General features: G+C 38.9%; 35 protein-coding genes, 1 tRNA gene and 1 pseudogene. 20 read left to right on the top strand and 17 right to left on the bottom strand.

Going from position 1 to position 41,383, the window contains the following annotated elements:
- Positions 1-1,039, top strand: a 1,039-nt coding sequence (locus tag DK207_RS14785; protein WP_162540245.1) for a glycosyltransferase, incomplete at its 5' end; no start/stop codon positions are given.
- 72 nt (positions 1,040-1,111) lie between these two features.
- On the opposite strand, the gene DK207_RS14780 is transcribed toward DK207_RS14785, so the two are convergent.
- Entirely contained in the window at positions 1,112-1,849 is a 738-nt protein-coding gene (locus DK207_RS14780) for a metalloprotease (protein ID WP_109441848.1), read from the bottom strand.
- A gap of 89 nt (positions 1,850-1,938) precedes the next feature.
- Between DK207_RS14780 and DK207_RS14775 the strand changes: the two genes are divergently transcribed.
- Both DK207_RS14775 and DK207_RS14770 read left to right on the top strand, forming a co-directional pair.
- Entirely contained in the window at positions 1,939-2,253 is a 315-nt protein-coding gene (locus tag DK207_RS14775; RefSeq protein WP_109441847.1) for an MGMT family protein, read from the top strand.
- Positions 2,254-2,349: 96 nt separating this feature from the next.
- Positions 2,350-2,853, top strand: coding sequence for a hypothetical protein (locus DK207_RS14770; RefSeq protein WP_109441846.1), 504 nt, complete (start codon positions 2,350-2,352; stop codon positions 2,851-2,853).
- Positions 2,854-2,939: 86 nt separating this feature from the next.
- Here DK207_RS14770 and DK207_RS14765 read toward each other — a convergent pair whose 3' ends face one another.
- The 5 genes from DK207_RS14765 to carA all read right to left on the bottom strand — a co-directional run bounded on the left by DK207_RS14765 (position 2,940) and on the right by carA (position 9,257).
- Positions 2,940-3,377: a universal stress protein gene (locus DK207_RS14765; protein ID WP_109441845.1), complete on the bottom strand. Its 438-nt coding sequence runs from the start codon at positions 3,375-3,377 to the stop codon at positions 2,940-2,942.
- Between the two features lie 225 nt (positions 3,378-3,602).
- Positions 3,603-4,232, bottom strand: coding sequence for a CatB-related O-acetyltransferase (locus tag DK207_RS14760; RefSeq protein WP_109441844.1), 630 nt, complete (start codon positions 4,230-4,232; stop codon positions 3,603-3,605).
- Between the two features lie 68 nt (positions 4,233-4,300).
- Entirely contained in the window at positions 4,301-4,777 is a 477-nt protein-coding gene (gene greA, locus DK207_RS14755; RefSeq protein WP_004878279.1) for a transcription elongation factor GreA, read from the bottom strand.
- 92 nt (positions 4,778-4,869) lie between these two features.
- Positions 4,870-8,103 carry a carbamoyl-phosphate synthase large subunit gene (gene carB / locus DK207_RS14750; RefSeq protein WP_109441843.1) on the bottom strand — a complete coding sequence of 1,078 codons (3,234 nt, stop codon included), beginning with the start codon at positions 8,101-8,103 and terminating at the stop codon, positions 4,870-4,872.
- A gap of 14 nt (positions 8,104-8,117) precedes the next feature.
- A complete protein-coding gene (gene carA, locus DK207_RS14745; protein ID WP_109441842.1) occupies positions 8,118-9,257 on the bottom strand; it encodes a glutamine-hydrolyzing carbamoyl-phosphate synthase small subunit in 1,140 nt (379 codons plus the stop codon).
- A 361-nt stretch (positions 9,258-9,618) separates the two neighbouring features.
- Here carA and DK207_RS14740 point away from each other — a divergent pair, with 361 nt between their 5' ends.
- A complete protein-coding gene (locus DK207_RS14740; RefSeq protein ID WP_109441841.1) occupies positions 9,619-10,161 on the top strand; it encodes a hypothetical protein in 543 nt (180 codons plus the stop codon).
- Between the two features lie 55 nt (positions 10,162-10,216).
- Here the strand turns inward: DK207_RS14740 and DK207_RS14735 are convergent, their stop codons facing one another.
- Together DK207_RS14735 and yhbY are read right to left on the bottom strand one after the other, a co-directional pair.
- A complete protein-coding gene (locus DK207_RS14735) occupies positions 10,217-10,753 on the bottom strand; it encodes a DOMON-like domain-containing protein (RefSeq protein ID WP_109441840.1) in 537 nt (178 codons plus the stop codon).
- A 5-nt stretch (positions 10,754-10,758) separates the two neighbouring features.
- The gene (gene yhbY, locus DK207_RS14730) at positions 10,759-11,085 is read right to left on the bottom strand and encodes a ribosome assembly RNA-binding protein YhbY (protein WP_109441839.1); all 327 of its coding nucleotides are present in this window, start codon (positions 11,083-11,085) and stop codon (positions 10,759-10,761) included.
- A 264-nt stretch (positions 11,086-11,349) separates the two neighbouring features.
- Here yhbY and rlmE point away from each other — a divergent pair, with 264 nt between their 5' ends.
- The 5 genes from rlmE to DK207_RS14705 all read left to right on the top strand — a co-directional run bounded on the left by rlmE (position 11,350) and on the right by DK207_RS14705 (position 17,362).
- Entirely contained in the window at positions 11,350-12,000 is a 651-nt protein-coding gene (gene rlmE, locus DK207_RS14725) for a 23S rRNA (uridine(2552)-2'-O)-methyltransferase RlmE (protein ID WP_004640284.1), read from the top strand.
- 137 nt (positions 12,001-12,137) lie between these two features.
- Complete coding sequence (ftsH, locus tag DK207_RS14720; RefSeq protein WP_109441838.1) at positions 12,138-14,033, top strand: ATP-dependent zinc metalloprotease FtsH; 1,896 nt, start codon at positions 12,138-12,140, stop codon at positions 14,031-14,033.
- A gap of 133 nt (positions 14,034-14,166) precedes the next feature.
- Complete coding sequence (gene folP / locus DK207_RS14715) at positions 14,167-15,018, top strand: dihydropteroate synthase (protein WP_109441837.1); 852 nt, start codon at positions 14,167-14,169, stop codon at positions 15,016-15,018.
- Between the two features lie 293 nt (positions 15,019-15,311).
- A complete protein-coding gene (locus tag DK207_RS14710) occupies positions 15,312-16,943 on the top strand; it encodes a vWA domain-containing protein (RefSeq protein ID WP_109441836.1) in 1,632 nt (543 codons plus the stop codon).
- A 104-nt stretch (positions 16,944-17,047) separates the two neighbouring features.
- The gene (locus DK207_RS14705; RefSeq protein ID WP_109441835.1) at positions 17,048-17,362 is read left to right on the top strand and encodes a DUF5713 family protein; all 315 of its coding nucleotides are present in this window, start codon (positions 17,048-17,050) and stop codon (positions 17,360-17,362) included.
- 27 nt (positions 17,363-17,389) lie between these two features.
- Here the strand turns inward: DK207_RS14705 and DK207_RS14700 are convergent, their stop codons facing one another.
- A complete protein-coding gene (locus DK207_RS14700; protein WP_109441834.1) occupies positions 17,390-18,991 on the bottom strand; it encodes an alpha/beta hydrolase family protein in 1,602 nt (533 codons plus the stop codon).
- Positions 18,992-19,145: 154 nt separating this feature from the next.
- Positions 19,146-20,093 (bottom strand): DMT family transporter, encoded by a 948-nt coding sequence (locus DK207_RS14695; protein ID WP_109441833.1) that lies wholly within the window; start codon positions 20,091-20,093, stop codon positions 19,146-19,148.
- Positions 20,094-20,546: 453 nt separating this feature from the next.
- Here DK207_RS14695 and pnuC point away from each other — a divergent pair, with 453 nt between their 5' ends.
- A complete protein-coding gene (gene pnuC / locus DK207_RS14690) occupies positions 20,547-21,149 on the top strand; it encodes a nicotinamide riboside transporter PnuC (protein ID WP_109441832.1) in 603 nt (200 codons plus the stop codon).
- Positions 21,150-21,197: 48 nt separating this feature from the next.
- Here pnuC and DK207_RS14685 read toward each other — a convergent pair whose 3' ends face one another.
- Together DK207_RS14685 and DK207_RS14680 are read right to left on the bottom strand one after the other, a co-directional pair.
- Entirely contained in the window at positions 21,198-22,337 is a 1,140-nt protein-coding gene (locus DK207_RS14685) for a glycerophosphodiester phosphodiesterase (protein WP_109441831.1), read from the bottom strand.
- A 153-nt stretch (positions 22,338-22,490) separates the two neighbouring features.
- Positions 22,491-24,104: a phosphoethanolamine transferase gene (locus tag DK207_RS14680; RefSeq protein WP_109441830.1), complete on the bottom strand. Its 1,614-nt coding sequence runs from the start codon at positions 24,102-24,104 to the stop codon at positions 22,491-22,493.
- Positions 24,105-24,444: 340 nt separating this feature from the next.
- On the opposite strand from DK207_RS14680, the gene DK207_RS14675 reads away from it, so the two are divergent.
- The 3 genes from DK207_RS14675 (at position 24,445) to DK207_RS14665 (ending at position 29,816) form a co-directional block, all read left to right on the top strand.
- Positions 24,445-27,546: an efflux RND transporter permease subunit gene (locus tag DK207_RS14675; RefSeq protein ID WP_109441829.1), complete on the top strand. Its 3,102-nt coding sequence runs from the start codon at positions 24,445-24,447 to the stop codon at positions 27,544-27,546.
- Between the two features lie 280 nt (positions 27,547-27,826).
- Positions 27,827-29,164, top strand: coding sequence for a magnesium transporter (gene mgtE, locus DK207_RS14670; RefSeq protein WP_109441828.1), 1,338 nt, complete (start codon positions 27,827-27,829; stop codon positions 29,162-29,164).
- 76 nt (positions 29,165-29,240) lie between these two features.
- On the top strand, positions 29,241-29,816 hold the full coding sequence (locus DK207_RS14665; RefSeq protein WP_109441827.1) for a DUF4112 domain-containing protein: 576 nt from the start codon (positions 29,241-29,243) through the stop codon (positions 29,814-29,816).
- 45 nt (positions 29,817-29,861) lie between these two features.
- Here DK207_RS14665 and htpX read toward each other — a convergent pair whose 3' ends face one another.
- The gene (gene htpX / locus DK207_RS14660; RefSeq protein WP_109441826.1) at positions 29,862-30,767 is read right to left on the bottom strand and encodes a protease HtpX; all 906 of its coding nucleotides are present in this window, start codon (positions 30,765-30,767) and stop codon (positions 29,862-29,864) included.
- Between the two features lie 217 nt (positions 30,768-30,984).
- A complete protein-coding gene (locus DK207_RS14655; protein ID WP_109441825.1) occupies positions 30,985-31,848 on the bottom strand; it encodes a lytic transglycosylase domain-containing protein in 864 nt (287 codons plus the stop codon).
- A gap of 496 nt (positions 31,849-32,344) precedes the next feature.
- Here DK207_RS14655 and ttcA point away from each other — a divergent pair, with 496 nt between their 5' ends.
- Positions 32,345-33,250: a tRNA 2-thiocytidine(32) synthetase TtcA gene (gene ttcA, locus DK207_RS14650; protein WP_109441824.1), complete on the top strand. Its 906-nt coding sequence runs from the start codon at positions 32,345-32,347 to the stop codon at positions 33,248-33,250.
- 197 nt (positions 33,251-33,447) lie between these two features.
- The gene (locus tag DK207_RS14645) at positions 33,448-33,831 is read left to right on the top strand and encodes an SCP2 sterol-binding domain-containing protein (protein WP_004640249.1); all 384 of its coding nucleotides are present in this window, start codon (positions 33,448-33,450) and stop codon (positions 33,829-33,831) included.
- Between the two features lie 44 nt (positions 33,832-33,875).
- Here DK207_RS14645 and DK207_RS14640 read toward each other — a convergent pair whose 3' ends face one another.
- Positions 33,876-34,985, bottom strand: coding sequence for a transglycosylase SLT domain-containing protein (locus DK207_RS14640; RefSeq protein WP_109441823.1), 1,110 nt, complete (start codon positions 34,983-34,985; stop codon positions 33,876-33,878).
- Between the two features lie 374 nt (positions 34,986-35,359).
- Here DK207_RS14640 and greB point away from each other — a divergent pair, with 374 nt between their 5' ends.
- Both greB and DK207_RS14630 read left to right on the top strand, forming a co-directional pair.
- Complete coding sequence (gene greB, locus DK207_RS14635; protein ID WP_109441822.1) at positions 35,360-35,848, top strand: transcription elongation factor GreB; 489 nt, start codon at positions 35,360-35,362, stop codon at positions 35,846-35,848.
- Positions 35,849-35,944: 96 nt separating this feature from the next.
- Positions 35,945-36,034 (top strand) — tRNA-Ser (locus DK207_RS14630).
- A 16-nt stretch (positions 36,035-36,050) separates the two neighbouring features.
- Here the strand turns inward: DK207_RS14630 and DK207_RS16050 are convergent.
- Positions 36,051-36,413 (bottom strand): annotated as a pseudogene (locus tag DK207_RS16050) (site-specific integrase); the annotation flags it as partial.
- Positions 36,414-36,454: 41 nt separating this feature from the next.
- Positions 36,455-37,387 carry an IS5 family transposase gene (locus tag DK207_RS14620; RefSeq protein WP_109441821.1) on the bottom strand — a complete coding sequence of 311 codons (933 nt, stop codon included), beginning with the start codon at positions 37,385-37,387 and terminating at the stop codon, positions 36,455-36,457.
- A 504-nt stretch (positions 37,388-37,891) separates the two neighbouring features.
- Between DK207_RS14620 and DK207_RS14615 the strand changes: the two genes are divergently transcribed.
- The 3 genes from DK207_RS14615 (at position 37,892) to DK207_RS14605 (ending at position 40,937) form a co-directional block, all read left to right on the top strand.
- Complete coding sequence (locus DK207_RS14615) at positions 37,892-38,761, top strand: PaaX family transcriptional regulator (protein ID WP_109441820.1); 870 nt, start codon at positions 37,892-37,894, stop codon at positions 38,759-38,761.
- Between the two features lie 31 nt (positions 38,762-38,792).
- On the top strand, positions 38,793-39,677 hold the full coding sequence (locus DK207_RS14610; RefSeq protein WP_109441819.1) for an SDR family oxidoreductase: 885 nt from the start codon (positions 38,793-38,795) through the stop codon (positions 39,675-39,677).
- Between the two features lie 222 nt (positions 39,678-39,899).
- A complete protein-coding gene (locus DK207_RS14605; protein ID WP_109441818.1) occupies positions 39,900-40,937 on the top strand; it encodes a fatty acid desaturase family protein in 1,038 nt (345 codons plus the stop codon).
- Positions 40,938-41,383: the final 446 nt, after the last annotated feature.

The following is a 41,383-nucleotide window of genomic DNA, read 5'->3' as shown; positions in this document are numbered from 1 at the left end:
CTATTATGACAGTGAAGGATCATCCATTATTGAGGTTAACTACAAAAAAGTAAAAGATAAAAACGTTATTTCTTCTATAGAACTTGTTTTTAATAATAGAAAATTATTTTTTAAAAATGAGATTGAACTGATTGATTTCTGGTTAAGAACCTTAGTTGAATCTACAGATCAAAATATATTATTTTATGTTGATAGAAATTTATTTTTTAATCCAATTTTGAAAAATATGAACTATAAGAACCTTAAAAAAATAAGTATAATTCATAGTTTGCATGTCAGTCGATTAGGTGATGTGAATAAATCCCCACTATTGAAAGGGTATTCAATACCACTTGAAAATTATAATGAATATGATGCAATTGTAGTTTCTACGCAGAAACAGAAGGAAGATATTGTTAATCGTTTTCCAAAAAATGAAAAAATATCAGTTATTCAACCAACTTATACAAAATCTTATGATTTTGAAAATAAAATAAACTATGATAATGAAAAATTTATGATTGTATCATTGGGGCGATATTTTTCTGAAAAACGTTTAGATCATATGATTAAAGCAATCGATTTAATTCGACAAGAATATTCTAATATCCAATTGGATTTATATGGTTTTCCTGATAGTCGTGATGGATTCAAGACATTTAATGCATTAAAAAAATTAGTTAATGACAGCAAGTTGGATGAAATTGTATATTTTAAGGGGTATGAAGAAAATATTAAAAATGTATTAGGAAAATACCATATATCTTTGCTTACTAGTCGTTTAGAGGGTTTTGGTATTGCTTTACTAGATGCAATGTCCGAGGGGGTCGTTAACATTGCATATGATATAAAATATGGCCCTAGTGAAATTATTGTGGATGGAGAAAATGGTTTTCTTGTTGAAAATGAGAATATCGAGATGTTGGCTGAAAAGATCAAATATCTAATAAAAAATAGAGAGATACTAAGCGATTTCTCTAGGAGCTCAAAGAACTACTGTGCCAAATTTTCAGTTGAGAATATGTCTAATAAATGGAAGACTTTAATTGATAATATTTAAATCACCAATCTCATTTCATAATAGGTAACAATATACTGTTAGTCTATAATCAAAATATTGCTAACAGTTTATTTATTTCGCCCGATGATAAAAATCCATTATTGTGGAAAGTTGTTCACGATTAAAACCGATATTACGTCGCCCACCACTGCCTAGCTTACAATCTGCACTGGTCATTATATTCGTCGAATCTTTTAACTTTGCTCCTGGTGCACAAACATGCTTTAACCCAAAGGCATGACCCATTTCATGTGGAGTAGCTGCTTGAATATTATAATTTAGCCTTTGCCAATCAATTAAAATAAATGGTTGGCCTGTGTTGCGGAAACCCCAGCTTGTGACATCTCTGAATTTCAATCTGTCACTATATGAATCATAAATAATGAAAAAAACCTCTTTGGATCTACGTTCTGGAAAGCAATTTTTTACAGCAGTAGGAATATTCTCAGTGATTATTTTCCGAGGCTGATTAAGCTGAAAAGCCAAATCACAATTACGTTTACTGAAATTCTCATAAGAATAATAGCGAGAGGGCTTAAATCTGAAAATCTTTTGATTATTTGCATCAACAAAGTATTTGTTTAAAATGTTAATTTCTTTCAGCATTTGATTTAAATTGTCATATTCACGAGCTTTAGGCGTGTTGGTTGTGAAGACAAAACTCACATAAACAATCGGCAAGTTACTTTCTTCTTCTTTTGGTACCTTGATTGGATGTTTCTCTAACTCCACATAAGTTTTTTGTTTAGTACTACATGCTACACAGACTAAGCTGATCATCAATAGTGTCGTAATTTTTTTATATGTCATAAGTTAGATCTCTAATATTCATATTTTAATACTGAATTGTTTTGTGTGATTTTTGGCTCATAATAGCAATTTTTAGAGGTTTTATCACGTTGAATGAGCACGAGTTACATCGCCAAATCCTTGAAGTCGTTCAGCTGATTCCTTATGGAAAAGTGGCAAGTTACGGTCAGATTGCGAAATTAGCGGGTTTACCAAAGCATGCACGCTTAGTAGGGTTTGTTCTAAAACATTTGGATCGCGAAAGTAGAGTGCCTTGGTATCGCGTGATCAATGCGCAAGGGCGAATCAGTATTAATAGAATGAATGAAAAAGGTGAGAATATTCAACAATGTTTATTAGAAGCAGAAGGCGTCTATTTTAATAATGGAAAAGTAGATTTTAAGATTTTTGGTTGGACCATTTAATAAAAAAACAACAGTTGCAGAGTGAATAGATTGAATGTATTTAACCATTTGTTTACAATGTGTATACATAATGTTACGTATATTTTAGGTCTTTAAATGAAAAAAATTTCTGTGATTTTTGGGGTAGCTGTTCTTAGTTTGTCAGGATGCGCTAGCATCATGTCTGGTCGTACTCAAACAATGACTTTCGCAAGTACTCCAGAATTAAGTGATATTACAATTTTTAATAAAGCTGGGAAAAAGGTGCACGCAGGGCAGGCGCCAGTAACTGTAAATTTAAAACGTAGTGCAGGATTTTTTGTTCCTGAGCGTTATACAGTCGTATTTGAAAAAGAAGGCTATGCGAAAAAAACGATTGATGTTTCTTCGCACGTAAATGGCTGGTATGTGGGTAATATTTTACTTGGCGGTTTAATTGGATTGTTAATAATTGATCCTGCAACAGGGGCAATGTATAGCTTAAGTACTAAAGATACGAATATTGTATTGGATGCTCTGAATAAAGGTGAGAGCGCAGATACTCAGTCTTTAACTATTGTCTCAACTACCGAAGTGCCAAATGATATTCTGGATAAAGCTAAGCCGATTCAAATGAATTAAATCATTTTCTTTGTATAAAAAAGCATGGTAATTACAATTACCATGCTTTTATTTTTGATCAGCTTATAGATAAGCTTAAGATTTTATTAACGAACAATCAGTACAGGAAGCTGGCTTTCTGCTAAAACTTTTTGAGCGACACTTCCTAAAACGAATTGTCTAAATCCTGTGCGACCATGAGAACCCATGATAATCAAATCACTCCCAATATTTTGGGCAGCTTTAATGATTTCTTGATGAACAGAGAGACCTTCCAGTATTTGAGATGCAACACTTAAACCTAAATTCTCAAACTTTTGCTCTGCTTTTTCTAAATTATCTTGTACATAGCCTTTAACACGCTCAATCAGCTCATTACTTTGTCCGAAACGAATGTAAGTATCTGCTAAATAAGGATCAAGAGTGACGACTCCAACAACCGTTATTTGACTATCTAGAGCTTTTGCTAGTTGAGCTGCTTCACGAATGACTTTATCAGCAGTTTCTGAGTCATCGATAGCGACTAGAATTTTATGATAGCTCATATTTATTACTCCTTGTTTTTACGATGTTCTATTGAATTAGCTTATAAAAATTTTGTTTAAAATATTATCTTAGTTCCATATTAAACTTATTTTTTATGAAATAAAACCTAGTAAATTTATAGGGATAGTGATTATTCTGTGTAATATGCAGAATAATATCCATGAGTAAAAATATATGAAATTTCTTCAAAAATAGAATGTTTGTTTATCAGTGACTTACATAATTCAAAGTGAATTTTGTTCAAGGAAAGTTAAGAGTAAGTCAATATTGTCCGTCTGTAACTGTTCTCGCATTTTTAAAATTTGTTTTTCATCCAGATCATAAAGTTGAAGTGAAAGCAGTTTCTCAATCTCTTGCTTAGAGAAACGATATTTGATGATTTTGGCAGGTACACCGCCAACAATAGCATATGGAGGTACATCTTGCGTAACCACAGCACCTGTTGCCACCACAGCCCCTTCACCGAGTTTCACCCCTTGCATGATCATGGCACGACTACCAATCCAGCAACCATCCGCAATCACCGTATCACCAGCAGGTAGAAAACTATGCGTATCAAAAGGGAAGGTTGAGACCCAATCAGGACGATGCAGTTGATTACCCCCCATCATAATCACGCACTCGGCGCCGAAGCATACAAAGTTGCCAATATAAAGCTGATCAATGGGTTTGTCAGAAGTTGAAGTCTTGTCATGTAGATAGCGCACCACACAACGTTCAAAGCCTTGATCCCAATAAGCAGAATAATAAGAATAATTACCCTTGATATGGATATTGGGGTTCTTGACCGTTTTAGAAATAAACTCGAATTCACACCAATGTTTAACAGGGGAGTTGATCAAAGATGAGTCCATTTATTTTTCACAGAATAATTTGAGAAGAAAAACCCCTCAATGGTGAGGGGTTAATTGAACTTGGAATATTATAGGTATTCCACACTCACGATTTCATATTCAACTTCACCTTGTGGAGTTTGAATTTTGGCTTCATCGCCTTCGCTTTTACCTAATAAACCACGAGCAATTGGTGAGTTCACTGAGATTTTATTGATTTTAAAATCTGCTTCGTCATCACCGACGATTTTATAAGTTTTACGTTCTTCGGTATCAAGATTTTCAATTGTTACCGTCACACCAAATACAACACGACCGTTTTGCTCAAGATCTTTTACATCAATGACTTGGCAAGCACCTAACTTACCTTCGATATCTTGAATACGACCTTCGCAGAAACCTTGTTGCTCACGTGCCGCATGATATTCAGCGTTTTCTTTGAGGTCACCATGCTCACGTGCCTCAGCAATTGCCTGCGTAATACGTGGGCGATCGACTGTTTTTAGCTGTTGTAATTCTTTCTCTAAGGCAACCTTGCCTTCGGGAGTCATAGGATAACGTTGCATTCTGGTCCCCTCTAAATTGGTTGGGAAAATACAGGATTAAAAAAAGAAAAAGCCCGCCACCGATAAGGTGACGGGACTTTATCGGTAGAGAATTAACCTACAGTTTGTAAATCTTGCAAGCGGTATACATCCATTGGCAATTTCACAGCAAATGCTTGGCAAACTGCTTCTGCACCGTTGATGGTCGTGGTGTAATACACTTTGCCTTGTAGGGCGGCACGACGAATCATGGCAGAATCATATTGAGCTTGTTTGCCTTCAGTTGTGTTGACAATAAGATGAATTTCACCATTTTTCAAGCGGTCAACAATATGTGGGCGGCCTTCTGTGACTTTGTTCACAGCTTCGCATTCCAAACCAGCTTCTTGAAGAACTTGGTAAGTACCGTTAGTCGCTACAAGTTTGAAACCATACGCAATTAGCTGTTTCGCAATGTTCGCAATGTATTTCTTATCTGATTCACGAACAGATAAGAATGCATATTTCACTTCGCCTTCAGTTGGTAAACCTGGTAAACGTTCATTTGAACCAAGCACAGCTTTGTAGAATGCTTCACCAAAAGTTTCGCCTACACCCATAACTTCACCTGTAGATTTCATCTCAGGTCCAAGCATTGGGTCAACGCCTTGGAATTTAGCAAACGGGAATACAGCTTCTTTTACTGCAAAGTGAGTCGGGATGATCTCTTTAGTGAATCCTTGAGATTCTAAAGATTGACCCGCCATACAACGAGCAGCAACTTTTGCTAACGATTCACCGATACATTTCGATACGAAAGGAACCGTACGTGATGCACGTGGGTTCACTTCAAGTACATAAATGTCGCTGCCTTTCACTGCAAACTGAACGTTCATTAAACCAACAACGCCAAGTTCTTTCGCCATCGCAACAGTTTGACGACGCATCTCATCCTGAACTTCTTGTGAAAGAGAGTAAGGAGGAATCGAACATGCTGAGTCACCTGAGTGAATACCTGCTTGTTCAATGTGCTGCATGATACCGCCGATCACAACATCTTTACCGTCAGATACGCAGTCTACGTCAACTTCAGTTGCATCATCGAGGAAACGGTCAAGAAGAACAGGCGCTTCATTAGACGCTTGTACTGCTTCACGAAGATAACGTTTAAGCTCTTCTTCGTTATATACAATTTCCATCGCACGACCACCTAATACATAAGATGGACGAACAACGAGCGGATAACCAACTTTAGCAGCTTCTGAAATACCTTCTTCAGCAGATTTTACAATGCTGTTGTTCGGTTGACGAAGCTGTAGACGTTGAATCATTTGCTGGAAACGTTCACGGTCTTCTGCACGGTCAATTGCATCTGGAGATGTACCAATGATTGGCGTACCTGCTTCTTCTAAAGCACGTGCCAATTTCAAAGGAGTTTGACCACCGTACTGTACGATGACGCCTTTAGGCTTCTCGGTACGTACGATTTCAAGTACATCTTCCAATGTAACAGGTTCGAAGTATAAACGGTCAGATGTATCATAATCTGTAGAAACTGTTTCAGGGTTACAGTTTACCATGATGGTTTCGTAACCGTCTTCGCGCATAGCAAGTGCAGCGTGTACACAGCAATAGTCGAACTCGATCCCTTGACCGATACGGTTTGGACCACCACCGATGACCATGATTTTGTCACGGCTTGATGGATTTGCTTCACATTCTTCGTCGTAAGTTGAATACATATATGCTGTGCCAGATTCGAACTCGGCAGCACAAGTATCAACACGTTTGTAAACTGGATACACACCCAAGTTCCAACGTTGTTTACGGAATTGTTTTTGTGAAATACCCATCAAGTTGGCAATACGAAGGTCTGATAAACCTTTGCGTTTAAATGAACGGATATTGTCGGCGTTTAAGTCACCAAAACCTAAAGTTTTCACTTGAGCTTCAGTCTTGATGATGTCTTCGATCTGGATCAAGAACCAACGATCAATCTTGGTTGCTTCAAATACTTCATCTAATGAGAAACCATGACGGAATGCATCCGCTACGTACCAAATACGCTCAGGGCCTGGAACTTTAAGCTCTTTTAAGATGACGTCTTTAGCATTGGCTGTACCCACTTCGATTTTTTCATCAAAGCCGCTCACACCTACTTCAAGACCACGAAGTGCTTTTTGAACAGACTCTTGGAAGTTACGACCAATCGCCATGACTTCACCCACAGATTTCATCTGAGTTGTTAATACAGGCTCAGCTTGTGGGAATTTTTCAAAGTTAAAGCGTGGAATTTTGGTGACAACATAGTCAATTGCTGGTTCAAAGCTTGCTGGAGTCACACCACCAGTGATGTCGTTTTTCAACTCATCAAGGGTATAACCAACCGCAAGTTTTGCAGCGATTTTTGCAATTGGGAAACCTGTCGCTTTAGAGGCAAGTGCAGATGAACGAGAAACACGCGGGTTCATCTCGATCACAACCATACGACCGTCTTTCGGGTTAATACCGAACTGAACGTTCGAACCACCTGTTTCTACACCAATCTCACGAAGAACCGCAACAGAGGCATTACGCATCAATTGATATTCTTTGTCAGTCAAAGTCTGAGCAGGGGCAACTGTGATTGAGTCACCTGTATGCACGCCCATCGGGTCAAAGTTTTCGATCGCACATACGATGATGCAGTTGTCGTTTTTGTCACGAACAACTTCCATTTCGTATTCTTTCCAACCAATTAAAGATTCATCAATCAATAATTGTTTAGTTGGAGAAAGATCGAAACCGCGTTCACAGATTTCAATGAATTCTTCTTTGTTATAAGCAATACCACCGCCAGAACCGCCCATGGTAAACGATGGACGAATAATCACAGGGAAGCCGAAACGTGACTGAATTTCCAGAGCGTGTTCCATGCTTTCAGCAACATCTGCACGAGGACATTCCAGACCGATTTTACGCATTGCAATGTCAAACAGTTTACGGTCTTCAGCTTTTTCAATTGCTTCTTTTGACGCACCGATCAATTCAACATTGTATTTAGCAAGAACGCCGTGCTCATCTAAGGCGAGGGCACAGTTCAATGCAGTTTGTCCGCCCATAGTCGGAAGTACAGCATCTGGACGTTCTTTTTCAATGATTTGTGCAACAGTTTGCCAAGTGATTGGCTCAATATAAGTTGCATCTGCCATTGAAGGGTCAGTCATAATGGTCGCTGGGTTAGAGTTCACCAAAATGACGCGATAACCTTCTTCGCGTAATGCTTTACAAGCTTGCGCACCTGAATAGTCAAACTCACAGGCTTGACCAATGACAATAGGACCAGCACCAATAATTAAGATGCTTTTAATATCCGTACGTTTAGGCATTATTCGCTCCTTAATTACTTCTTAGCTGCTTCGATAAGTTCGATAAAATGATCGAACAACGGCGCGCAATCATGTGGACCAGGACTCGCTTCAGGGTGACCTTGGAAGCTGAATGCTGGTTTGTCAGTGCGATGAATACCTTGGTTTGTACCATCAAACAATGAACGATGCGTTACTTTTAAGTTTGAAGGTAAGGTGCTTTCATCAACTGCAAAGCCATGGTTTTGAGAAGTAATCATCACTGTACCATTCTCAAGATTTTGTACAGGATGGTTGGCACCATGATGACCATGATTCATTTTCATGGTTTTTGCACCAGAAGCCAGCGCTAAAATTTGGTGACCTAAACAAATACCGAATACAGGTAATGTCGTGGTTTCAACAATGGTTTTAACCGCTTCAATGGCGTAGTCACATGCTGCTGGATCACCAGGACCATTAGACAAGAACACACCGTCTGGATTTAACGCAAGTACTTTTTCAGCAGGTGTCTGAGCAGGAACGACGGTGAGTTTGCAACCACGGTCTGCGAGCATACGTAAGATGTTGGTTTTGACACCATAATCGTATGCAACCACATGAAATTTAAGTTCTGGTTGAGTGAAGCCTTGACCTAAAGTCCAAGAACCCTCAGTCCATTCAAAACCTTTAGGGTCACAGCACTCTTTTGCAAGATCTAAACCATTTAAACCGCCGAATGCACGTGCCTTTTCAATTGCTTCTTCTTCTGTAATATTTTCGCCAGCAAGAATACAGCCATTTTGCGCGCCTTTGTCACGCAAAATACGAGTGAGTTTACGTGTATCAATATCTGCGATCGCAACGACATTGTGCTGTTCTAGATATTCACTTAATGATTGTTCAGAACGGAAGTTACTATGCAATAAAGGAAGATCACGGATAATCAGACCATTCGCCCATACTTTATGGATGCGACCTGATTCAACGTCTTCACTATTACAGCCAGTATTTCCAATATGAGGATAAGTCAACGTCACAAGTTGTTGTGCGTAACTTGGGTCAGTCAAAATTTCTTGATAACCAGTCATGGCAGTATTAAAAACGACTTCACCAGTCGTACTACCCGATGCACCGATAGACGTTCCTTTAAAGATCGTTCCATCTGCGAGGGCTAAAATGGCGGGGGTGCTCAAACCAAAGCTCCTGAACTAAGACCACAAAAATAGGGCTGTAAAAAAGCGAGTAGACATAAAAAAAGGCAGGCTGTCTTTCAAAAACATGCCCCTCCTTCCAGTCTGCTCGCTTGTAACTTAACAGCGCATTATACGCATGAGTAAGCCAGAAGTCTATGTGTTTTAATTATTAAATGGAGAAATGTTCACTCTTTGAAAACGCTATAAATTGATAAAGGTCTATTGCGAAATCTGTCATTTTGATGACGATTTGGTGAGATATTATGCAAATTGTCTAACAATTTTTTGGTGTTTCCTGCTTAAAGCGATTTATCTTATATCTAGCCAAAAAAATCAACAATCAATATAGAGGGGCATTCAAATGGCTGAAAAACAAACTGCGGCTACTGTTGAAGAAGTCAAGGAAACTGTTGCAGCAAAAACTGCTAAAGCAAAAGAAACTGTGACTGAGAAAACAGCTGAAGTCAAAGAAGCTGTTGCTGCGAAAACTTCGAAAGCGAAAGAAGTGATTGCAGAAACTCAAGAACAAGCGAAAGAAGTGATCGCGGAAACTCAAGAGCAAGTGAAAGAAGTGATTGCTGAGACTCAAGAAAAGATTGAATCTGAAGCAAAAGAGTTGAATCAAAATATTCAAAATCAACTTGCTCAAATCCAACAAGAGCTTCTTGAGCGTATTGAAGTGATTAAAACTCAGCTTAATTCATCTCAAGGTAACTTGGTTGAATTAAAGAATGCGTTGAAAATTGAGTTAAATGCTTTAATTGAAGATTTAACGAAAGTAAGCAAAGAATTAAAAGACGATATTAGCCAAATCTCTGTTAAGCACAAAGATACGCTAGTAGGTAGTTTTAAACGTACTAAAGATCAAGCGGTTGAAGCTTGGAACAAAGTTCGTGCTAACTAATTACTAGCCAATAAAAAAAGCGAGAATTTTTCTCGCTTTTTTTATATTTAAAATATTAAAACTGGTGTAACCAATCGCGTTTATTATGAAAGTCGGCCTGAGGACTACTGTGCTGCATTGCAAAATAATGCATACCTTGTGTGGTGTTGAGTACAGCAGTTAGACCGATATAAAGGTCAGACCATTTAAGTCGATGATCCCGCATAAACTGGGACAGATCTAGACTGACATTCAAACCATAATGTGTACGCTGTAAATGGTTAAGTTCAATATCATAGGCAGCGATAGGCGGCATATCTTCTGGAAAGCGATATTCTTCAAATTGATAAGCTTGCCAAGCTTGAGAAGGGGAAAGATTAATTTCTCTATAAAAATCTTCATCCTTCACACCCACAAAAACTTCAAAACATGTTTGTTCCCATAAAAAGTCATGGCGGGGGTGTGCGGCAACTTGATCTGGGTAAATTAAAAATTGATTCGGATCACGTACCCAAAAGCCAACATTCAAGGTTGCTGGTGTTTGTTGCTCAATCGCTCCAACTACCGTAATGGCACTAAAGCGATCAAAAGCTGACAGTTCATAACTTGCCATGGTAATTACTTATTACTTAAATGAGCAAAACGAACTAAGTTTGAAAGATGTTGATTTTGTTTCGCTGCTTTTTTATAAAGCAACACAATTTTACCGATTTTTTGTACAGCTTCAGCACCCGTTGCTTCAACAATTGCATCAATGACTGCAGCACGTGCATCACGATCTTCGCCAGCAATTTTAACTTTAATCAATTCATGGTCATTTAGCGCACGTTGAGTTTCCTCAATAACACTTTCAGTAAGACCTTGACCGCCAATCATAACCACTGGGTTAAGTGCATGACCAATTTGACGTAAACGTTTACGTTCATGGATAGATAAAGCCGCCATTAAAAATACCTGATTCGAAAAACGACCTAGTATAACAAAACTTAGTTGGGCTTGCGGAATTTTAATTGATGCTTTATCACGATAAAAATGCCAATTAGATTTTATTTAAAAAGCATTTAAACAAGCGAATGGACGTGGATTTATTCGATTACGGTAATCAAAAAAATCTGCAAAAGATCGTATTATCCATGAGCGCTTTTACTGTATTCAGCCCAAATTTAACGTACAATGACCAATCAGAAGTTTTTTGAAATTTAGTGAGTTATGGCAATACGCATTACCAACCAAAAATTGTCGAAAAGCAGTCGTGCATGGATGAGAGAGCACCTAGATGATCCTTTTGTAAAAAAAGCACAGAAGGAAGGCTATCGTGCACGTGCGGCATACAAGCTGCTTGAAATCCAAGAAAAATATAAAATGATTAAGCCTGGAATGACGGTAGTCGACTTAGGTGCAGCACCTGGAAGTTGGTCTCAAATCGCAGGTAAACTGGTCGGATCAAATGGTCTTGTAATTGCATCTGATATTCTAGAAATGGATGCACTTCCTGATGTCACTTTTCTACAAGGTGATTTCCGAGAAGAAGAAGTTTTCGAAAAATTGTTAAATATTTTAAATGGACGTCAAGTAGACGTTGTAATTTCAGATATGGCCCCCAATACATCAGGTAATAGGGCTGTTGATCAACCACGTCAAATTTATTTGTGTGAATTGGCTTTGGACTTTGCTCAAAAAGTACTTGGACCGAATGGACAGTTTGTGGTTAAGGTGTTCCAAGGTTCTGGTTTTGATGAGTTTAGAAAGCAAGTGGTCGATAGTTTTGATGTATTAAAGACAGCAAAACCTGCGGCATCCCGCGCTCGATCAAAAGAGGTTTTTTTGATTGGTCAAGGTCGCAAGAAGGCGTTGCGATAAAAAGTATACTTGCCAAGTTGCTAAAAATTGTGCATTTTGTACCTTTTAAGTTTTTTGTAACGCAAATCCATTGCTGTTTTTGTGAAGGTCAGCCAAGATTAGGTATGATCAAATTAGATTGATATGGGAATAAAGCCTTGAGCGATTACTTCAAGAATGCCGTATTGTGGCTCGTCATACTCGGTGTTCTGATTTTGATTTTTAGCAACGTCAGTGACCGAAATAAACCTGCGGCGATGAAATATTCTGATTTCGTTGCGGCGGTGAATGCTGGACAAATTAAACAAGTTACAATTGATGGTTTAAATATCAGTGGTGAGAAAGCAGATAACTCTTCATTCGAGACTGTTCGTCCACAAGTCGAAGACACTCAGTTGCTACCAAGCTTGAATAAGCACAATGTCGTAGTTGAAGGTATTGCACCACAACGCCAAGGCATTTTGATGCAACTTCTCATTGCAAGTTTCCCTATTTTATTAATTATTCTGTTGTTCATGTTCTTTATGCGCAATATGGGTGGGGGAGCCGGTGGTAAAAATGGTCCAATGAGTTTTGGTAAGTCAAAAGCGAAGATGCTCTCTGAAGACCAAATCAAAGTGACCTTTACTGATGTTGCAGGTTGCGATGAAGCCAAACAAGAAGTGGTTGAAATTGTTGACTTCTTAAAAGACCCTTCTAAGTTCAAACGTCTCGGTGCAACGATTCCACGCGGTGTGTTAATGGTTGGCCCACCTGGTACGGGTAAAACCTTATTAGCCAAAGCGATTGCAGGTGAAGCTAAAGTTCCTTTCTTTAGTATCTCTGGTTCAGACTTTGTTGAAATGTTTGTCGGTGTAGGTGCTTCGCGTGTGCGCGATATGTTTGAACAAGCTAAGCGTAATGCACCTTGTATCATCTTTATTGATGAGATTGATGCTGTTGGTCGTCACCGTGGTTCAGGTACAGGTGGTGGGCACGATGAACGTGAGCAAACCTTAAACCAAATGCTTGTTGAGATGGATGGTTTTGAGGGCAATGAAGGCGTAATCGTAATTGCAGCGACTAACCGTGTTGATGTATTAGATAAAGCATTACTTCGCCCAGGGCGTTTTGACCGTCAAGTGATGGTTGGTTTACCTGATATCCGCGGTCGTGAGCAAATTCTCAATGTACATTTGAAGAAATTGCCTTCAGTCACTGGTGTGGATGTTAAGATCCTTGCACGTGGTACACCAGGTTTCTCTGGTGCGCAATTGGCAAACCTTGTCAATGAAGCTGCATTGTTTGCTGCTCGCCGTAATAAAAACACGGTGGACATGCATGATTTTGAGGATGCAAAAGACAAGATCTACATGGGTCCTGAGCGTAAATCAATGGTGATTCGTGAAGAGGAACGTCGTGCAACGGCTTACCACGAAGCGGGTCATGCGATTGTTGCGGAGATTTTACCAGGTACTGATCCTGTGCATAAAGTAACGATTATGCCACGTGGTTGGGCATTGGGTGTAACTTGGCAGCTTCCTGAACAGGATCAGACAAGCCACTATAAAGACAAGATGTTAAACGAGCTTTCTATCTTGTTTGGTGGACGTATTGCTGAAGAAATCTTTATCAATCAAATGTCAACTGGTGCATCGAACGACTTTGAGCGTGCAACTAAAATGGCGCGTGCAATGGTAACCAAGTACGGTATGTCTGATGCGCTTGGTGTCATGGTTTATGAAGATGAAAATCACAATGGCTTCTTTGGTAATGTAGGTAGTCGTACCATTTCTGAAGCGACCCAACAGAAAGTGGATGAGGAAGTTCGTCGTATTCTTGATCAGCAATATAAGGTTGCGCGTGATATCTTAGAAAACAATCAAGAGATTGCACATGCGATGGTAAAAGCTTTGATGGAATGGGAAACCATTGATCGTGACCAAATCCGTGACATCATGGAAGGTCGTGAACCGCAACCACCAAAAGTCTATGTTGCTGAAAATCCTGTGGCGGATTTTGAACCACCGAAAGATGGTCCATCTACACCGCCACCATTGCCAGCGATGAGCTAATATAGCAATCCAATATAAGAGCGACTTCGGTCGCTCTTTTTTTGTCTGAATTTTCGATGAAGTTGAAAATAAATCATCTCTGGGGGCATGACTGTCTTGATAAGATAGTCAGATTAAAGTGTGGAGAGTTTTGATGCAGTTAATGCCGTTACCACAATCTCAATTATGCTGTGGTCGTTTTACTTTAGATCTGTCCCAGCCACAGATTATGGGTATTTTAAATGTTACGCCTGATTCATTTAGTGATGGTGGATTGCATTATCAAAAAGACCAAGCTATTCAACGTGCTATACAAATGATGGAAGATGGTGCAAGTATTATTGATATTGGAGGAGAGTCAACACGTCCAAATGCATCACCGGTGGAAGTCGAGGAGGAAATTCGTCGTGTAATTCCTGTTGTTGAGGCACTATCTCAATATAAAGTGGTCATGTCGATTGATACCAGTCAGCCTGAAGTCATAAAGGCCGCTGTCCAAGCAGGTGCCCACATCTGGAATGATGTTCGTGCCTTAACACGCCCTCATGCATTGGAAACAGCCGCCGAACTTAATATTCCTGTCATATTGATGCATATGCGCGGTGAACCCACCAATATGAACCAACTTGATCAATATCTCGATGTTACTGAAGATGTGATTCATGAGTTACAACAACGGCTAGATCAGGCTTTAGCGATCGGAATAAAAAAAGAAAATATTATTATCGATCCTGGTTTTGGTTTTGCTAAAAATGCCCAACAAAATTTTCAATTGTTGAATGAATTTTGGAAGCTTAATCAAATGGGCTATCCAATTTTATCTGGTTTATCTCGTAAACGTTTTATTGGCGAGGCATTAAATGGTGTGCCAGCCCCAGAGCGTGCAGTAGGGAGTGTGATGGGACATTTGCTGAGCATCCAGCAAGGTGCAAGCATTGTGCGAGTACATGATGTGAAAGCGACCCATGATGCGATTAATGTGTGGAAAATGATGCAAAATCAATAATCATATAGATGAGTTGGGTGAATGTTGGCTCGCTGCGTTCACCTAGTCAGGACGTTTTTATATTTTGCCAGAAAGTGGTTCAGATAATGATAGAGATTAAGGTGGAGCTTATGATAAGACCACTATTAACAAAATCGTTCGTGTAGTGGTGACAATTAAGTATGCAATTGAATGATTCAGTTAAGCAAAATATTGAAGATAAATACGAATAGGCTGTCTTTTTATTTTCTGCATAAATAATTTGAATGGTATCGTATGGTTACAAAGACAAATAAAATTAGGAATATAACAAAATGCAGCATTCAGCAAAAATATTGACCGTGAGTGTGCTTGGTTTCGTGGTGATGGGATGTAGTTCTCCTGTAAAACAATATAGCGTTGAAACGAGCGATGCTATTAGGCCAGCACCTGTCGCTGCGCAAAGTCATATTGCCCATCAAGCACGTAAAATGATAGCGCCAGCAGCTTATATTGCTGTGATGCCGCCAATGGAAAGACCGCGTTTAGAACAGAATACTGAAAAATATCAGAAAAATGAGGTCAACCCTGTTCATCGTGTTATAGATCAGGCAATTTCAACATTTAGTATTGATGTGGATACGGGGAGTTATACCAATACACGTCGGTTCTTGAATGATGGTCGATTACCACCTATGGATGCCGTACGAATCGAAGAGATGATTAATTATTTTGATTATCAATATCCTCAACCACAAGGTATCCATCCATTTTCGGTGACCACAGAGACAGTTGATTCTCCTTGGAAAACGAATGCAAAGCTAATTCGGATTGGTATTCAAGCAAAAGATTTTGCATTTCAACAATTACCGCCTGCAAATTTGGTTTTTTTAGTTGATGTGTCTGGCAGTATGAATGCTGCTGATAAATTGCCCTTAGTGAAACAAACTTTGAGAATATTGACTGAGCAATTAAGAGCACAAGATAAAGTCACGATCATTACTTATGCGAGTGGTGAGAAATTAGAGCTTGAACCAACATCTGGTAATCAAAAAGAAAAGATTTTGGCAGTGATTAATGGCTTACGTGCTGGGGGAGCTACAGCAGGTGAACAAGCGATTCAATTGGCCTATAAACAGGCTGAAAAAGCTTATGTAAAAAATGGAATTAATCGAATTTTACTAGCGACAGATGGCGATTTTAATGTTGGTATTACTGATTTTAGTACATTAAAAGGGATGGTATCTGAAAAGCGTAAAAGCGGTATATCTTTAACCACATTGGGTTTCGGGACGGGCAATTATAATGAACAGCTCATGGAGCAACTAGCTGATGCAGGAGATGGCAACTACAGCTATATTGACAATAAAAATGAAGCGAAGAAAGTGGTGCAACGTCAGCTTTCCTCCACGCTTGCCACTGTCGCGCAAGATGTCAAAATTCAAGTTGAGTTTAACCCTGCTACCGTAAAAGAATATCGTTTGGTCGGTTATGAAAATCGGATGTTGAAGCAAGAAGATTTTAACAATGATCTGGTCGATGCGGGAGATATTGGGGCTGGACATAACGTCACTGCGCTATATGAAATTATTCCTGTCGGGCAACAAGGTTGGCTCAATGATTCACGTTATCAAACCTCAACAAAAATAGATAACACAAAAAAATCAGAATATGCCTTTGTGAATCTACGTTATAAGTTACCGAATCAACAGACGAGCATATTGTTGAATCAGCCAATAAAAGTGGGGAGTAAAACACTTGCTCAAGCACATGGCGATACTCGTTTTGCTGTAGCTGTCGCAGCTTATGCTCAGCAATTAAAAGGTGGGCAATATAATGGTTCAATGGGTTGGGACCAAATTATTCAGTTAGCACAGCAATCGGCAAAACCTGATCCTTATCAGATGAGGGAAGAATTTATCGAACTTGCTAAAATTGCAAAAAGCTTAAGTGCGAATAAAGATTAATTTTATAGAGGGCGGTCGGAAAGACCGCTTTTTTTATGTCTAAATATCGTGATTTATGTCGGAGTATGTTATAAGCAAGGCGTTTTATTGGCATATGATTTTTTATGTTTGAAAATTTACTTCTCCCGATGTTTGACGACGAATATTATCCCGATATTTTGGTCGCTGAAGTCAAACAACATATTCAACAGTTTGCAAAAAAAGTAGGGCGTACTGATTTATCTGAGACGGAAATCTATCGTTTTGCTCATCAAACCATGATTGAAATTAATGAAATGAAGCCACAATTTGAAGATCTAGAGTCAAGTCTGGATGATACGGCGGCGGATTATATTGCTGAAGCCATGATGATGGTGGTGCAAGATGTTGGGCATTTAGAGATTGAAATGGAAGAATTGATTGCCAATCGAGAGTGGTAGTAAACCACTCTCGACCTTTTGGCTAAGTTAATATTGTGCTGAATTTTCTATCGACCAAAGTTTCGGTAAAATGATTTCTCCTGAAATCCCCACTTCAATTTTTGGCTGTTTAATTCTTTTATAATAGATACTTTCAGTATTTATTAATAATCCTAAAGTGTCTCCCTCCTTTAACTGGGTATTGATACCCGATAACTCAATCATTTGAGTTGTCCCGTGTTGAGCTGAACCCAACACAATCTGGTCGTATAGATGTTTTTTATCAAGGTTAAACGGTGTGGTTTGCTCATTCACTATTTGATATTTGCCCATTTGTTTAGATTTGAGGGCAAGAGAAATAAATAGGGTGGGCGATGTATTTTCCTCAGCTTCAACTTTTAATTTTAATAATGGGCTACCTGTGATATGTCGTGTATGTTCAGCAACATGAATAGGTACAAAAACGGCTTGGGTTTTTGTCGCCGTAATTTTTGTTGGAGTGATCGTATATGCTGTATTTGCTATTAGATCTTGCAAAGAATTGACTGGGCTGTTATCCACACATAATTCAGGCAGATGTGGTTTCGCGCTTCGATCTTTGAGTTGTTGATCAAACCAAGCAAGGATAGAATCTTGCAAATTGTATTTCTGCTTATCACCACATTGAACTGTTTTACCAATGTACCAAAAAGGTGTTTGTCCTGAGGGTGAGCTTTGAGCAAAAGGTTGTAAATGTCCGCCTTCTACACCAATCAAATGAACATTCTTTCCTGCCTGTTGAATGCAAGCGGCTGCTTTTACGCCTTCATTAAAAGGAAATAATACATCTCTAAAGCCTTGAATAATCAAAGCATCAGCTTGAGGTGCTTGATTATGTTCGCAAAACCATTTCGCCTGATGGCGTTGCAAGAAATGGTAAGAAGAGGGGTCTAATTGTCCCTGTTGTGTAGATCTATAAGCCTGCTTGAGTTCTGGATCAAATTTATTCCAATTCCACCAATCTCCGATTAAGTTTAGGAAACTAATCCAGTTACTTTTAGGTATACCATTCGGGGCAAGACTATTTAAAATGTCGTACCAGGTGGTAATCGGTACAATCGCTTGCAAACGCGGATCCAAAGCGGAAGCTAGATATTGTACGCCACCTGCATAGGATTCACCGATCATTCCAGTACGCACGCCATTTTGGTTGATTGCCAACTGAGGCAAATTCTTTTCAGCCCAATCCATCATCGTGATGATGTCCTGAGCTTCTTTTTCAGGATCAGTCAGACGAATTTTACCTTGGCTGTTACCATGTCCACGTTGGTCGTAGCTAATCACCCAATAACCTTGTTTCCATGCAGATTTTGCGACTTGTCCTGTAGGTAATAAAAAACCGTACAGGCTTAGTTCGGGACGTTTCATGCGGGATAAACCGAAACCATGGGTATGCAACAGTAATGGTGCGGTTTGATTTGCGTCTAATTTAGGCTGATAGACCGTAAATGCCAACACGGTGCCGTCGGCACTTAGCGTTTTTGCCTGATAATAACGTTGTTTTAAAGCGGATGGTTTTTGTGGGTGTAAAGCAGATTGATGAGTGTGATAAGCACAGCCTTGTAAAATCAAAGCAAAACTTAAAATAAACCACAAAACGTAAGTATGCATCGATTTTTCATCCTTGAATAAATCTTTGGGAAGTCACGTTGTAAATCAAAAGGAACTGAACTGTTTAACTCACCATTTCAGTTCCTTTGCGTGAATCTATGCATAATATAATACAAATGTACTGATCATTTATCAGATCCATTAGTTTTTATATTTATCTAGACCATTGTTTGGGATAGACATACATAAGTAATCCCATAGCCAAGCAGATCAAACCTATAAATAAGTGTGAACTAAAGGGTTCTTGGTTTAGCGTTATTCCCCAAAGTGTTGCCAACGCAGGGGTTAAAATAGTGGTGAGCATCACTGTTGTGGGTTTGAGTTTCTGTATCAAATGAAAATAAAACATCATCGCAAGAACAGAGGAAAACAAGGCACTATATATTAAAGCAAACGATGTTTGTAAGTTCGGCAACTGTGTCGGTGCTTCAGTATAAAAAAGAGCAATAAGACAAAGATAACCTAACCATGATACCAGCGTTGATCCAGCCGTTTGTACGATTGAATGTATCTCAGCCTTAATTCTGCTGACTATAAAAATGGACAACACGTACAGTAAAACAGCAATGATCTGATAAGTAATGCCAAGCATATCGAGTTGAATTTCTTCGGTTGCGAGTCCCAGGGTGAGAACTAGACCAAAGATTGCCAACATGAGACCAAACCATTGCAGGATCAATAAACGTTCTTGTCTTAATATAAATACCGCAATTAATCCTGACCATAATGGGGCAGTCGCATAAATGATTGAAATCATACTTGAAGGCACGCGTGTCGCACCCAAATAGCAAAAAGCCATAGACCCGAATAATCCAATTGCACCAGCAGCATAGCTGAGTAAAGCTTTTTTATCCCAAGCCAGCTTTTGTTTGAAATAAAGTAAGCAGATGTACACTAAAGGAATGGCAAGACTAAATCGTAGAAATAAGCCCCACGCCCAGTGCAATTCTTTGACTGTCCATACCGCCGCTAAAGGGGTAAATGACCAAATCAGGGTGACTGCGATAAATTGACCGACTGTTGCGAGGCGAGGGTGTGCAGACACAACAGTCGGCTGTATCTGTGTGGTGGGCAATAAACTTTTTTCATGTAATTGTGACATGAGCAAACTCCAGTGATAACAATGTCATCTTGATTTTTAGGCAATAAAAAAGGCCACGCTTGAGGTGACCTTGTCATTTCGTATCATGTTCTATTTTATTTAGATCGTCATGATATGAAACCGATGGATAAAGTCTCCTCGCGATAAAATACAGACACGTCGCCATGCGGCGCTGACGTGAGTGCAATCAACGATGTGATTTTTGCGAGTTGAGGAAACTTGTTGTGTCAACATTGATGTATCGTAAAAAATAGTTGTGTATTTTTATAACACAACCATTGCTGAATAAATAGCCGCTTTAAAAATTAAATTTGCTTTCTAAAACTCTGTTTCTACCCATAACTTGAATATAAAAAGGTAATAAATCATTCCAGATGAAAACGAAGGAGCAGAAAAACCAACAGCATGGCATTTTGAGATTTAGCAGTTGCTTAAATCTGGGATTTTTTCATAATGTCACGATCGAATATTCAAAGAAGTTGTATTTTGTCTGCATTAGAAATTATTGCCGTCATCATGAGTGTGATAGGGGTAACATTAACCATACAACGGAATATGTGGTGCTGGTGGTTCAACATTCTGGCTTGTGCATTGTATGGCTACCTTTTTTTCACCTATAAATTGTATGGTGAAACCATCTTACAATTTTTCTTTATCGTGTTTAATTTTTATGGTTTTTATAGTTGGCTAAAAGGCCAACGACAAGACCATGATATTCGGATCGAACCGATCAATGGGTATATTGCATTGGCCCAAATTTGTTTCGCTGCCAGTGGCGGTTTAATTTTTGGTATGGTTTTGAAGTATTTTACGGATGCTTCAGTTCCCATGTTGGATTCACAACTCGCGGCCTTTAGTTTACTCGCGACCTATTGGACCAGTCGTAAACATATCGCAACGTGGATGCTTTGGATCATCATTGATATTGTTTATGTGGGGCTGTTTATCTATAAAGAGTTATTATTGACGGCAGGGCTGTATGCTGCTTTTGTTGGTCTGGCAACCTATGGTTGGTGGCAATGGCAACAAGTTCAACAAAGACAATGCACAAATTAAATGAGAATGTAGGGGAACACCACGTGATTCCCCCAATCAATTATAAAATTATTTGCTTTGACCTAAATAATTTTGGACTGCTTGACGGGCAATAGCTGGATCATCAGCAAAAATACCATCTACCCCTGCCTTAAAATATAACTGCATTTCTTTAATCGCACTATCTGGGCAGCGTTCAGAAACATTCTCTTTGTCTGCACATTTTAAACTGTTGGGCATATAATAATTTTCTGGGCGGAAAGTATAAGGGTGGACTTTTAAGCCAACTTGATGAGCATCAGTGATAAACGATGTGGTTTTGGTCATGGCCTCATCTTCAAAAATATAAGGCTTCCAAGGGCCAACACCATTTGCATACGTTGCAACTTCTTTTAAACCTTGAGCGGTTGCCATATCTGCATAAGTTGTTTCAATGTTTTGCACCACATAATCTGCAGGTTTTGTTGTTTTTTCATCATAGAGTTGAATGAGTTGTGCATGTTTGATGCTCTTATGTTGGTCGAGCTGTTGTTTTAAATATTTAAGATTTCCCACTTCAAAAGACTGTAAATAAACGGGTGCGATATCTCTTGTATAGCGATATTTTGCTAAAGTTTTTATTAAAGTATCTTCCATAGCAAGGTTTTGTTGTTGAAAGAACGTTGGGTGTTTAGTTTCAATATAAAGACCAATAATTTTACCTGTCTTTTTATAGTGTGCTTCCGTCAATTCAATAATTTGTTCTAATGTCGGTACTGCATACAAATCATTATATTGTTGGTTGGCTGGACGATATTGTGGAATACGTTCGCGTGCTTTGAGTTGTTGTAATTCTTGTAGAGTAAAATCTTCAGTGAACCAGCCTTCATGGCTTACCCCATCAATAACTTTCGTGGTTTTTCGGTCTGCAAATTCTGGGAGACTGGCTACATTGGTGGTTCCGCTAATCTCATTTTCATGACGAGCGACTAAAACACCATCTTTAGTTGAAACCAGATCTGGTTCGATGAAGTCTGCACCATCATCAATGGCCTTTTGATACGCTTCCAATGTATGTTCAGGACGAAGTGCACTCGCGCCTCGATGACCAACCACTAAAATCTGAGGCAGCTGATATTCTGTTTTGCCAGTATTTGATTGATCGTTGTTATCATTGTTGCAGCCAACAAGCGTAAAAAGACAGAGACTAAGAACGGATTTTTTTAGCATCGTAAAACTCAAGTGTTTTTATTAAAGTTGTTAGTTTGCTAATCGAATTTATCAAATGGATGACAGTTTGATGATTGTTTTATGAAAATAAAAAGAAAGTGATTGAAGAAAGCTTGCTAGAAAAGTGACAAGCTTTTTCGAGATCGGCAATACTTAATGCTTCTTTTGCCAATAGGGCCAATTGATTTCAGGATTAAAACGATAATTGGCATCAAACCAGTATGACTGAGGAGGCGCATATTTGTCTTTTAGTCCCATGATCTTCATGAGGTTATTGTCTAACTCAGCCGTATTTAAGGTTGTGGTGAGATCTACACCAGTCGACGGCATATGGTCATACCACATGATGACAGGTACTTTATAGCCTGCTTGGGTATTGGGACTATGCCCAGCATAGTCAAGCTCGTGGCCTACTTCATTACCATGATCGGATACCACGGTAAATGAACGTTGATCCAGATCCTTTTGAGTCGTTAAGGCATCAAAGAACTGAGCCAATAAAGAATCTTGATATAAAATGGCATTGTCATAATGGTTGCGCATTGAGCGAATCCAAGGATCAATGTCATTTTTCTTGAGTGACATTTCTACAGCATCATTACTATTACTATTAAATTTATTAAACGCAATTGGGTAACGTTCTTGGTAATTTGGATGTGTGCCAATCATATGTAGAATAATCAGCTTTTTAGGCTCAGGATCAGCCAAAGCTTGTTGATAAGCAGGAATTAATTTTTCATCTAAAGATGTGCTGCTACGACCCGAGCGGGTATTTTTATAGATGGCTTGATCCGCATAGGCACCAAATAGCGATGACAGATAAATATCATCTTGATTACTGATCCAGTAAATTTTATAGCCAGCTGCTCGAGCATACGCCAAGATACTTTCAGGTGAATATGTCTTATATTCTGCCGCATGACTTTCGGTTAGTAATACACGTAAAGCATTAATCGTAGAAGCTGATGGGGAAAAGGCATTACAAAAAACTTTAAGTTGATCAATTCTTTTGTTGAGCTGCGGCGTGGTATCTCTGCTATAACCACAAAGGCCTAAATCAAGGCTGGTGATACTTTCTGATAATACTAAAACATGGGTTTGTTTTGATTTACTCGGATCTTGAATAATCAAGTTTTGTCGGGCACTTTGATCCCACTGTTGATGTACATTTTTGTGCTGTTTAATTCGATCACGGAAATCTTGAATTTTTTCATGATAATTCGTCCAAAATACAACAGGATGTACTTTGCGAGAAGGTTTGATGAGATAACTGGTTAAGGTTAATAACACCAAAACAATAATACAAATACGATAAGATCTGCTATTCCAAAGCTGTTTAAAACTTTTCTCCTTTAAATATTTAAAAGCAGCAATGTTATATCCAATGGTCAATGCAATAAGACTGAATAAGACCGAAAGAATCGTGATTGCATGGAGCTGGAAAAACTCCCATGTTTCTGCATAACTAGTATTCGCAACTGCTTCAATAATGAAATAAGCTTCATTGTCACTACTGAATAAGATCCAAGTACTCGAACGAAGCAATGAATCAAACCAGAAAATAAGCCACCAAAGAATAGAAAGGAGATACCAATAGGATTTTCGTTGTGTCGCAGCGAGAACTAAAAAAATAACACCAGGTAACGATAAAAAGCCAAGTCTCAACCCGTCAGATAAATTGCCAGAAAAAATTAATAAACCACCAGTAATTAATGCTGGCAGCAAAATTAATAGCAGAATATTAAAGTTTTGCAGCGTGGTTTTCATAAATGACGAATAACATAGGGGTGGCAATAAGCGTGCTACTATCGTTTTTACTCAGGCGACTGTCAATCTGAATTTATGAAGTAATTGATAGCAAAGTGATTTAAATTAAATACTTTTGAAACAAAAGATTCTGTAGCAATTGAATTGAAATTTGGTCGGTATTAAACCATAAAAATCCACGATTCCTCCTTAATTAGCGCTTTTTGAAATGATATGTTAATAGGGATGGTATTTCGAGAATGACTTAGAGATGATCAAGCTTAAAATGTATACTCACTCTTATTAATCTTCCACCTATCTTTTTGAAAAATTGACTGTTTCTGAAATGGAATGAACAGCCATGTTATCTAAGTTTTTTATTCATCGTCCCATCTTTGCTGGTGTTTTAGCAATTATTGTCATGGCTGTTGGCTTACTCGCGGTATTAAACTTACCCGTGGAACGATATCCGGATATTGCTCCACCGCGTATTACTGTCGCAACGAATTATAGTGGTGCGGATGCACAAGCTGTAGAAGATAGCGTTACCCAGGTATTGGAACAGCAAATTAAAGGTATTGATCACTTACTTTATTTTAGTTCCAGTAGTGACGCCAGCGGCAATAGCCGTATCAGCCTTTTCTTTACCCAAGGTACTGATCCAGATCAAGCGCAAGTACAAGTGCAAAATGCAATTAATGGCGCAATTAACCGTCTACCCGAAGATGTACAACGACAAGGGGTAACCGTTCGAAAATCGCTTAGTGATTCATTCATGGTGATTGGCTTGGCTGATTCTTCTGGCCGTTCCACCAATATTGATATCTCTGACTATTTGACCAATCACTTTGAATTGAATTTGAGTCGTATTGAAGGGGTGGGGGAAATTAGTGTCTTCGGTTCGCAGTACGCGATGCGAATCTGGTTGGATCCACAGAAGTTACAACAATATCAACTGAGTGTCAGTGAAGTCAGAACCGCTTTAGAAAGTCAAAATGCGCAAGTGGCAGCCGGGGCGATTGGGCAACTTCCGAGTGTTGATGATCAATATTTAAATGCAAGAGTTACGTCTGGTTCTTTATTGCAAACACCTGAGCAATTTGAACAAATTATTATAAAAGCACATGGAGAGGGTGGTTTAGTTTATTTAAAAGATATTGCTCGTATCGAAGTGGGTGCAGAAAACTATCAAGTTTTTAACCGATTAAATGGTTACCCAGCTTCTGGGTTATCCGTATCTTTGGCTGTCGGCGCCAACGTGATGCAAACAGCGGATTTGGTTTATAAAGAAATTGAAAGACTTGAGAAAGACCTTCCCGAAGGTTATTTCATTGTTTATCCACGAGATGATACGCCTTTTGTCAAAGAGTCGATGTCTCAGGTTCTGGCGACCTTGATCGAAGCGATTATTTTAGTGGTTTTGGTGATGTTCTTGTTTTTGCAGAACTGGCGAGCAACGCTGATTCCTGCAGTTACTGTTCCCGTCGTGATTTTGGGAACCTTTGCCGTACTTGCAGTTCTAGGAATGAGTATTAATACCTTGACCTTGTTCGCTATGGTATTAGCGATTGGTTTGTTGGTGGATGATGCAATTGTCGTGGTGGAAAACGTTGAACGGATCATGCATGAGCAAAAGCTGGATGCCAAACAGGCCAGTATTCAATCCATGCAAGAGATCAGTGGAGCATTGGTCGGTATTACTCTCGTGCTAACCGCCGTATTTATTCCAATGTCGTTTTTTACAGGTGCGACAGGGATTATTTACCGTCAATTTTCGATTACTTTGGTTGCAGCCATGTCATTGTCATTATTGGTTGCACTGATTTTGACACCCGCGCTATGTGCCATTTTATTGAAACAGCAACATCAAAAAGCGAAGTGGGCTCAAAGTTTTGAGCGAGGATTAGATCGGATTAGATCGGGTTATCTAGCACTTGCAAAAAAAGCCATTCAAGTAAAATCCGTGTCCATCATCGGGTTTATCGTGTTAATCAGCGCTTTTGCTTGGGTATATCGCGAATTACCGACTAGTTTTTTACCTCAAGAGGATCAAGGACTTTTAGGTGTTCAATTCCGTCTCGCAGAAGGGACACCGATGAGCCAGACCCAAGTGGTGGGCAAGCAGATTTCAGATTATTTTTTGAATGAGGAAAAGGACAATCTCAATGGCATTATGGTAATTCATGGTCGTAACTTTTCGGGGACAGGACAAAATCTTGGACAAGCTTTTGTATCTTTAAAGCATTGGGATGAACGTCAGGGAAGTGAAAACAGCGCACAAGCGATTCGCGCACGGGCGATGCAACATTTTGCGCAAAATAATCAGGCAAGGATCATGGTGGTCATGCCTGCTGTAATTCGTGGCTTAGGTAATTCCGATAAAATTGATTTTTGGCTGCAAGATACTCAAGGGATGGGACGGGATAAGTTATTAACGATCTTTAGAGAATTACAGCAACAAGGTAATGCATTACAGAGCATTGAGAATCTAGATAAAAAGACCAACGATGATCAGGCGGTTTTAAATCTTCAAATCGACCATCGTGCAGCGATGTTACATAACTTAAATGTGAGTGAAATTAATCGAACGATTTCGACAGCATGGAGCGGAAGTTATATCAATGACTTCATCGATCGTGGTCGAATCAAGCGTGTCTATTTACAAGGAGATGCGCCGTATCGTTCAAAACCTGAGGATTTAGGTTTTTGGCATGCGAAAAATGCACAAGGTCAAATGATTCCATTTACCCAATTTAGTCAGGTGTCTTGGCAAGGTGCACCGCCATCTTTACAACGTTTTATGGGCTATCCTTCGATAGAGTTAGAAGCTGATTCTGCGAATGGCTTTAGTAGTGGTCAAGGCATGCAAGCATTGACGGAACTTGCCAATAAAATGCCTGGAATTGACTTGGCTTGGAGTGGTTTATCTTATCAAGAACAACAATCAAGTAATCAAGCGATTTGGTTATATGTGATTTCAATTGCTTTCATTTTTCTATGTTTGGCAGCTTTATACGAAAGCTGGTCAATACCATCTGTGGTGATGGCTGCAATTCCACTAGGGATCGGCGGAACAATTCTATTCAGTTATTGGTTTGGTTTCGCCAATGATATTTATTTCCAAATTGCTTTGCTGACGACGATAGGACTGTCCTGTAAGAATGCCATTTTAATGGTCGAGTTTGCTGCAAGTTTACAGCAGCAAGGAAAATCCCTATTGGATTCGGCTTTGCGGGCGGCGGGTTTAAGATTGCGTCCTATTTTAATGACCTCGATTGCGTTTGGTGCAGGTGTGATCCCATTAATGTTTTCAACAGGTGCGGGTGCCTTGAGCCGCCAAGCGATTGGTTATAGCGTTTTTGGTGGTGTTATCTTTGGTACCGTATTGGTACTTCTTTTCATTCCATTAATGTATGTGTTAATTCGCTCTATTTTTAAAGGTAAAACTGCGATTCAAAATTAAGCGGCTATAAGGGTCGTATTTGAGCGATATAATTTTGACTGAAACAAAATAAGACATAATTCATAGGGATAGGGCTTGAGCCAATAGGTTCAAGCCCTTATTATTCATGCGCCGTATAAACGGTTCAAATGAGAGTTTATCTAAAAAATGGATACACAGAGTTGTAGGTCTCAATCAAGTACTTACTACCTTAAATACTCCCCAGACTTGCTAGGTTTTTACACGCACGCTTAATCATGTTTGCGACCTAGCCAAATGTGTTTGGGGCTAGGAGATTCGCATGTCAAGAAATGAATTAATCACACTACTTAACGAAACTGTTGCAAACCATCATATCGAACAAGCACTCGCTTTACTCAGGGGTGTACCTTATGCTGACTTGGCTGAACTATTACAACAAATGACACCAAGCTATGCAGCTTATTTGCTCGAGCATTTACCACAATGTGCCTATATTTTTGCTGAGTTTCCTGCGAAACAACAAATTCTGATTGCGCAAGAAATGCCTCGTCAAGTGCTGGCGAAAATTGTAAGTGAAATGCCTTCCGATGATCGAACTGATTTATTCAAACGTTTAGATCCAGGTGAGCAAGAAATGCTATTGCCTGCATTAGCTCAAGCAAAAAGAGAAGATATTCGCCGTCTTGCGGGTTATGTTGAAGGCACTGCGGGTGCGATCATGTCTTCGGATTATGTGACACTCAAGCCAGAATTTACTGTTGCTCAAGCAATAGAGGCATTACGTAAAGATGCCCCAGATGCGGAAACGATTTATCAAGCTTATATCATTGATGAACAACGGCATTTGATCGGTGTTGTGTCCTTACGTGAATTAGTTTTGGCACAACCAGAGACACGAATTGCACAGTTGATGATACGTGATGTGATTAGTGCGCGTGTAGATGATGACCAGGACCATATTGCCAAAATCATGGCACGTTATGATTTACTGGCCTTACCGATTGTCGATGCACAACAAGCCTTGGTGGGGATTATTACCTACGATGATGCAATGGATGTTGCCAGAGAAGAAGCAACAGAAGACTTTTTAAAAGTCGGGGGCGTAAATGCAACTACTAAATTAAGTATTAAATCAGCACCAATCTTACAGTTATACCAGAAACGCGTTTTTTGGTTGGTTTTTTTGGTATTTGGCAGCCTACTATCGGGTATTGGAATTGCTCATTATGAAGATGTGATTGCACAACATTTGGTTTTGGTATTTTTCTTACCGCTTCTGGTGGGGAGTGGAGGGAATGCAGGATCTCAATCATCAACATTGATGGTGCGGGCATTGGCCACAGGTGATGTCCAATTTAAGGATTGGTTCTATTTATTAGGTCGTGAAAGCTTGGTGGCATTATGTTTAGGCGGCACGATGGCGTTTGCCGTATCACTTCTTGGTTATGTGCGTGGTGATGCCTTAGTTGCGCTGGTTTTGGCATTTAGTATGGTTGGAATCGTACTGATGGGTTGTTTGATTGGTATGAGTTTACCGTTTATTTTAAATCGATTTGGATTTGACCCAGCTAGTGCATCTGCACCTTTGGTGACATCGATTTGTGATGCTATGGGAGTACTGATTTATCTCTTTATTGCATCTATGATTTTGTTCTAATTGCAGAACAAAATATACCGAAAAAATTGTTATGCTAATTTATCATTAATAAAATTATGGATTTTAGGTTGACTGAATGACCTCACAAAAAAAATTAACACAACAGCAGGCGATTGCAGTAGAGCGTGATTTAGCAAAATTTGCCAATAGCATGGATAGCTTGGTGCGTATTCCATTCACTAAACAAGGTATCGGTGCTGATGCGGCACTGAGCACCATACCCTTGGCAGGAGATGTTGCAGGATTTATTTTAACGCTGTATGCGTTTAAAAAAGCGAGAGAGGTGGGTGTTCCTCAACATAAGCTGAATGGGGTGGTAAAACTGGCAATTTTGGATATGCTGGTTGGCTTTGTACCCATTGTCGGCACGATCTTTGACGTGTTTATTCGCCCAAGTCGAAAGACTCTAGATATTGTACATGATCATATCCGTGAGGAATATCAAGTACGTAGTGATATCCATGTAGTCCATCCTTTTTTGCATGAAGCCTTAGAACAAAAGCAAAAAACTTCAGCATTTTGGCGTAATCCCATTGTGAGTTGGATATGGTTGCGGATACCTGATTTATTGGGCATTGCAATTCTTCTTTTATTGGTTATGGCTGTGTGGGCTGGATTTAGCTTTCTATGGCAATGGTATCAATCTTTTTAAAAACAAAGCCTCCATATTGGAGGCTTTGTTTTGAAACTGTTTGATTTAATGAACATTCAATTGTCTGAGCGCAGCAACACGTTGCTCAATACTTGGGTGAGTTTGGAATAAAGCCGCTAAGCTAAAGCCTTGCTCCTTACCTTCCGTAATTGCAAATGCTTTCATTTCTTTTGGCATTTGATCTGGCATTTCTGTCTCAGCTTGTAAGCGAAGTAGTGCAGAAATCATGGCATCTTTGCCTGCCAAACGAGCACCCGCTTCATCAGCACGATATTCACGTTGACGAGAGAACCACATCACGATTGTGGACGCTAAAATACCAAATACAATATCTAATACGATGGTAATGGCAAAATAAGCAAGACCAGGTGCTTCACCATCTTCACGGCCAAAGAAATTCCGGTCGATAAAGTCACCTGCGACACGTGCAAAGAACATAACAAAGGCGTTGACGACACCTTGAATCAAGGCCAGTGTAACCATATCGCCATTCGCGACGTGTCCGATTTCGTGTGCAAGTACTGCACGAAGTTCATCTTTGTTCATGCGTTCTAATAGACCTGTAGAAACAGCTACTAGTGCGTCATTTTTATTCCAACCAGTTGCAAACGCATTTGATTGATAAGATGGGAAGATCCCCACTTCAGGCATTTTAATACCTGCACGTTGAGATAATTGAGAAACTTCTTGCAACAACCACGCTTCAGCCTGATTACGAGGTGCATTCGGGTCGATTAATTCAGTCCCAGTGGTTTTTTTAGCCATCCACTTTGACATGAAGAGGGAAATAAACGATCCCACCATACCAAAGACAAAACAGAAGACTAATAGGTTGCCTAGATTTAAGCCACCCGCACTACGGTAACTACCGACACCGAAGAGTGACAAAATAATGCCAGCTACAACCAGTACCGCGAGGTTGGTTAGCAAGAACAAACCAATCCGCATCATTGAGAAAACCCTCTTATAAAGAAAAAGTGATCTGATTTATAAATATAAATCATTCCCATAATATGCAGGTTGAACCCCAAAAATTCAAGAAAAAAATGGATGGAATTGTATTTCGATCATAAAACAATGAATGAAAGCAGAAACAATAACTTAAAATAAATTTTATGCTGTAAATAAGCACATATTATGAAATGGTATCGTTGTTTTAATGTACAGCTTAATCACTCAATCGTATATGTGCCGATGCAGTCGCATTTGCAGTTGAATAAGTACCTGTAGGTGCATCCGTAAAAGTGCCGTCTGCTAGTGTAATGATTTGGCGATTATACTGCTTTGGCGCAGTGCTGCTGGTAGACAGGTTACTTGGTAAGTCAGCATTTGAATAGCTGACAGCTTGCGCCATAAGCTCATTATTCGACGAAACACTACCTAGTCCTGAGGCATACAAGTTTTGATAACGACTGGTTACCCGACGTACATAATCTTGTGTTTCACGAAAAGGTGGAATGCCACCATATTTATCGACATTACCTTCACCTGCATTATAGCCCGCCAGAGCAAGTTCGGTGTTACCGTTAAAACGTTTAAGCAACCAACTTAAATAACGTGCACCTGCAAAAATATTTTGTTGAGGATCATAAGCATCATTGACATTGAAACGTCGAGCAGTGGCTGGCATTAATTGCATTAAGCCCTGAGCACCCACAGGGGAACGGGCACGAACATTGAATCCAGACTCAGTATGCATCACAGCTTTAATTAACCCTTCAGAGACGCCGTGTTGTTGGGCAGCTTGTTTAATGAGGTGATCAAAAGCATTTCGATTGCGGTTATAACTAGGCAGAACAGAGGCCTCAGTCTTACCCCAGTTACTATAAGTATGAATATTGCTGTCAGGATAATAAGTCGCTTTAACCACTTTTAAATGACTGTATTCCGCTTTTTTCTTATTCGTGAGCAGCGTAGTACCGTTGTTGTCTTTAAATTGATAAATGGTTTGCCCTGCATGTGATGATGCAGAGTTAGAAAAAAAACCAATTGTCCCCAAACAGAAGGCCATCAAATACGTTATTTTGTTCATCGTTATAATATTCACAATGGATGAGCTATAATTCCTTAGCGCAGTGTAACAAAAAAATGCTAAAAATGAAGTTTTGATACAATTTTTTTAATTTTACTGTCTAACAAAAAATCAAGTCATTTTGTTCGAATGTTCATCAAAAAAAAAATTAAATTTTTTTTAAAAACGAAGTATTGACTTATGTAAGTCATTGATAAAAAATAATTAAAATAAGTGGTTAAAAAATGATCAATTTAATCAAAAGCCTTATTATCTGATTAAAACAGTTTGTCAATAGCTAAGAAATCCACAATTTTATCCACAGTTTTTGTGGAAAACTGTGGAAAAGTTTGAAATATAAGCAATCCAGACAATTTCATCATTTTTTGATCACAATTTTACCAGTATGAAATCTGAATATGACGATAGAAAGAAAAATGAAAAATTCTTTTGGTGCGGTTTTTTTCGAATTCGGATAAAATCTCGCAGTGTTTTTGTTTATGAGTTAATCACGTCTATGTACGCGCCAGTGGAGTCCAACCAAGGATTTAATTTCAAGCCTGAGCTTCCAACCAGTTCGGCCTATTATCGCCTGTTGAAAAAGCTGCGTCGCCAAGTGGGGCATGCAATTCGTGATTATAAAATGATCGAAGATGGCGATAAGGTCATGGTGTGTGTGTCTGGTGGTAAAGACAGCTATACCTTGTTAGATATTTTGTTGCAGTTTAAACGTATTGCACCGATTAATTTTGATATTGTTGCAGTCAATCTTGACCAAAAACAACCTGGTTTCCCAGAAGATGTTTTACCGCGTTATATGGAAGAAAATAATATTCCGTATTACATTTTGGAAAAAGACACTTATACCATTACCAAGCGATTAACCCCTGAAGGCAAGACTTATTGTGCGGTTTGTTCACGTTTGCGTCGTGGTTCATTGTATGGTTTTGCCCAAGAGATTGGCGCGACTAAGGTGGCATTAGGTCACCATCGTGATGATATCATGGCGACCTTCTTCTTGAATTTATTCCACGGAGGAAGTTTAAAGGCAATGCCGCCTAAGCTTCTTTCATCGGATAAGAAGAATATCTTAATTCGTCCTTTAGCGTATGTTGAAGAAAAAGATATTATCAAATATGCAGAAATGCGTAAGTTTCCAATTATCCCTTGTAATTTGTGTGGTTCTCAAGAAAACCTGCAACGCGCAATAATCAACGATATGTTGCGTGAATGGGATAAACAATACCCGAAACGTTTACACAGTATTTTTGGTGCTTTACAGAATGTGTCGCCATCACAATTGGCTGATCGTGAATTATTCGATTTTGAGGCATTAGATGGACAGCGAGAGTTCGACATGAAGGATCCAGAGGAACTGAAAAATCGTCTCGACGTGGTCAATCTAAGTTTTGCAGCAGACTAAAATGTAAAAAATTTTTAAAAGGCACTTTGTTAAGTGCCTTTTCTTTATAATTTTTTTAAAAATTGAATCCTCTGTACAAAAATTCATAGCCTAAAATAAAATATACGTGCTATAACACTGCATGAGCAAATTGCTTCATGTGATGTTGTCTGGATAGATAACACAAGAAATTGAACAAATACATTTGAGGAATAATCATGGCTGCATTTTTAACTGATGATTGGTTTGCAACAGTCGATAAACTTACTGCTGAAGCAGGTGATTTAAACTTACCACCAGCGCTTGCGAATTTAGCGATTAACTTAGTTGTAACAGATGCAGCTGGTAATACTGAGCTAGCTCTTGATGCTGGTAAAATCCAAAAGGGTTTATCTTCAAATGCTAAAACAACTTTAAATATGGATGCTGAGACTTTACGTAAAGTATTCTTGGAATTTGACATGGCTGCTGCTATGCAAGCATTCATGACAGGTAAAATTAAAGTTCAAGGTGATATGTCTCAATTGATGGCATTACAAACAGCGAAGCCAAGCCAAGAACAAAAAGATTTATTTAAAAGAGTACTTGAGCAAACAGCTTAAGTATTAATTTAAAAAAAGCTTACCGAGGTAAGCTTTTTTTTTCTTTAGACATTGATCATGTTACTTGTCTTGATATGTTCTAAATAAGTACGGATGCGTTTTACATATTGCACAGCTTGCTTATAACGACCATTTCGAGCTTGGTTGCGCTGTAAATAATCATATAAGTTTACCCACTGATTTGGATCTTTTCCTTGAGCTTGGATGCGCTTCTGGATTTGTCCGACTGCACCAGGACCCATATTATATGCCACAAGAGCATACCAATTGCGATCTGGATAAGGAACATGGGCAAACTGATCCAGCATCAAGTCATAATACTTGGCGCCACCTTGAATGCTCTGTACGGGGTCAGTGCGATTGGTAACACCCATGGCTCTAGCTGTGTTATTGGTGAGCATCATAATCCCACGTACACCTGTTGGTGAAACAGAGGTCGGTTTTAGATAAGATTCCTGATAACCAATAGCAGCCAATAGATGCCAGTCTAAATTGTATTTAGATGCACTTTGTTTGAAACTTGCCTTATAAATAGGTAAACGCTGATTCAAATCTTTTTGAATAGTAGACCATGATTCTGGTTTAACAACATTACGATTATAAAAAGATGCAAGTTGCTGCGTCGTACCCAGTTGCTTGCTTTGACATACAAAACCACTGGCGGTAAGTGTCAAAGGATCATCGGCTTGTTTAAACACCCAGTTGAGTTGCGGATTTAAACCATTATTTGTCAAACTTGCTTGATCACCACAACTTGCTGAAAACGAAACTAATTGTTTCTTTTCAATATCTGCAATTGTGGAAGTCGTCATGGCGAAATTGGCTTTGCCTTGTGCGATCCACTTCAATGCAGTGGCATTGTCTGGAACCGTTTTAAAATCAAGTTTTACATTTAAGCTTTGTGCATAGTTACGAGCAAGATCGTAACCAAAGCCATGTAAGAATTGATCTTCTTTAAATACGATGGTTGGATTTTCTACAGCAACCACAGTTAAAACATTTTTTGCTACAACAGTGTTGTATTGGTGCGATTTTTCTGCGCTTAAGCTATTAAAAGGGATAATTACAATACCTAATGCTAAAGCCTGAAATGGGAGTTTGGAAGATAAAGAGTTAAGGCTAAGCCTAGACCCAGAACTTGAATTACTGTGCATGTTGTCTCCGCTACAGGTAATTTATGCCCTAAAAGTTCAGCAAAATACTGCCTTAACTTTTAAAAGTTGATAAATTCAATAAGGGTGGGCAAGTCATGACGTCATTCAAAATGACATTGGGTTGATCGGGAAAATGATGCAGATGTTACACATCATTCACAAAGTGTATAAAAAATAAACAAAAAATTAACTTAGGGGCGCATAATAAGCGTCCAAAAACAGATTGTCAAATTTTGAGCAAAAAAAGAATGATAAATCCATCACAAACACATGATTTAAAAAAGAATAAAATTTATACACTTTAGTGATGTTGAAATAAGGAATACAATGCAAAAACTTGTAAACGGATTGTTATCTTCGCGTGTTTGCTATTTATGAAATCAAACTTAATTACCCGTACTGGCCATGATCTCTTGGTCGCTGAATTAAAGAAACTTTGGCATGATGAACGACCTGAAATCACTAAAAAGGTGAACTGGGCTGCGAGCTTAGGTGATCGTTCTGAAAATGCAGATTACCAATACAATAAGCAATTGCTAAGGAAAATTGATCGAAGAGTACGTTATCTGGGTAAACGCCTAGAAGAATTGAAAATTATAGATTATGTGCCTGAGCAAGAAGGGAAAGTTTACTTTGGTGCTTGGGTTGAGATCGAAAATGAAGAAGGAGAACAAAAGACTTTGAGAATCGTTGGTGTTGATGAGATTTATGATCATCATCCTCAACATATTTCGATTGAGTCTCCCATGGCGCGTGCATTATTAAGCAAACAAGTTGATGATGAAGTCGAAGTACATACGCCTTTAGGGAAAAAAGTTTGGTATATCAACTCAATTCGCTATGAGAAAAAAGAAAATCCATAAAAATTCAGCTTGTTGAGTTTATTTTGAGCATTCAGTATGTAAATTTGAATAAAAGATTTGCCAACTTGCACTTTTATTTATATGATAGCCGCCATTGGAAGCGTGGCAGAGCGGTTTAATGCACCGGTCTTGAAAACCGACGAGGGTGTGAGTCCTCCGTGAGTTCGAATCTCACCGCTTCCGCCAAATATCTTAAAGGGAATCAAATACATAGTTTGATTCCCTTTTTATTTGACACAATTTTGGCACTATTCGAAATTTTAGCAATCTCTTCTTTGTTCTTATCTGAATTAATCCACTTTGCATAACGCATCATTAGCATCACCAAACTATGCCCTAGCTGTGAAGCCACATAAACTGGATTGAGTCCATTCATTAAGCATACAGTCGCATATGTATGACGAGTATTATTATAGGCAGGGCGATAGCGTATGCCATTTGCTTTCAGTGCAGCTACAAACTTCTCACTTAATGATTTTTGTGTAGTAAATTCCTTACCTGTCTCATCACAGATAAATACGTGCTCATATTTGAGGTAGGTTAGTAATCTGAGTGGCTTTGTTGCACAAAGGTTTGAAAGACAATACTACCCTAATTGAGCTAAATTCAAGTGACAACTTGGGTACGAGGTCGACCTAATTCTTTGAATTTATTCAAAACTGCTACACGTGCATGAATCTCATTCACCTGACTAGGAAAACTCCTTGCTGTTAATTTATCGCCTAATAATTTGATGCAATGCATTTTGGTTTCCACTAAACTTCGACGATGATAACCAGACCATTTTTTCCAAATTGATCTACCTAGCCGTTTGACTGTTTTTAATAATTCATTCCTCTCTAAAGATCTCAATTTCTTATCTTTCCAAGGCTTTGCATTCTTCCTAGGTGGAATGACTGCATGTGCATCTCGATCTAAAATGACTTGTCGGCAGTGCTTTGTGTCATAAGCACCATCTGTATAGACTGAATCAATTCGTTCATCCAACGGAATTTGATCAAGCAAATCACCAAGCACCTGTGAATCACTCACATTGTTTGTTGTGAGCTGAACTGCTCGTATTTGAAGGGTCTTAGCATCTATACCAATATGAAGTTTGCGCCATTGGCGACGATATTCAGGCTGATGTTTCTTACGCTTCCATTCGCCTTCACCTAAAAATTTTAGCCCTGTAGAGTCGACGAGTAGGTGTAACCCATCACGACTTTTCTGATAGCTTATCGCAATATCAATATGCTTTTGTCGTCTACAGAGGGTGGAGTAATCTGGTGCTGTCCAATTCAAACCACAGAGTTTAATCAGGCTTTGAGCAAAGCCAGTGACCATACGTAAAGAAAGACGGAATAGAGATTTGATCATTAAACAACATTGAATCGCTGTATCGGAATAAGTTTGATTTCGTCCGTGCTTATCTTGTGGCTGTGCATACCATTGGGTCTTGGGATCAAACCAGATTGAAATATTTCCTCGCTTGATTAAAGCTTGGTTATACGAGGACCAATTGGTTGTACGGTAGATTTTAGGGACAGGCTTCTTCATCTGGAAATTATATTGCTGAAGAAGCCTTCAAGAATAGCTTTGTGCAACAAAGCCACGTAAATCCGAAGATGCTTTAGATGAGATAGGATTATTTATTCAAAATGCTATTTTAAAAACATAAATTTTCAGGGGGGACCAGACAGGATAGTCGTCATAGCAGGATTAAAACGAGATAAGTCTGATCCCTAAATGGTTAGCTATAGAGATCAATGCTTGGATTGCATCCAGGATAACTCAAAGATAAAAGAGAGTAGATACTCTCTTTTTTTATTATCAAGACTTTATGATTAATGATTTTCGCCAAATAAAGCAATAAGAGAATCGGCAGGGTTTGAATTGAAGTAATAGGGACGAGGCGACAAATAACTTATCTATCCTACAGTGTAGTTTTTATTTCTGTTTTTTTATTAAATTTTAAATTTGTAATATTTGTGCTAACCTATCTTCTAGGTTTAAAAGCGCTTTATCTTTTGAATATATGATTTTTCACCTTTGAAAAAAAATATGACCACACAAAAAATCAATGCACGTACCTTAATTACGGATCTTCTCATGGCTGCGGAAGGAAAGGTCATTTCGATCAAAGAAATGATTCTTGCTGCCAAATTGTTTGGTCTGAGTGAAAATGGAGTTCGGGTAGCTGTAACAAGATTGGCGAGCGAAGGTGTCATTGTGACTGCCGAAAGAGGGGTTTATCAATTAAGCGATCAATCCCATGAGTGGGCGAACGTGATGTTAAATCGAAGTACTAAGGGTTTAAAAGAAACGAAACCATGGAATCAACATTATCTATGCGTTTTTACAGGAATGCTGGGTCGAGTAGATCGTACAGCATTAAAGAGAAGAGAGCGCGCGCTTAAACACTTTGGATTTCGAGAATTAGAGCTAGGCGTTTTTGTTCGACCAGATAATTTGGTTTTGTCTCTCGAAGAAATTTTGACACAGATGAAATCTATAGGTTTAGAGTCAGAAGCTAAAATGTGTTACGTCAGCTCATTTGATCAAATCACAGAATCGAAGATTAAAGAACTCTGGTCTACGGAAACACTCAACAAAAATTATGAGAAATATAGCTACATCATTCAGCATTGGCTGACTCGATTACCTGCATTGGGACTTGAAGATGCTGCGCGTGAATCTTTGTTATTAGGTCGTCAAACGATTTCTTTATTAATGAACGACCCCTTGTTACCAGAAACTTTTGTCAATGTAGAAGCCAGAAATCAATTTGCCTGTGATGTAAAAAAACTAGATGAAGTAGGGCAATTATTATGGCGGCAACTCCATGAACTAACATTGGGGACCTCAGCATCGAATTTATCAAGTCTAGAGTTTCCAACTGTAAGTAATCTTCCAACAAGAATTCTTAGTTAATTGAATAACCTAATCGAAAAGGAATATTGATATGTCGTTATATCAGTCAGCTTTATCAAAAGAAATATTTAAAAATCATACAGTGATTGTTACTGGAGGTGGCTCTGGTATAGGGCGATGTACGGCTCATGAGTTAGCTTCTCTTGGTGCACAAGTCATTATTACAGGTCGGACAGAAGAAAAACTTCAGCGTGTGCAACAAGAGATTATTGAAGATGGCGGTAAAGCAGCCTATCGCGTATGTGATAACCGTGATGAAGAGGTCGTCAAACACACAGTTGCATCGATTATAAAAGAATTCGGCAAGATTGATGGCCTAGTCAATAATGCAGGCGGGCAATTTCCAGCGTTTTTAGAAACTATGTCAGCGAATGCATTCGATAGTGTGGTTCGTAACAATCTTTTGGGGACATTTCTGATGATGAAAGAGGTCTTTAATCAGAGTATGTCAAAAACAGGCGGTAGTATTGTCAATATGACCATTGATATGTGGAGTGGTTTACCTTCAATGGGGCACTCAGGAGCAGCTCGAGCAGGCATTGACAATTTGACTAAAACCTCAGCCTTAGAATGGGCTAGAGCAGGTGTACGAGTCAACGCCGTAGCGCCTGGTTGGGTAATTGCTTCAGGTCTGGATTCTTATAAGGATGGAATGAAAGCCATGATTCCTATGGTTGCTTCAAAAATTCCTCTTAAAAGAATGGCAACTGAATCTGAAATTTCTGCCGTAATGTGCTTTTTATTATCGCCAGCGGCTTCTTTCATCACTGGAGTAAACGTCAGAATTGATGGAGGCGCTTCTTTAGTTTCACCATTTTTCCCCCTCATTGATCACGACAATTCAAAACCCTTTGAAGCTTTCCACCGTGATGGGGTGCCGAATGTAATTAAAGAAATGAATCAAGAAAAAGTATAAATTTTCTCCAAAAATGTTAAATGTCGCTCACTCCATTTTTCTATAGAACAATTTAGCTCGTTAGAAAAGCCCACTAAGAATTTGATTAATATCTTCTTAGTAGATTTCTAATATTACTTAAAAAATTAATTTAAAAAAATAATGGAAATATTTCTTTTTATATAATAAAGTTTAAATTATGAAATTAATTTGATTCTTCAGAATCTCGCTAGGAGAACAAAGATGAATACGCGTGTGAGTGTGACTGATCTATTTAGTCGTGAAGAGATAAAAGAACTTACTCAACCATCAGACAAACATGGATTTTGGGCGGTGGGTTCTACTTGGGCTGTGATTGGAGCCACTTTTGCCGGGGTGGCGCTATCTTGGAGTTATTTACCATGGTGGGGAAAATTACTCATTTGTATAGCCGCGATTGCTATCTTAGCTGGTCGTCAACTGGCATTAGCGATTTTGATGCATGATGCATCACATAACAGTTTGTTCAAAACTAAATGGATGAATGACAATTTGGTGGATTGGTTATGTGCTCGTCCTATTTGGAATGATGTGCATAAATATCGCGCTCATCACATGCGCCATCATGCCAAAACATCATCCCCAGAAGATCCAGATATGTCTTTGGTTGCAGGTTTTCCAACGACTAAACAATCAATAACACGTAAATTTATTCGTGATTTGACAGGTATTACTGGGTTGAAATTCACCATAGGTCGGATTTTGATGGATGCCGAGGTGATGAAATGGACAGTTGCGAATGATGTGACTTGGCTACCGAGAGAAGGCCGTAAATGGTATGACTACCCCGCTAAGTTTTTTAAGAACTCAAGTAAGGCAATAGTTGCCAACGGGGCTATGTTCGGTGTTCTATGGGCGGCTGGACATCCTAAATTATACTTACTTTGGCCATTAGCTTACCTCACTGCATTTCCTCTTTTTATTCGTATTCGCTCTATGGCAGAACATGCCGGTATGGAAACCAGCAATTCAGCACTGACCAATACTCGCACAACCCAAGCGGGTTGGATTGCGCGTACCTTTGTTGCACCGATTCGTGTGAACTTCCATATGGAACATCACTTAATGGCAGCGGTACCTTATTTTAAATTACCTAAAATGCATCAAATGTTACGTGAAAGAGGATTTGCGCCTGAGCCACCTACTTATTTTCAAGTGATCGATATTTTGTCACAAGGTCAAATTGCGCCTGAGAAAGTTGAATATCTTGAAGAAGCCAAAGTCACTATTCAGGAACAGTAATTTTTAAAGACTTTGGGAAAAGGAATTTAAGATGAATCCTAATCAGCAGGCGCAGAATATGTCACAAAAACAAATATGTATCAGTGATTTTTTTAAATCATGAAGAAATGGCGTCTTTTGCCGTACGTTCCAACTGGTGGGGACTATTTGGCAGCCCGTTTGGCACCTGAGCAATGTTAATATGATTTAAATAAATTAGCGGCAAAACGTTGGACTGATCAGACTCCAAAACAATACCGTAATTTGAGGGAAAAATTATAAGGTGTTAACCAATACTGATGGAATTGTAGAAATTATGCTCAGTTAGCCCTTAAGCTTTTAGATTTTTCACGATAAACCTCATGTTAAAAAGCGGCTCTTCTTTATTGTAGCGACTTATGAGTGAGTCGCTATTTATAACTTATTTTTATTTATTCTCTTTATTAATCAATTAAATAAAAAAGAAC

It is taken from the genome of Acinetobacter haemolyticus, assembly GCF_900406815.1.
Taxonomy (GTDB): Bacteria; Pseudomonadota; Gammaproteobacteria; order Pseudomonadales; family Moraxellaceae; genus Acinetobacter; species Acinetobacter haemolyticus_A.
Note: the sequence above shows the minus strand (reverse complement) of the source record. Positions and strands in the feature narration are given on the sequence as shown.

What these genes read in the sequence shown, in the direction of transcription:
- DK207_RS14780 (WP_109441848.1), bottom strand. Translation starts at nt 1,849, where the DNA reads ATGACATATAAAAAAATTACGACACTATTGATGATCAGCTTAGTCTGT.
- DK207_RS14770 (WP_109441846.1), top strand. Translation starts at nt 2,350, where the DNA reads ATGAAAAAAATTTCTGTGATTTTTGGGGTAGCTGTTCTTAGTTTGTCA.
- DK207_RS14765 (WP_109441845.1), bottom strand. Translation starts at nt 3,377, where the DNA reads ATGAGCTATCATAAAATTCTAGTCGCTATCGATGACTCAGAAACTGCT.
- DK207_RS14760 (WP_109441844.1), bottom strand. Translation starts at nt 4,232, where the DNA reads ATGGACTCATCTTTGATCAACTCCCCTGTTAAACATTGGTGTGAATTC.
- greA (WP_004878279.1), bottom strand. Translation starts at nt 4,777, where the DNA reads ATGCAACGTTATCCTATGACTCCCGAAGGCAAGGTTGCCTTAGAGAAA.
- carB (WP_109441843.1), bottom strand. Translation starts at nt 8,103, where the DNA reads ATGCCTAAACGTACGGATATTAAAAGCATCTTAATTATTGGTGCTGGT.
- DK207_RS14740 (WP_109441841.1), top strand. Translation starts at nt 9,619, where the DNA reads ATGGCTGAAAAACAAACTGCGGCTACTGTTGAAGAAGTCAAGGAAACT.
- DK207_RS14735 (WP_109441840.1), bottom strand. Translation starts at nt 10,753, where the DNA reads ATGGCAAGTTATGAACTGTCAGCTTTTGATCGCTTTAGTGCCATTACG.
- yhbY (WP_109441839.1), bottom strand. Translation starts at nt 11,085, where the DNA reads ATGGCGGCTTTATCTATCCATGAACGTAAACGTTTACGTCAAATTGGT.
- rlmE (WP_004640284.1), top strand. Translation starts at nt 11,350, where the DNA reads ATGGCAATACGCATTACCAACCAAAAATTGTCGAAAAGCAGTCGTGCA.
- folP (WP_109441837.1), top strand. Translation starts at nt 14,167, where the DNA reads ATGCAGTTAATGCCGTTACCACAATCTCAATTATGCTGTGGTCGTTTT.
- DK207_RS14710 (WP_109441836.1), top strand. Translation starts at nt 15,312, where the DNA reads ATGCAGCATTCAGCAAAAATATTGACCGTGAGTGTGCTTGGTTTCGTG.
- DK207_RS14705 (WP_109441835.1), top strand. Translation starts at nt 17,048, where the DNA reads ATGTTTGAAAATTTACTTCTCCCGATGTTTGACGACGAATATTATCCC.
- DK207_RS14700 (WP_109441834.1), bottom strand. Translation starts at nt 18,991, where the DNA reads ATGCATACTTACGTTTTGTGGTTTATTTTAAGTTTTGCTTTGATTTTA.
- DK207_RS14695 (WP_109441833.1), bottom strand. Translation starts at nt 20,093, where the DNA reads ATGTCACAATTACATGAAAAAAGTTTATTGCCCACCACACAGATACAG.
- pnuC (WP_109441832.1), top strand. Translation starts at nt 20,547, where the DNA reads ATGTCACGATCGAATATTCAAAGAAGTTGTATTTTGTCTGCATTAGAA.
- DK207_RS14685 (WP_109441831.1), bottom strand. Translation starts at nt 22,337, where the DNA reads ATGCTAAAAAAATCCGTTCTTAGTCTCTGTCTTTTTACGCTTGTTGGC.
- DK207_RS14680 (WP_109441830.1), bottom strand. Translation starts at nt 24,104, where the DNA reads ATGAAAACCACGCTGCAAAACTTTAATATTCTGCTATTAATTTTGCTG.
- DK207_RS14675 (WP_109441829.1), top strand. Translation starts at nt 24,445, where the DNA reads ATGTTATCTAAGTTTTTTATTCATCGTCCCATCTTTGCTGGTGTTTTA.
- mgtE (WP_109441828.1), top strand. Translation starts at nt 27,827, where the DNA reads ATGTCAAGAAATGAATTAATCACACTACTTAACGAAACTGTTGCAAAC.
- DK207_RS14665 (WP_109441827.1), top strand. Translation starts at nt 29,241, where the DNA reads ATGACCTCACAAAAAAAATTAACACAACAGCAGGCGATTGCAGTAGAG.
- htpX (WP_109441826.1), bottom strand. Translation starts at nt 30,767, where the DNA reads ATGATGCGGATTGGTTTGTTCTTGCTAACCAACCTCGCGGTACTGGTT.
- DK207_RS14655 (WP_109441825.1), bottom strand. Translation starts at nt 31,848, where the DNA reads ATGAACAAAATAACGTATTTGATGGCCTTCTGTTTGGGGACAATTGGT.
- ttcA (WP_109441824.1), top strand. Translation starts at nt 32,345, where the DNA reads ATGTACGCGCCAGTGGAGTCCAACCAAGGATTTAATTTCAAGCCTGAG.
- DK207_RS14645 (WP_004640249.1), top strand. Translation starts at nt 33,448, where the DNA reads ATGGCTGCATTTTTAACTGATGATTGGTTTGCAACAGTCGATAAACTT.
- DK207_RS14640 (WP_109441823.1), bottom strand. Translation starts at nt 34,985, where the DNA reads ATGCACAGTAATTCAAGTTCTGGGTCTAGGCTTAGCCTTAACTCTTTA.
- greB (WP_109441822.1), top strand. Translation starts at nt 35,360, where the DNA reads ATGAAATCAAACTTAATTACCCGTACTGGCCATGATCTCTTGGTCGCT.
- DK207_RS14620 (WP_109441821.1), bottom strand. Translation starts at nt 37,387, where the DNA reads ATGAAGAAGCCTGTCCCTAAAATCTACCGTACAACCAATTGGTCCTCG.
- DK207_RS14615 (WP_109441820.1), top strand. Translation starts at nt 37,892, where the DNA reads ATGACCACACAAAAAATCAATGCACGTACCTTAATTACGGATCTTCTC.
- DK207_RS14610 (WP_109441819.1), top strand. Translation starts at nt 38,793, where the DNA reads ATGTCGTTATATCAGTCAGCTTTATCAAAAGAAATATTTAAAAATCAT.
- DK207_RS14605 (WP_109441818.1), top strand. Translation starts at nt 39,900, where the DNA reads ATGAATACGCGTGTGAGTGTGACTGATCTATTTAGTCGTGAAGAGATA.